General features: G+C 61.1%; 52 protein-coding genes (2 of these 52 running past the window's edge). 23 read left to right on the top strand and 29 right to left on the bottom strand.

Annotated features, from left to right (window positions below; all coding sequences use genetic code 11):
* On the bottom strand, positions 1-2,086 hold the 5' portion of the coding sequence (locus EOC94_RS16510; protein ID WP_127291777.1) for a molybdopterin cofactor-binding domain-containing protein. 89 nt of this gene lie to the left of the window's left edge; only the first 2,086 of its 2,175 coding nucleotides appear in the window; the start codon lies at positions 2,084-2,086; its stop codon lies beyond the left edge, outside the window.
* An 11-nt stretch (positions 2,087-2,097) separates the two neighbouring features.
* Entirely contained in the window at positions 2,098-2,568 is a 471-nt protein-coding gene (locus EOC94_RS16505) for a (2Fe-2S)-binding protein (RefSeq protein WP_095485164.1), read from the bottom strand.
* A gap of 320 nt (positions 2,569-2,888) precedes the next feature.
* Between EOC94_RS16505 and EOC94_RS16500 the strand changes: the two genes are divergently transcribed.
* The 3 genes from EOC94_RS16500 to EOC94_RS16490 all read left to right on the top strand — a co-directional run bounded on the left by EOC94_RS16500 (position 2,889) and on the right by EOC94_RS16490 (position 5,729).
* A complete protein-coding gene (locus EOC94_RS16500) occupies positions 2,889-3,608 on the top strand; it encodes a response regulator (protein WP_095485165.1) in 720 nt (239 codons plus the stop codon).
* A complete protein-coding gene (locus EOC94_RS16495) occupies positions 3,605-5,122 on the top strand; it encodes an ATP-binding protein (protein ID WP_127204801.1) in 1,518 nt (505 codons plus the stop codon). The genes EOC94_RS16500 and EOC94_RS16495 overlap by 4 nt, the downstream gene beginning before the upstream one ends.
* Before the next feature lie 154 nt (positions 5,123-5,276).
* Positions 5,277-5,729, top strand: a complete 453-nt coding sequence (locus EOC94_RS16490) for a c-type cytochrome (RefSeq protein ID WP_127204800.1) — start codon at positions 5,277-5,279, stop codon at positions 5,727-5,729.
* A gap of 39 nt (positions 5,730-5,768) precedes the next feature.
* Here EOC94_RS16490 and EOC94_RS16485 read toward each other — a convergent pair whose 3' ends face one another.
* Positions 5,769-6,344, bottom strand: a complete 576-nt coding sequence (locus tag EOC94_RS16485) for a periplasmic heavy metal sensor (RefSeq protein WP_127204799.1) — start codon at positions 6,342-6,344, stop codon at positions 5,769-5,771.
* 70 nt (positions 6,345-6,414) lie between these two features.
* Here EOC94_RS16485 and EOC94_RS16480 point away from each other — a divergent pair, with 70 nt between their 5' ends.
* A complete protein-coding gene (locus tag EOC94_RS16480; protein WP_164759128.1) occupies positions 6,415-6,993 on the top strand; it encodes a Crp/Fnr family transcriptional regulator in 579 nt (192 codons plus the stop codon).
* A gap of 16 nt (positions 6,994-7,009) precedes the next feature.
* Here EOC94_RS16480 and EOC94_RS16475 read toward each other — a convergent pair whose 3' ends face one another.
* The 3 genes from EOC94_RS16475 to EOC94_RS16465 are packed head-to-tail and all read right to left on the bottom strand — an operon-like array spanning position 7,010 to position 12,026.
* Complete coding sequence (locus tag EOC94_RS16475) at positions 7,010-10,177, bottom strand: CusA/CzcA family heavy metal efflux RND transporter (RefSeq protein ID WP_127291774.1); 3,168 nt, start codon at positions 10,175-10,177, stop codon at positions 7,010-7,012.
* A complete protein-coding gene (locus EOC94_RS16470) occupies positions 10,174-11,622 on the bottom strand; it encodes an efflux RND transporter periplasmic adaptor subunit (protein WP_127291771.1) in 1,449 nt (482 codons plus the stop codon). The genes EOC94_RS16475 and EOC94_RS16470 overlap by 4 nt, the downstream gene beginning before the upstream one ends.
* The gene (locus tag EOC94_RS16465; protein WP_126106540.1) at positions 11,619-12,026 is read right to left on the bottom strand and encodes a FixH family protein; all 408 of its coding nucleotides are present in this window, start codon (positions 12,024-12,026) and stop codon (positions 11,619-11,621) included. Before EOC94_RS16465 ends, EOC94_RS16470 begins: the two co-directional genes overlap by 4 nt.
* A gap of 343 nt (positions 12,027-12,369) precedes the next feature.
* Between EOC94_RS16465 and EOC94_RS34100 the strand changes: the two genes are divergently transcribed.
* Entirely contained in the window at positions 12,370-12,597 is a 228-nt protein-coding gene (locus EOC94_RS34100) for a hypothetical protein (protein ID WP_164547207.1), read from the top strand.
* Here the strand turns inward: EOC94_RS34100 and EOC94_RS16455 are convergent.
* On the bottom strand, positions 12,580-12,846 hold the full coding sequence (locus EOC94_RS16455; RefSeq protein WP_126106538.1) for a BrnA antitoxin family protein: 267 nt from the start codon (positions 12,844-12,846) through the stop codon (positions 12,580-12,582). The two genes, EOC94_RS34100 and EOC94_RS16455, sit on opposite strands and share 18 nt — an antisense overlap.
* A 143-nt stretch (positions 12,847-12,989) precedes the next feature.
* On the opposite strand from EOC94_RS16455, the gene EOC94_RS16450 reads away from it, so the two are divergent.
* Positions 12,990-13,358, top strand: coding sequence for a hypothetical protein (locus EOC94_RS16450; protein ID WP_127291766.1), 369 nt, complete (start codon positions 12,990-12,992; stop codon positions 13,356-13,358).
* A gap of 73 nt (positions 13,359-13,431) precedes the next feature.
* Here EOC94_RS16450 and EOC94_RS16445 read toward each other — a convergent pair whose 3' ends face one another.
* Positions 13,432-13,755, bottom strand: a complete 324-nt coding sequence (locus EOC94_RS16445; protein ID WP_245461450.1) for a copper-binding protein — start codon at positions 13,753-13,755, stop codon at positions 13,432-13,434.
* Between the two features lie 147 nt (positions 13,756-13,902).
* Between EOC94_RS16445 and EOC94_RS16440 the strand changes: the two genes are divergently transcribed.
* The gene (locus EOC94_RS16440; RefSeq protein WP_126106535.1) at positions 13,903-14,193 is read left to right on the top strand and encodes a hypothetical protein; all 291 of its coding nucleotides are present in this window, start codon (positions 13,903-13,905) and stop codon (positions 14,191-14,193) included.
* A 338-nt stretch (positions 14,194-14,531) separates the two neighbouring features.
* Here the strand turns inward: EOC94_RS16440 and EOC94_RS16435 are convergent, their stop codons facing one another.
* From EOC94_RS16435 to EOC94_RS35075, 10 genes are all read right to left on the bottom strand, one after another.
* The gene (locus tag EOC94_RS16435; protein ID WP_245465578.1) at positions 14,532-15,935 is read right to left on the bottom strand and encodes a HAMP domain-containing sensor histidine kinase; all 1,404 of its coding nucleotides are present in this window, start codon (positions 15,933-15,935) and stop codon (positions 14,532-14,534) included.
* Positions 15,877-16,554, bottom strand: a complete 678-nt coding sequence (locus EOC94_RS16430) for a response regulator transcription factor (protein WP_095485178.1) — start codon at positions 16,552-16,554, stop codon at positions 15,877-15,879. The genes EOC94_RS16435 and EOC94_RS16430 overlap by 59 nt, the downstream gene beginning before the upstream one ends.
* A 322-nt stretch (positions 16,555-16,876) precedes the next feature.
* Complete coding sequence (locus EOC94_RS16425) at positions 16,877-17,161, bottom strand: copper-binding protein (RefSeq protein WP_126106534.1); 285 nt, start codon at positions 17,159-17,161, stop codon at positions 16,877-16,879.
* A 26-nt stretch (positions 17,162-17,187) separates the two neighbouring features.
* Positions 17,188-17,676 (bottom strand): cupredoxin family protein, encoded by a 489-nt coding sequence (locus EOC94_RS16420; RefSeq protein WP_127291764.1) that lies wholly within the window; start codon positions 17,674-17,676, stop codon positions 17,188-17,190.
* 43 nt (positions 17,677-17,719) lie between these two features.
* Entirely contained in the window at positions 17,720-19,078 is a 1,359-nt protein-coding gene (locus EOC94_RS16415; protein ID WP_095485181.1) for a copper oxidase, read from the bottom strand.
* 17 nt (positions 19,079-19,095) lie between these two features.
* Positions 19,096-20,553, bottom strand: a complete 1,458-nt coding sequence (locus EOC94_RS16410) for a TolC family protein (protein ID WP_127291761.1) — start codon at positions 20,551-20,553, stop codon at positions 19,096-19,098.
* 313 nt (positions 20,554-20,866) lie between these two features.
* Entirely contained in the window at positions 20,867-21,400 is a 534-nt protein-coding gene (locus tag EOC94_RS16400; RefSeq protein WP_127291758.1) for a hypothetical protein, read from the bottom strand.
* 66 nt (positions 21,401-21,466) lie between these two features.
* Positions 21,467-21,904 carry a YqaA family protein gene (locus EOC94_RS16395; RefSeq protein WP_095485185.1) on the bottom strand — a complete coding sequence of 146 codons (438 nt, stop codon included), beginning with the start codon at positions 21,902-21,904 and terminating at the stop codon, positions 21,467-21,469.
* A gap of 26 nt (positions 21,905-21,930) precedes the next feature.
* A complete protein-coding gene (locus EOC94_RS16390; protein WP_127291755.1) occupies positions 21,931-23,934 on the bottom strand; it encodes a DUF4396 domain-containing protein in 2,004 nt (667 codons plus the stop codon).
* A 93-nt stretch (positions 23,935-24,027) separates the two neighbouring features.
* Positions 24,028-24,159: a hypothetical protein gene (locus EOC94_RS35075; RefSeq protein WP_281032972.1), complete on the bottom strand. Its 132-nt coding sequence runs from the start codon at positions 24,157-24,159 to the stop codon at positions 24,028-24,030.
* A 118-nt stretch (positions 24,160-24,277) separates the two neighbouring features.
* On the opposite strand from EOC94_RS35075, the gene EOC94_RS16385 reads away from it, so the two are divergent.
* The 5 genes from EOC94_RS16385 (at position 24,278) to EOC94_RS16365 (ending at position 29,267) form a co-directional block, all read left to right on the top strand.
* Positions 24,278-24,997 carry a FadR/GntR family transcriptional regulator gene (locus EOC94_RS16385; RefSeq protein WP_095485186.1) on the top strand — a complete coding sequence of 240 codons (720 nt, stop codon included), beginning with the start codon at positions 24,278-24,280 and terminating at the stop codon, positions 24,995-24,997.
* Between the two features lie 121 nt (positions 24,998-25,118).
* Complete coding sequence (locus EOC94_RS16380; RefSeq protein ID WP_127291753.1) at positions 25,119-26,093, top strand: sialic acid TRAP transporter substrate-binding protein SiaP; 975 nt, start codon at positions 25,119-25,121, stop codon at positions 26,091-26,093.
* A gap of 145 nt (positions 26,094-26,238) precedes the next feature.
* Positions 26,239-26,811: a TRAP transporter small permease gene (locus EOC94_RS16375; RefSeq protein ID WP_095485188.1), complete on the top strand. Its 573-nt coding sequence runs from the start codon at positions 26,239-26,241 to the stop codon at positions 26,809-26,811.
* 3 nt (positions 26,812-26,814) lie between these two features.
* Positions 26,815-28,221, top strand: coding sequence for a TRAP transporter large permease (locus EOC94_RS16370; RefSeq protein WP_095485189.1), 1,407 nt, complete (start codon positions 26,815-26,817; stop codon positions 28,219-28,221).
* Positions 28,218-29,267 carry an L-idonate 5-dehydrogenase gene (locus EOC94_RS16365; protein WP_127291750.1) on the top strand — a complete coding sequence of 350 codons (1,050 nt, stop codon included), beginning with the start codon at positions 28,218-28,220 and terminating at the stop codon, positions 29,265-29,267. Before EOC94_RS16370 ends, EOC94_RS16365 begins: the two co-directional genes overlap by 4 nt.
* Positions 29,268-29,313: 46 nt before the next feature.
* Here EOC94_RS16365 and EOC94_RS16360 read toward each other — a convergent pair whose 3' ends face one another.
* Both EOC94_RS16360 and EOC94_RS16355 read right to left on the bottom strand, forming a co-directional pair.
* Positions 29,314-31,815, bottom strand: coding sequence for a TRAP transporter permease (locus EOC94_RS16360; RefSeq protein WP_185928253.1), 2,502 nt, complete (start codon positions 31,813-31,815; stop codon positions 29,314-29,316).
* Positions 31,816-31,980: 165 nt separating this feature from the next.
* A complete protein-coding gene (locus EOC94_RS16355) occupies positions 31,981-32,964 on the bottom strand; it encodes a TAXI family TRAP transporter solute-binding subunit (RefSeq protein ID WP_127291744.1) in 984 nt (327 codons plus the stop codon).
* Positions 32,965-33,081: 117 nt separating this feature from the next.
* Here EOC94_RS16355 and EOC94_RS16350 point away from each other — a divergent pair, with 117 nt between their 5' ends.
* A complete protein-coding gene (locus tag EOC94_RS16350) occupies positions 33,082-33,954 on the top strand; it encodes a MurR/RpiR family transcriptional regulator (protein WP_158302553.1) in 873 nt (290 codons plus the stop codon).
* Positions 33,955-33,966: 12 nt separating this feature from the next.
* On the opposite strand, the gene EOC94_RS16345 is transcribed toward EOC94_RS16350, so the two are convergent.
* A complete protein-coding gene (locus tag EOC94_RS16345; protein ID WP_126106524.1) occupies positions 33,967-35,289 on the bottom strand; it encodes an aspartate aminotransferase family protein in 1,323 nt (440 codons plus the stop codon).
* A gap of 111 nt (positions 35,290-35,400) precedes the next feature.
* Here EOC94_RS16345 and EOC94_RS16340 point away from each other — a divergent pair, with 111 nt between their 5' ends.
* The 7 genes from EOC94_RS16340 (at position 35,401) to EOC94_RS16310 (ending at position 44,595) form a co-directional block, all read left to right on the top strand.
* Positions 35,401-36,240 (top strand): 3-keto-5-aminohexanoate cleavage protein, encoded by an 840-nt coding sequence (locus tag EOC94_RS16340; protein WP_127291816.1) that lies wholly within the window; start codon positions 35,401-35,403, stop codon positions 36,238-36,240.
* Between the two features lie 184 nt (positions 36,241-36,424).
* The gene (locus EOC94_RS16335; RefSeq protein ID WP_185928250.1) at positions 36,425-36,706 is read left to right on the top strand and encodes a hypothetical protein; all 282 of its coding nucleotides are present in this window, start codon (positions 36,425-36,427) and stop codon (positions 36,704-36,706) included.
* Positions 36,707-36,975: 269 nt separating this feature from the next.
* Positions 36,976-39,714 carry an AMP-binding protein gene (locus tag EOC94_RS16330; protein WP_127291741.1) on the top strand — a complete coding sequence of 913 codons (2,739 nt, stop codon included), beginning with the start codon at positions 36,976-36,978 and terminating at the stop codon, positions 39,712-39,714.
* A 14-nt stretch (positions 39,715-39,728) separates the two neighbouring features.
* Complete coding sequence (gene nadE, locus EOC94_RS16325; RefSeq protein ID WP_127291739.1) at positions 39,729-40,694, top strand: NAD(+) synthase; 966 nt, start codon at positions 39,729-39,731, stop codon at positions 40,692-40,694.
* 3 nt (positions 40,695-40,697) lie between these two features.
* A complete protein-coding gene (gene asnB, locus EOC94_RS16320; RefSeq protein ID WP_127291736.1) occupies positions 40,698-42,719 on the top strand; it encodes an asparagine synthase (glutamine-hydrolyzing) in 2,022 nt (673 codons plus the stop codon).
* Complete coding sequence (locus EOC94_RS16315) at positions 42,716-44,272, top strand: AMP-binding protein (RefSeq protein WP_185928249.1); 1,557 nt, start codon at positions 42,716-42,718, stop codon at positions 44,270-44,272. Before asnB ends, EOC94_RS16315 begins: the two co-directional genes overlap by 4 nt.
* A gap of 56 nt (positions 44,273-44,328) precedes the next feature.
* Positions 44,329-44,595: an acyl carrier protein gene (locus EOC94_RS16310; RefSeq protein ID WP_095485198.1), complete on the top strand. Its 267-nt coding sequence runs from the start codon at positions 44,329-44,331 to the stop codon at positions 44,593-44,595.
* A 75-nt stretch (positions 44,596-44,670) separates the two neighbouring features.
* On the opposite strand, the gene EOC94_RS16305 is transcribed toward EOC94_RS16310, so the two are convergent.
* Complete coding sequence (locus EOC94_RS16305; RefSeq protein WP_126106520.1) at positions 44,671-45,363, bottom strand: class I SAM-dependent methyltransferase; 693 nt, start codon at positions 45,361-45,363, stop codon at positions 44,671-44,673.
* A gap of 430 nt (positions 45,364-45,793) precedes the next feature.
* Here EOC94_RS16305 and EOC94_RS16300 point away from each other — a divergent pair, with 430 nt between their 5' ends.
* Both EOC94_RS16300 and EOC94_RS16295 read left to right on the top strand, forming a co-directional pair.
* A complete protein-coding gene (locus EOC94_RS16300) occupies positions 45,794-47,536 on the top strand; it encodes a type I secretion system permease/ATPase (protein ID WP_164759032.1) in 1,743 nt (580 codons plus the stop codon).
* Positions 47,537-47,756: 220 nt separating this feature from the next.
* Complete coding sequence (locus EOC94_RS16295) at positions 47,757-49,064, top strand: HlyD family type I secretion periplasmic adaptor subunit (RefSeq protein WP_348627383.1); 1,308 nt, start codon at positions 47,757-47,759, stop codon at positions 49,062-49,064.
* A 141-nt stretch (positions 49,065-49,205) separates the two neighbouring features.
* Here the strand turns inward: EOC94_RS16295 and EOC94_RS16290 are convergent, their stop codons facing one another.
* The 6 genes from EOC94_RS16290 to EOC94_RS16265 all read right to left on the bottom strand — a co-directional run bounded on the left by EOC94_RS16290 (position 49,206) and on the right by EOC94_RS16265 (position 55,406).
* Positions 49,206-50,468: a polysaccharide biosynthesis/export family protein gene (locus EOC94_RS16290; RefSeq protein WP_095485201.1), complete on the bottom strand. Its 1,263-nt coding sequence runs from the start codon at positions 50,466-50,468 to the stop codon at positions 49,206-49,208.
* The gene (locus EOC94_RS16285; protein WP_126106517.1) at positions 50,455-51,732 is read right to left on the bottom strand and encodes a hypothetical protein; all 1,278 of its coding nucleotides are present in this window, start codon (positions 51,730-51,732) and stop codon (positions 50,455-50,457) included. The genes EOC94_RS16290 and EOC94_RS16285 overlap by 14 nt, the downstream gene beginning before the upstream one ends.
* Positions 51,729-52,733, bottom strand: a complete 1,005-nt coding sequence (locus EOC94_RS16280) for an SDR family NAD(P)-dependent oxidoreductase (protein ID WP_126106516.1) — start codon at positions 52,731-52,733, stop codon at positions 51,729-51,731. Before EOC94_RS16280 ends, EOC94_RS16285 begins: the two co-directional genes overlap by 4 nt.
* A gap of 74 nt (positions 52,734-52,807) precedes the next feature.
* Positions 52,808-53,431, bottom strand: a complete 624-nt coding sequence (locus EOC94_RS16275) for a sugar transferase (protein ID WP_245458027.1) — start codon at positions 53,429-53,431, stop codon at positions 52,808-52,810.
* 68 nt (positions 53,432-53,499) lie between these two features.
* Complete coding sequence (locus tag EOC94_RS16270) at positions 53,500-54,636, bottom strand: DegT/DnrJ/EryC1/StrS family aminotransferase (protein WP_095485554.1); 1,137 nt, start codon at positions 54,634-54,636, stop codon at positions 53,500-53,502.
* Between the two features lie 47 nt (positions 54,637-54,683).
* Positions 54,684-55,406: a sugar phosphate nucleotidyltransferase gene (locus tag EOC94_RS16265; RefSeq protein ID WP_095485205.1), complete on the bottom strand. Its 723-nt coding sequence runs from the start codon at positions 55,404-55,406 to the stop codon at positions 54,684-54,686.
* 634 nt (positions 55,407-56,040) lie between these two features.
* Between EOC94_RS16265 and EOC94_RS16260 the strand changes: the two genes are divergently transcribed.
* Positions 56,041-56,724, top strand: coding sequence for a response regulator transcription factor (locus EOC94_RS16260; protein WP_126106514.1), 684 nt, complete (start codon positions 56,041-56,043; stop codon positions 56,722-56,724).
* A 96-nt stretch (positions 56,725-56,820) separates the two neighbouring features.
* On the opposite strand, the gene EOC94_RS16255 is transcribed toward EOC94_RS16260, so the two are convergent.
* Positions 56,821-57,332, bottom strand: partial view of a PAS domain S-box protein gene (locus EOC94_RS16255; protein ID WP_337125939.1) — the final stretch only. 1,186 nt of this gene lie beyond the right edge of the window; 512 of the gene's 1,698 nt are visible here — the last part of the coding sequence; its start codon lies off the right edge, out of view — the gene reads right to left on this strand; it ends in the stop codon at positions 56,821-56,823.

Raw genomic sequence — 57,332 nt, 5'->3', positions numbered from 1 at the left:
CCGCGATGGTCGGTTCGCCAACGCCGCCCCAGAAGCCGCCGGACGGCAGGATGATCGTCTCCACATCAGGCATTTCAGCCATGCGCATGACCTCGTAACTGTCGAAGTTCTCCTGCTCCATGCGGCCGCCATTGACGGTGCACTCGCCGTAGATGCAGGCGGAAAGCCCATAGACAAACGAGCCCTCGACCTGCCGCTCAACTTGTGCGGGGTTGACGACATGACCCGGATCGGTGGCCGCCACGATGCGATGGATCCTGAGCTGCCCGTCGGTGACCGAAACCTCCGCTGCCGCCGCCACATAACTGCCGAAGCCCATGATCTGCGCCAGGCCGCGGTGAACGCCGGCGGCTGGTGGGGTGTCCCAGCCGATCCGTTCGGCAACCGCCTCCAGCACGGCGAGGTGCTTCGGATGCTTGGCCATCAGCTTGCGGCGGAAGGCGAGCGGGTCGACGCCGGCCGCATGGGCGAGTTCGTCCATGAAACACTCGACGTAGAGCGCATTCTGGTTGAGGTTCACGCCACGCCAGAAGCCCGGCGGGATCGGCGGGTTGCGCATGGCATGGTCGATCCGCAGATTGTCCACCGTGTAGCCCAGTGTGCCTTCCGTGCCACTGAGGACGAGGCCCTGGAAGACGACCGGGTCCATGCCGTTCTGCATGCCTTCCGGCCGCACCGCCGCAAGGATCGACTGGCCGGATATACGCATGTGCAGAGTGGTCAGGTTGCCGTCCGCGTCGAGCGCGCCCGTCAGTCGGCACCGCGTCGTCGGATGATAGGCGCCGTGCAGCATGTCCTCTTCACGCGACCAGATGAGCTTTACGGGTGCTCCCGGCACCTGCTTGGCAATGCTGACCGCTTGACGCACATAGTCCTGGAAGTTGCCGCGCCGGCCGAAGCCGCCGCCGAGATGGATCTTATGCACCTCGCATTGCTGCACCGGCAGGCCGGCGGCCTCGGCCGCTGCGGCAAGGCTCGCCTCGCCATTCTGGGTCGGCACCCAAACCTCGCAGCGCTCCGGCGTGTAGAGCGCCGTCGCGTTCATCGGCTCCATGGTTGCGTGGTTCTGATAGGGATAGGCATAAGTCGCCGTGACCGTTCGGCCGCCAGCGGACAGGGCGGCTCCAGCGTCACCTTGCTCGGCGCCAATGAAGGCGTCATTTGCGCCGAGGCCTTCTTCGAGCATCGCCGCGATCGAGGCGCTGGTGACCTGCCGGTTGGGACCTTCGTCCCAGACGACCGGCAAGGCATCGAGAGCGGTCTTCGCCCGCCACCACGTGTCGGCTACAACAGCAACAGCGGTCTCGTCGACCTGAACGACGGTCCGCACGCCGGGCATTTCAGCCACCGCCGCCGCGTCGAAGCTCTCCACCTTGCCGCCGAAATACGGGCAGGCCCGGATTGCCGCGTTGAGCATGTTCGGCAGCTTGAGGTCAGTGCCGTAGACCTGGCTGCCGTTGAGCTTATCGGCCGTATCAAGCCGCGGCAGCGGCTTGCCGGCTATGGTCCAATCCTTCGGGTCCTTCAGCGTGACATTGGCGGGCGGCGTCATCCGCGCAGCGGCGGCGGCCAACTGTCCATAAAAGGTGGCGCGATCCGATGCCGCATGCGTGACCATGCCCATCCTTGCGGTGCATTCGCTGGCCGGCACGCCCCATTCGGCGGCCGCAGCGGCAATCAGCATCTCGCGCGCGATGGCGCCACCAATGCGCACATATTCGTGCGATTCGCGGATGCCTCGGCTGCCACCGGTCGAGAAATTGCCCCATACGCGGTCGCGCGCGAGATTCTGGGCCGGCGACGGATATTCGGTCGTGACCTTGGACCAGTCGCAATTCAGCTCCTCGGCGACGAGTTGCGCCAGGCCGGTCAGAGTCCCCTGCCCCATCTCGGAGCGGGCGATGCGGATGATCACCGTGTCGTCGGGCCTGATCACCACCCAGGCGTTGATCTCCGGCGCCGTCTCGGCGCCCTCGGCAAGTGCAGGCTTGATGAACGGCACGTTGAACCCGAGGGACAGGCCGCCAGCCGTGGAGGCCACGCCAACGATGAAGCTGCGGCGGGAGATGGAAATTATGGCGTTCATGGATATTCTCCTCAACCGCGTTGCGTGGCTTCACCGCCATTGGCGGCCAGCTTGATCGCGGCGCGCACCCGGTTGTAGGTGCCGCAGCGGCAGATATTGGTGATCTCGGCGTTGATGTCTTCGTCCGTGGGGTTCGGGTTCTGCATGAGCAGACCCGCCACAGCCATGATCATGCCGGCCTGGCAGTAGCCGCATTGCGGCACGTCGAGCGCCAGCCACGCCTGCTGGACCGGATGCGAACTATCCGGCGAAAGCCCCTCGATGGTGGTGATTTGCTGGTCCGGCTCGACCGCGCTCACCGGAAGCACGCACGAGCGCGTGGCGGCGCCGTCTATATGGACGGTGCAGGCGCCGCAAGCGGCAACCCCGCAACCGTACTTCGTTCCGGTAAGCCCGATCTGCTCGCGGATCACCCATAGCAGCGGCGTGTCCGGATCGACCTCGATGTCACGTGGCGTGCCGTTGACGATCAATCTGGCCATTGTGCAATCCTTTCGATCAAAGGCTGGCGAGGACCGCCGTCCGGATGCCGCGCGGCATGGCCTGGCGGCAGAGACCGGAAGTCCCGGCTAGCGACGAGGCCAAATTAGCCAGGACCTGTCGCAGAACCTTGTCCCGATGACCGTCAGTTCATCGCAAGCTGTCGCAGGCGAAGCGTTCTGATACACTTCGTTACACTTCTCACGGTTTGTTGATGCCGCGCGAGATTGCCGCCATGGTGCGGAAGGTGATCATCCGTGTAGACGCAAACTAGATATCGTCGATACTGGCCGACTATTTGGCGGCGGCTTTGGAGCATTGCATGGAAGTGGCGCAGCACATCGCGGTCGTCGACGACCACAGGGACATCCGCGACCTCGTCGGGAAATACCTCACCCAGCAGGGTTACCGCGTCAGCGTCGCCGACAGCACGGCCGCGCTCAAGCGGCTGCTCGACCGCAGCCTGCCCGATCTCATCGTGCTCGACGTCATGATGCCTGGCGAGGACGGCATCGCCGCCTGCCGGCACGTGCGCGGGACGGTCGACGTTCCGATCATCTTCCTCACCGCCATGGCCGAGGAGATCGACCGGATCGTGGGCCTCGAGATCGGGGCCGACGACTACCTGACCAAGCCGTTCAACCCGCGGGAACTGCTGGCGCGGATCAAGGCTGTGCTCAGGCGCGTCCACAGCCTGCCGCCGCAGCGCGGCCGCCTCAAGTCGAACGCGCTTCGGTTCGACCGCTGGACGCTGAATGTCGGCCGCCGCGAGCTGGTCGGTCTCGACGGCGTGGCAGTCGCGCTCAGCACGGCTGAATTCCGCCTTCTCACCGCCTTCATCGAGCATGTCGGAATCGTGCTTAGCCGGGATCAGTTGCTCGACCTCACGGTCGGGCGCACCGCCGACGGGTTTGACAGGGCCGTCGATAACCAGGTGAGCCGGCTGCGCAAGAAGATCGAGGCGGATCCGAAGAGTCCGATGCTGATCAAGACGCACTGGGGCGGCGGCTACTGCTTCACCGCCGAGGTGGCCCAGGCATGATGCTGTTGTGGAGACGCAGCCTGGCGGCCCGCTTCCTCATGCTGGTGCTGCTTGCGCTCGCCCTGTCGCAGGCGATCACGTTCCTGATCTCGTGGGACGAGCGCGGCCAGGCCCTGCACGCGGCGGCCAAGGGCGAGTTCGTCAGCCGCACCTCCTCGCTGGCGCTTCTGCTTGACACCACGCCGCCATCGCTTCGGCCCGACATCCTCAACGTCAGCGGCACGGCCTATACGCGTTTCTGGACCTCGGACGACGGACCGAGCAATCCCCTCGCTTGGCAACAGGAGGCATTTACCCAGCTCGCCAAGCCGCTGCCCGGGATTGCCGGCAAATATGCCGCCTACATGAACGGACAGGCCTCGAACGCAGTCGATGCCGCCGATCGTTCCGTGCCGCCGCGCATGTTGGATTTGTCCGGCAATGGCAGGCCCTTCTCGCGGCCGGCCAAGTTTCTTTATATGGACGCCGCCCCAAACGGCATGGGCCTTTCGGTTCGTCTCGACGACAGCACCTGGCTGAATGCCGCCTACGCCAAGGCAATGCCGAACGCCTTCTGGACGACGCAATCGGCGATATCGCTGGCGCTCACCGCGCTCATCCTGTCCGCCATCGCGATTTTCGGGGCGCAGGCAATCGCGCGTCCGCTGCGACGGCTCGCCAATGCCGCCGAACTGTTCGGTCGTGGCGAGGCCGTGCCGCGGCTGCCAGAATCAGGACCCGACGACATCCGCCAGACCGCCGAGGCGTTCAACCGCATGCAGGAGCGCCTGCAGCGCTTCGTCGAGGACCGCACGCGGATGCTTGCGGCGATCAGCCACGACCTGCGCACGCCGCTGACCTCGCTGCGGCTGCGCGCGGAGTTTGTCCAGGATCACGAACTCCAGGAAAAGATGCTGAAGACCATCGAGGAAATCCAGACGATGACGGAAGCGGCGCTCGCCTTCGCGCGTGAGGACGCCGCGGTAGAGGCGACGCGCACCGTCGACCTTTCAGCACTGGTCGGCAGCCTCTGCGACGATCTCGCGGAGCTGGGCCAAAACGTCACCGTCAATGACGGGCCCAAGGTGCTGTATCGCTGCCGGCCGGACTCCCTGCGCCGAGCGATCCGCAACCTCGTCGAAAATGCCGTCCGCTACGGCGAGCAGGCCAAGGTGAGCCTGGTCAGGAGTGACGACAGTCTGGACATCGTCGTCGAGGACGCCGGACCCGGCATTCCGCAAGGCGACATGGAACAGGTGTTCGCCCCCTTCTTCCGCCTGGAGCAGTCGCGCAACCGGGAGACCGGCGGCGTCGGGCTCGGCCTGTCAATCGCCCGCGCCATCGCCCGTCACCATGGCGGCGACATCGTGCTGGAGAACCGGAGCGAGGGCCTTCGCGCGATTATCAGGCTGCCGCTGATCGACATGGCCAAGCAGCTTGCCCCGGCGCCCGTGCCTGAGACGAAACCCCCGACCGGACTGCGATCCCGAAACCGTCCCGCGATCGGAACTCCCGCGCTGCCGCGCCATAATTAGATCATCGCTGTCGCAGCGAAGGACAAGTCACGACCTGCATCCTCCCCGCGCCTCCTCGACCCAGCCGCCGCTCTCGCTGGTGAGCGGCTGGCCTTGCCGGAAGCCTCCGGTTACCAGCAAAGCCCCTCCCCGAACGTTCCGCAAAGGTCATCCGATGAACCATTCACATGCCACGACACGCACCCACATTTCCGCCGGAGCAGCGACTGCATCCCTGCAGACGTCTGTCACGCGAGCGCGTAGGTCGCTGGCTGCGCTCTTGGTCGCCGGCGGCCTGCTGTTACCGAGCGCCGCTTCCGCGCAGCAGGCAGACGGCGAGCGGCTGTTCCGGCAGCGCTGCGGCACCTGCCACAGCCTCGAGCCGGGCCAGAACAGGGTCGGCCCGCATCTGTCGGGCGTTATCGGCCGCACGTCTGGCAGCGTCGAGGGTGCCCGCTATTCGGCCGCTATGCGGGAATCAGGGATCGTTTGGGACAGCCAGTCGCTCGATAGCTTCCTTGCAGCACCGCGCCAGAGGGTGCCAGGCACGTCGATGACAGTGGGCGTTCCCAACGCCGCCCAGCGCGCCGCGATAATCGGCTACCTGGAAGGTGCGGTCGCGCAATAGCGTCCGCTGATGAAGCCAAAGTTGCGTGCGTAACCCTGTTCAATCGACCCGGCCAGAGTATCCGCGAAGCTGCGAGTACCGGCCGATCTGCTCAGAGGTGAGCAACTCGGCCATATCGAGATGATAGCGCAGGTGCGCTGCTCGTAGCGCGCCTTGCACGTCGGCGATGGTTTTTGTCATTTCAACGAGGTGCGTCGACGTTATCTTTCGTTCGGAAAACAAGCGGTCCAGTTCGGTTTCTTCCTCGATAATTCGTCTTCCGAGCGGGATGGTTTCTGCCTTCATCTGATCCAGCAGGGCCTTGGTCCACGAGGCCTGTTCGTCGCTGAGATCAAGAGCATCACGGAGATCGAGGACATGTGACGGACCCGGATAGGAATTGAGTTCGGCCGCCAATGCCAGACCCATCCCTCGCCCCGCCATAAGGTCGGAAATCTGCTCGTCCGAGAGCGCCTTCACGCGGCGTTTCTCCATCCCGGAATAAGACGAGGTGGTTGGGTCTTTTCCTGCAACGGCCTTGTGATGGTTGATGTCGCCATGCTGCTGCGCCAGCCCGTGAGGGGCAGCAAGAAAAGTCAGCAGAAGAAACAGCACGGCAATGGGGATGCGGTTCATCGAGCGATCTCCAGCGTTTCGTGTTTGCGACGTTTGACACGGCCGCAAAAACTGAAACATGATTGTGATCATGTCGGAACTCCTCTTTGCGCGATTCCTCGAACTCGCGGAACGCGAGCATTCTCTCCCTGCCGGCAGCGTCCTGTTTCGTATGGACGACCCGGTGCTGTCGCTCTTCCTGGTCACCGCGGGAGAACTGCGCCTTGTCCGAGCACTTCCCGACGGGTTCCAGCTGACGTTGCAGCGTGCCGGCTCGGCTTCGATCCTGGCCGAGGCTTCGCTGTTTGCGGATCGATATCATTGCGACGCCTTGGCAACCGAGGAATCGACGGTGCGCGCCGTGCCAATCACCAAGGCCAAGGCGGTGCTCGAAAGCGATCGCGCGCTGACCTCCGCACTGCTGCGACACTTGGCAGGCGAGGTCCACCGGACGCGGACGCGGGCAGAGATACTATCCCTGAAATCCGTCGCGGCGAGAGTCAGCGCCTGGATGGCATGCAACGGCGGCGTCTTGCCACCCAAGGGACGCTGGCATCATGTTGCGTCGGAGATCGCCGTTACGCCGGAGGCGTTTTATCGGGAGCTTGCCCGCCGGCGACGGTGTGCTGCCGGCATGATGCATCCCCACATGCCGCCCGACATCATCTGATACTTTTTTGCTCCTCCTATTCCGCGGCCAATCTAGTCGGAGCCGCTACCAGCGGTTCTTCAACGACACTCCGCCTCGGCAACCGCCAGCCCTTAACGATGCCGTAGACGGCCGGAATCACGACGAGCGTCAGGATCGTTGAGGAAATCATGCCGCCGATCATAGGGACGGCGATGCGCTGCATGACTTCCGATCCGGTTCCCGTGCTCCACAAGATCGGCAACAAGCCCGCCATGATGGCGACGACTGTCATCATCTTCGGTCGCACCCGCTCGACGGCGCCGAACATGATCGCCTCGTTTAGATCCGTGCTTGTCAAACCACGCTTCTGGGCCGCACATCTGACCCTCGTATCCGTCCACGCCTTGTCGAGATAGATCAGCATGATGACGCCCGTTTCGGCCGCCACGCCCGCGAGCGCAATGAAACCGACGGCGACCGCAACCGACATGTTGAAGCCCAGCCACCACATCATCCAGATGCCGCCGACGATCGCAAAGGGCAGCGATAGCATGACGATCAGCGTCTCGGTCAGCGTGCGGAAATTGAGGTAGAGCAGCAGGAAAATCAGCGCCAGCGTCAGCGGCACGACAATCTTCAGCCGCGCCTGGGCCCGCTCGAGATATTCGAACTGCCCGCTCCAGGCGACGGAATAACCGGGTGGTAGCTTCACTTCGGCGGCGACTGCGGCTTGAGCCTCGTTGACATAGCCGCCAAGGTCGCGGCCAGCGATGTCGACGAAGATGTAGACGGCGAGTTGGCCGTTCTCGGTGCGGATCGAGGTCGCGCCGCGCGTGAGTTCGACCTTGGCGACCTCGCCGAGCGGCACAGAGCCACCGCCGGGCAGCGCAATCTGCACGTCCCGGGCGATCGCGCCGGGATCGCTTCTGAGAGCGCGTGGATAGCGGATCGCAACGCCATAACGTTCACGGCCCTCGACAGTGGACGTAATGACCTTCGCGCCAAGCGCCACTGAGATCACATCCTGAACATCGCCGACCGAGAGGCCGTAGCGCCCAAGGGTGGCTCGGTCCGGCACGATGTCGAGATAGTAGCCGCCTATCACCCGCTCGGCATAGGCGCTCGACGTGCCGGGCACCGCCCGCAGCACCGCCTCGATCTGCCGAGCAACGTTTTCCATTTCACCGAGTTCGGTCCCGTAGACCTTGACTCCGACTGGCGTGCGTATGCCCGTGGACAGCATGTCGATACGGGCGCGGATCGGCATCGTCCAGGCATTCGACACGCCCGGAAACTGCAGTGCTGCGTCCATCTCGGTCTTCAGGCTTTCCGAAGTGACCCCGGGCCGCCATTGCGATTTCGGTTTGAGGTTGATGATCGTCTCGAACATCTCGGTCGGCGCGGGGTCGGTCGCGGTCTGAGCCCGGCCAGCCTTGCCGAAGACGGAATCGACTTCCGGAAAGGACTTTATGATCCGGTTTTGCATCTGCATCAATTCGGCCGCCTTGGTGACCGAAACTCCCGGCAAGGTGGTCGGCATGTACATCAGCGTCCCCTCATCGAGGTTCGGCATGAACTCGCTGCCGAGCTGGCGCGCCGGCCAGACCGTCACGGCAAGAGCCACGACGGCGAGCAGGATAGTGAAGGTCTTCGCCTTCAGCACCCCGGCAATGATCGGCCGATAGAGACCGATTAGCAGCCTGTTGAGCGGGTTGCGATGTTCCGGGATGATCCGGCCGCGGACAAAGATGACCATCAGAGCGGGCACGAGCGTGACCGAAAGCAGCGCTGCCGCTGCCATAGCGAAGGTTTTCGTGAAAGCCAGCGGCCCGAACAGCCGGCCTTCCTGGCTTTCAAGCGTGAAGATCGGAAGGAATGAGACGGTGATGATCAGCAGGCTGAAGAATAGCGCGGGTCCGACTTCTGCTGCGGCGTTGACCAGCACTTCGATGCGGGGCTTGCCCGGTGGCGCGCGTTCGAGGTGCTTGTGGGCGTTTTCGATCATTACGATGGCCGCATCGATCATCGCGCCGATGGCGATGGCCATGCCACCGAGGCTCATAATGTTCGAACCGAGGCCGAGCAGCTTCATCGCGGCGAAGGCCATTAGGATGCCGACCGGCAGCATGATGATCGCCACCAGCGCGCTTCTGACGTGAAGCAAGAAGACGATGGTGACGAGAGCGACCACGATGCTCTCCTCCACCAATGTCGACCTCAGCGTCTTGATCGCGGAGTTGATGAGTTCCGACCTGTCGTAGACGGGGATGATCTTGGCGTTGCCTGGTAGGCTCTTTTCGATCTCGCGGAGGCTCTCCTTGGCATTCTCGATGACGGTCAGAGCATTCGCGCCGACCCGTTGAAGCACGATGCCGCTTGCAACCTCGCCCTCCCCGTTGAGTTCGGCAATACCGCGCCGTTCGTCCGGCACGATTTCGACCTTGGCCACGTCGCCAAGCCGGAGCGGCACGCCGCCCACGGTCTTGAGCACGATGCTCTCTATGTCGGCCACGTTCTTCAGATAGCCGCGCCCGCGCACCATGAACTCGAACTCGGAGATCTCGACCGTTCGCCCGCCGGTATCCATGTTGCTGGTGCGCACCGCTTCGCCGACTTCCGCGAGCGTTACGCCTTGAGCGCGCATCCGCACCGGATCGACGACGATCGAATACTGCTTGACGAAGCCTCCGAAGCTCGCGACCTCCGAAACGCCTTCGGCTTTCGAGGCCGCAAAACGAACGACCCAGTCCTGAAGGGATCGGAGTTCGGCGAGCGACAGTTCCTTGGCGACGACGGCATACTGATAGACCCAGCCGACGCCTGTCGCGTCGGGTCCGAGCGTTGGGGCAACGCCGTCGGGTAGCCGGCTGGCGGCCGCGTTCAGGTATTCGAGCACGCGGCTTCGAGCCCAGTAGAGATCGGTGCCGTCCTCGAAAATCACATAGACGAAGGACACTCCGAAGAACGAGAAACCGCGGGCCACCTTCGATCGCGGCACGGTCAGCATCGAAGTCGTCAGCGGATAAGTGACCTGGTCCTCGACAACTTGCGGAGCCTGGCCCGGATAGTCTGTGAAGACGATAACTTGCACATCCGACAGGTCGGGTATGGCATCGAGCGGCAAGGTCTTGACAGCGTAGACGCCTGCCCCGACCGCGAGCGCGCTGGCGAAGAAGACAAGAACCAGGTTGCGCGTCGACCAAGCAATGAGGTTGGCGATCATGGCTGCGCCTCCGCGGGCGTCAGTGCGCTGAGCGCCGCCTTGAGGTTGCTTTCGGCATCGATCAGGAAGTTCGCAGATACGACGACCTTTTCGCCTTCGGTAATGCCCTGCGTGATCTCGGCCATGCCCTCGCCCCGCATGCCGACCTTCACGTCGCGCGGCTCGAAGCTGCCTTCGCCTTTGTCGACAATAACGACCTGTCGATCGCCCGTGTCGATGACGGCGCTGTCGGGCACGGTTACGGCAGGATCGTTGCCGCCCGTCGCGATCTCCACATCGGCATACATGTTGGCAAGCAACAGCCCGTTGGGATTTGCGAGTTCGATGCGAATCCTCGCGGTCCGAGTCTGGCCCTGGATTTCCGGATAGATCAGGCCGACCTTGCCTTCGAAGACCTTGCCCGACAAGCTGCGGATGCGCACAGTCGCCTTGTCTCCGACGCGAACAGAGCTCAGCTCGTATTCTGGCACGTCAGCCATCACCCAGACGGTCGAGGCGTCGGCGATCCGAAACAGCGTTTCCCCGGCTTCGGCCATCATGCCGTCGACGGCCCTGCGTTCCAACACAACGCCATTGCGTGGCGCTACAAGCGTCACCGAGATCGGCACCTTCCGGGTTTTCTCGATTTCGACGATTGCTTCGGCGGGAACGCCAAGGTTCGTCAACCGCTGCAAGCTGCCGCTGGCGGTTGCCTTGCTCGAGCCGCTCCTTAGATCGGCGGCATAGAGCGCGCCCGCGGCAGCTATTTCCTTGGCATAGAAACTGACGAGGGGCCGCCCTTTTTTGATTGTTTCTCCCGTAGTGATGTCGGCCACTTTTTCGAGGAACGCCTCGGTGCGAATCGAGACGACGCTTACGCGGCGCTCATCGAACGTGACGGTGCCGGGAATGCGGACCGGCCGTACGATTGCGCCTCTGGTGGCGGGTACCGTCTTCACACCCGTTCGCTGCAGTTTTCCGGTCGATAGCTTGACGGTCGCGCCGTCCTTCGCTTCGCCTTCGAAGACCGGGATGTAGGCCATCCCCATGGAATCCTTCTTTGGCGTCGGCGATGTATCCGGCAGGCCCATCGGATTGCGGTAGTAGAGGATTTTCCGCTCGCCCGGCGCCGTCGCTTCGGCCCCCTTCGCCTCGTCCTTGGGACGCGCCTCGAAGCTCACGTCTTCGCTCGCCAGCACCGCCACGAAATCCCGACCATCCGGGGTTTGCTTCGGTGTCGACGAATAGACTGGATTGCCGTCAGGATGACGATAGTAGAGGACTGGATCGGAGGCAGACGAGCCGACAACCGTCGGGGTCTGTTCCGCTCCGAGCGCGCTTGCGATGTTGGCGCTGATCATTTGCACCACCGCCGGGACGGACAGATCGCGCTGGCCCGCCCAGTATCCGCCGGCGCCCGCGCCCGCCAATACGGCAAGCGCCACGAATGAGCCGAGCCTGCTCATTGGGTAGCCTTGAATTCCAAACGGCTCTCGACTGTTTCGGCCTCGCCCTGGATTTTCGCGGCGATCGAAAGGCGCCAGCCTCCTGCCATGATGAGGTTGGTCTTGAACCGATAGATGCCGGGCTCTTCGGACGGCAGCGCCTCGACGGGCGCGGTCATCGCCTCCATACCGTCCGGTGCCATGTCGATGCGCTGGGTAAAGATCACAGCGTCGGGCACCACCTTGCCGGACCGCTTGTCGACGAGACGGACGGCGACAATCGCGGCATCGCCCGTCTTGATCGCGCTTTGAACGAGCTGAAACTCGTAATCGTCGATCCCAGCCCATGCCTTCGAATTGGCACTGCCGAGAGCAAGACCGATCAGCGCCGCGGCTGCAACGTGCTTCGCATTGCAAAAGTTCATTGTCAGTTTCCCCAAGTTCATCCTTTCAGCCGCACGGAATGCACGGCAAGTTCGTGGCCAGGCTCATGCCAAAGCCACGGGCCGTCAGCCACGCGGCGACAAACGGCTCCGATGGAGCCGCCGATGAACTTAGGTTCGTGGGGGTCTTGGCGGCGGCGGAGAAGTCGGGAGATCGCGCCCGTCTCTGTTGCCAAGCGCGAGCAGGTCAGCCTGAGATAACCGGGCCAGCATGATTGCTGCGGCCGTCGAAGCGCTCGGAAAGCACTTGGCGACGCACAAGGCCATGAGGGGACAGGATTTCTGGCAATCAGGTGCCGGCTGACTCTCGTCGGGACAGTTGGGCATGCTGTCCGGCATGGATGCCATATCCGCCATCGTCGCCGCGGGATCGACAACCATCGTCAGCGCAGCGGACGGTGTCACCATCGGCGCGGTGAGAAGGCTCACGACGGCCAGAAACGAAAGCAGACGCGGGAATATGATCCAGATCTTCACAGGCTTCCATGGCATATACTGCATTCCAAGAAAAGATCACCAGGCGCTCAAATTTTCGTTAGGTGATGTCGTCTGACCGATCGTCCTCGGCGGCGATCCGCTTCTCGACCATGGCCCGTAAAGCGTCGTTAATACGGTCCTGCCAGCCAGGTCCATCCCCCTGGAAATAATCCAGGACAGCTCGATCAATCCTGATTGAAACAAGCTCTCTGACACTTGGAGCAACTGCGGCTTCGCGAACCGGTGGGGCCGGCTTCTTGACTGGCTTGAAGGCGGCTTCGGCGGCAGCCATTGGATTTGTCGGTCGGCGCGGAGGATTTGCCATTGATGGTCCTGACTGGAGGTAATGGATGGGAGGAGACATGCAACGCAACGCGCATCGGAATGCCTCGACCCACTGCCCGGAACAGTAATTAGAATATTGACGCGAGAGGTGATAGTCTCGCTCTGGATCCTCGGGAGGAGGAAATGCGCGCCATTGCATTGTTTGCCGGCGTGTTGGTGGCTACGCCCTCGATGGCGGCGGAGCAACTGGTCTTTTACACCGCCAGTTTTCCAGATGCCACCTCGGTCCAGCTCAGCGTCATGGACAACAGTGTCTCGCCATATGGGGATTATGACTTTGACGTCGCTATTGGCCTCGTCGAGACGGACGCGAACGGCGTCATCAGGTACGAAGATACCGGCAGGCATCATGCACGCGTTCGCTGTAATTATCCGGCATATGTGAGCGTAGGTGTGCGAAAATATCCCATAGAGATGTCTCTGAACCGCTCCGCACATGATGACTGGAAAGAAAATCTCTGGAGGATTTTCTGCGCGGCCCCTTCCTCCTGACTTCCGTGCTCATGGCATTTTCGACAGCACAGCGCCGCGAGTTGATTTTTCAACCCGCGGTGCCTGTCCCGGATTACTTGATGCCGGTGACCGTGATGCATCCGTTGACGCGGTCGGCTGTGAACTCGATCGCCTGACCGGTTTTGACTTTGCCGAGCAGGCCTTGCTCCGCGACAACGAACACCATCGTCATCGCAGGCATGTCGAGATTGGTCAGCGGCTCGTGCTTGATCGTCAGCTTCTTCTGTTCGGCGTCGACCTTGATGACTTCGCCCTTCACATATTCCTGCGCCAGCGCGCTCCCGCCTGGTTGAACGCGCTCTTTCCCTTTGAAGCCGCATTGGATAGCCGATGCATCGGCGTAAGAGAAACTGAGACAGCCGTTCAACATCTTCAAAACTGATCTTCCCGATTTCGGTTTCAGCTGCGGCTACGCATGAGAATCACAAAAATGTAAATCCGAGGGAAGGTGCCCGTGAATTCGACCCGGTAGTCTGTGGTTGCTGAGCGTTCGAACGCTCGCTTTCGACAAAAGGACTGAACCATGAAACACACCATCGGATATGCATTGATAGTCTTCGCGGCAATGACCACGGCCAGTGTCGCCAACAGCGGCACAAACGCAACAAGCCCCCGCATCGACGGGGTCTTGCACGGCCATGGATCGACGGGCGAAACCACGAAATCGGCATCCAAGCCCGACGTATCTTCCCAAGTGCTCGACAATGGCGATATCGAGAATTCCAGTTCCGCCTACAATCGGGTCGAAGCTGTGAGCCCCTCATCGTGGCAGGTCGGGAGCCCCCGCCAGCGCGCCAGCTGGGCGGGCCGGTAGCCGGCTCAACACCGCAGCTCCGCATCCTCCCAGCGGAGCCAGTGCAGGACAAACCAGCCGGCAGTGCGCCGGCTGGTTTGTCCACTCGACTGCTTCCTCAACCAAGCCTGTACAGCACAGCACACCGCACCAAGGAAACCGACTCTCCACCACCCCCTCGGGGATGGTCGTCGCCTACACAAGCAACGCCTCATGATGCTGCTCTCACCCGCAATGCTGTCATCAGTCGTGATGTGGTCGCAGCGTCACCGAGCGATGGGTAGAACCACTATTGAATATTTGTAGTTTCGTCACAGGCGATATGAACCATCCGTCCACGTGACTAACCTCAAACGCTTTCATAGTTTACGCGGGAACTCTGTTTCCACGATTAAGCCGGGCCTGTTGTCGCCCAGGGAAATCGTCGCGCCGTGCATATCCGATATGGCCTTGACCAGACTTAGGCCGAGCCCTGTCCCTTCGGTGGTCCTGTTCTTTTCCAGGCGATAGAAGCGCTTGAACACTTTCAGCCGCTCCGCCGCCGGGATGCCCGGTCCGTTGTCGCTGACGACGATTGCGCAGCGATTCGCCTGCGTCGTGACACCGATCGCAATCCGGGCTCCTCGTTGTGTATGGCGCATTGCATTGACGATAAGATTTACGCACATCTGCTTCAGCAGATCGGCATCGCCCCATATGAATGAGGCCGTGTTTCGGCTGTCACTGGACAGAACCAGCGAACGCTCGGCGTCCTCGACGATGTGGCTATAGATATCGTAGATTTCGGCGACCAACTCCGAAACGTTCACCTGCGCAAATCGCGAACGGCGTGCGCCGGACTCGATTTGCGAGATGCGCAGCAAGCCCTCGAACGTGCCGGCTATATGCGAAACTTCGCCCATAGCTTTTTCGATGAGCGATCTGATGGCCGTTTGGTCTTTGCTTTCGGAAGCGGCCTCAAGCGTTAGAAACAGCCGACCGATCGGCGTCTTGAGATCGTGCGCGATGTCCGTCGTTACCTGCGTCATCGCCGCGACGTTGGCCTGTAGCTGTGCAAGCGCGACATTTATCTCAGCTGCCAGTATGTCGATGTCATCGCCGCGCAAGGAGAGTGGCAGGCGGATAGCGAGTTCGCCAGCGCCGACGGCTTTCATAGCGCGCGACAGTCCAGCAATACGCCGCCGTGTGCGGAAGGCCAACACCGCGCCCGCGCCGAGCCCTCCCGCAAGTACGATCGCCGTTCCCCATCCGAAGCTGACAAGCGCGATGCCGCGCAAGCGATCGGTGTCGTCATAGCTTACGCCGACGGTTAGGTCGTAGCCGTCCAGGTTCTTCCGGTAGAGCCGGTAGTTGTTGAGCGCCGCCTCGTGGCTTGTCGGTGCGCGCGTAGAAAATCCCGGCGGGACGTCGGAAATATCAATGTTGCCAGCCAGGAAGTCGCCGCCGGAATCCTTCAGTGTGTAAAGCGTCTCCTGTCCCCTGATTGCCGGGCCATGGCTTCGGATCATGGCGGCAGCACCATCGACACCGTTCGCGTCATAGGCGAAAGAAATCTCCCGGAACCGCTCCGTCACATTGGAATCCAGCCGCTCGTAAAGATAGGCGGCGACCATGTTGTAAGCGACGAAATTGGCTCCGAGGAACGAAAGCAGAAACAGGGAGATGTAGAACGCGGCAAGGCGGATCGACGTACTTCTGGCGATACTAGCGTTGGCCATGAATGGTGTAGCCGGTATTGCGTGTGTTACGCAGGAGCGGAACATCAAATGGTTTGTCGATCTTCGCCCGCAGTCGGCTAATATGGGTTTCCACCACGGTGCTTTGTGGGTCGAAGTTGAAGTTCCAGATCCGCTCAAGGAGCATGGTCTTCGTCAGTATGCGGCCCTCGTTACGCATCAGGAGTTCAAGCAGCGCGAACTCCCGAGGGAGCAATTCGATCGTCGTTCCGCCGCGGGTGGCGAGGCGGCTGAAGAGATCCAGTTCCAGATCAGCCACCTTCAGCTTTGCCTTTTCGGCGGTGATCGGAGGGCGCCTTTGCAGAGCATTGACCCGAGCCAGGAGTTCGGAGAATGCAAAAGGCTTGATCAAGTAATCGTCCGCACCTGCCTCCAATCCCTCAACTCGATCGTTGACACCGCCCACTGCCGTCAGGAAAATCACTGGCACCTTTCCGCCGGCGCCTCGAAGACCCCGCACGAGCGACAAGCCATCGAGGCCAGGCAGCATCCGATCCACAATGGCGACGTCATAGGGTTCGCGCAGTCCGACAAGCAAAGCATCGCGCCCGTCTGTCAGGACATCAACCACATGGCCGGAAGAGCTCAGTCCATTTTCGATGTAACGGCTGATTTGTTCGTCGTCTTCGACTAAGAGAATTTTCATAATGCTAATCTCTCATCTGGCTTGGTGCGCCAAGCGTTGATGACCTTTTGGCCAGTTTGCTTCTGCCCGCGATGGCGTCCGAAGCGATGTCTCAGTGAGGTTTTGACGGCGGGTTTTTCAGCCTGGTGCCCTTAGTCGGCGACGCGGCCTTTCCACCGGCCAGGTACTGGGGTCTGACGTCTCAACATCCGTGCACTGAATCGACAACACGGTCCCAGGCGAAAAGCGCCTTGGAACTCATCACCTTGCAAACTGTCGCGCCGGATCGCTTGCGAAAACCTCCGGCGCCGCGGATTTTTCAACCCGCGGCACCAGTCCCGGATCACTTGATGCCGGTGACCGTGATGCGTCCGTTGACGCGGTCGGCTGTGAACTCGATCGCCTGACCGGTTTTGACCTTCTCGAGCAGGCCCTGCTCGGCGACGACGAACACCATCGTCATCGCAGGCATGTCGAGATTGGTCAGCGGCTCGTGCTTGATCGTCAGCTTCTTCTGTTTGGCGTCGACCTTGATGACTTCGCCCTTCACGTATTCCTGCGCAAGCGCGCTCCCGCCGATGGCGAGCACGAGCGCGAGTGCCGAGAGAGCCTTTACCAATAGTGTCATGATTAGCTTCCTTTGCGGTTTAGCAGTCAGTTGGCGACGGTGATGTCGCCCTTCATGCCGGAATCGTAGTGGCCCGGGACCAGGCAGGCGAAGCCGAATTCGCCGGCATTGGCGAACGTCCAGATGATCTCGCCTCTGGCGCCGGGCGCCAGCCGGATCGCGTTGGGATCGGCGTGCTCCATCTCGGGGAATTTCTCCATCAGCGCCTTGTGCTCCATAATTCCGTCGTGGACGTCCATGACGAACTCGTGATCGATTTGGCCCTTGTTGATGAATTTCAGGCGAACGGTCTCGCCCTTCTTCACCTTGAGGACGGCCGGTTGGAACAACATTTTTCCGTCGTCCTTCTCCGACATCGAGATGTTGATGGTCCGTTTTGCCTTGCTAGCCTCGCCAGGGCTGCCGATCGGCATTGTGGCGGCTTTGTCGCCATGGCCTCCGGCATGGGTTCCACCGGCAAGAGCTGCTCCCGAACTGACCGCCATCAAAACGGCCGCTGCGATTATACGTTTCATGCTGCACTTTCTCTCATTGTTGAGGTTGAGGGGTTTCGGTTTCTCATCCCTGTTTGCCGTGACCGCCGTGCGCTGCCGGGGCCATCGTTTTTGCGTCGCCTGATTTCGTCGGAGCGGGGACATCCCCCTTCCACTCGTAAGCCACGGTTCCCTCCGGATGCTGGTACCATCCCGGATCGGCGTAATCGTTCGAGGCCAGGCCCTCGCGAACCTTCACAACTGAGAACATGCCGCCCATCTCGATGGCGCCGAATTGGCCCCAGCCGGTCATCATCGGAATCGTGTTGTCGGGAAGTGGCATCTCCATCTCGCCCATGTCGGCCATGCCGCGGTCACCCATGGCCATGTATTCTGGCTGGACCCGGCGGATCTTGTCGGTGACTTTCGAGTTGTCGACGCCGATGAACGTGGGCACGTCGTGGCCCATGGCGTTCATTGTGTGGTGCGACTTATGGCAATGGATTGCCCAGTCGCCCTCGTATTTGGCTTCGAACTCATATGCCCGCATGGCGCCGACGGGAATGTCGATCGACACCTCCGGCCACCGCGCCTCCGGCCGGACCCAGCCGCCATCGGTGCAGGTCACCTCGAAGTCGTAACCATGCATGTGGATCGGATGATTGGTCATGGTCAGGTTGCCCACGCGAACCCTGACCCGGTCGTTTTTCGCCACAGGAAGATGACTGATCCCCGGAAAGACGCGGCTATTCCAACCCCAGAGATTGAAATCCGTCATCTCCATGATGCGCGGGACGTACGACCCCGGTTCGATATCGAAGGCGTTCAGCAGGAACACGAAATCGCGGTCCACGCGCATGAATTTCGGGTCTTTGGGATGAATGACGAAGAAGCCCATCATGCCCATCGCCATCTGGACCATTTCGTCGGCGTGCGGGTGGTACATGAATGTGCCGCTCTTCACGAGGTCGAACTCGTAGACGAAGGTCTTGCCGGGCGGGATCCCGGGCTGGGTAAGACCGGTCACGCCGTCCATGCCGTTGGGCAGGATCATGCCGTGCCAATGGATCGTCGTATGCTCCGGCAGCTTGTTTGTTACGAAGATGCGGACTCGGTCGCCCTCAACCGCCTCTATGGTCGGGCCGGGAGATTGACCGTTGTAGCCCCAGAGATAGGCAGTCATGCCGGGCGACATCTCGCGCTCGACCGGCTCGGCCACGAGGTGGAACTCCTTCACGCCGCTGTTCATGCGATGCGGAAGGGTCCAGCCGTTGAGCGTCACGACCGGCTGGTAGTCCGGTCCGCTCGTCGGGAAGATCGGAGGCTGCATATCAGGGGACTCCATGATTGGTGCGTCGGGCAGCCCCATCGCGGACGTTTTGGTCCATGCAGTGGCGCCGGCGAGCAGGGCTCCCGCGCCTAACAACTGACGTCTTGAAAGCATTTTTCTTCTCCTTGAATTCAGTGGCCTTCGGCGCCTGCTTCGGCCGCCGCCGGTGCGTCGCCGCCCCCGGACGCGCTCGCGCCGCCGCCGTGGATGGCGGTTCCGAGATTGACATCGGCCAGCCAGAAATTGCGCTTGGCGTTGAGGGAAAGCATGATCGAGCTGATTTTCGCGCGTGTGTCCGCCAGCAGCTCGAACGTGTTGGTGATCATGCCGTTGTAGGTGAGGACCGACTCCGCCTCGATCTTTGTTCGCAGCGGCACAACATTGTTCCGATAGTGCCGGGCAATGTCGTAGGTCGAACGGTAGGCGTCATAGGCGGATCTCGCCTCCGACCGGATGTTGACCGCCTTTTCCGCGAACCGGTTTGCGGCTTGCATGTAGGCAAGCTCGGCCATGCGCATGCGTGCCTTGCCGGTATCGAAAATCGGAATGACGAGCTCGAGCTCGAGAGTGGGTGAGACACTCGTCTCCGTTCCGCCCTCCTCCGACTCCTCGCGTTCCACCTCGACGCCGGAAAGTAGTTCCAGGTCGCTGACGTAGCGCGTCGCCTCGGTCAGACCGTAGGATTTCGCCAGCGCCTCCAGCTCAAGTTTCGCGATCTCGAGATCGACGCGATTTTTTAGCGCCTCAGCCTCGATCGCGCGTTTGGCCTTGGCCCCTTTGGGCAGGGCTGGAAGCATGTTGGGGACCGAGTAATCGACGTCCGGTCCCCATAGACCCATCAGCCGGGTGAGCTCTTCCTTGGCAGTCCGGGCAGCGAGCCGCGCTTCCGCCGCCTGACCGGTGATCTCGGCATAAAAGACGTGTTCGCGGGCTTGGCCGGTCTTTGTGAAGGCACCCGTCTCTCCAAGTTTTTGAGCGAGTTCGGAGGCAGAGTCGGCGGCAGCTTGCGCCTTGTTCAGATAGGAAACGCTCTCCCAGGCCGAGACAGCATTGATCCAGGCCCGCCGCGTATCCGCAGCCAGTCGTAGCGTTTCTTCGCCGGCGCGGAGCTGGGCCTGACGGAAACGTGCATCCGCGACTGCGACGCGCCGCTTGTGGGTCGCCAGCGCAAGGATGTTGCTGACCACCGCTCCTTCAATCGTCCGCACGGGATCGACACCGATCATGCCGACGGAGATCGTCGGATTGACGAGCATCGTCTCCTGCCACATGTCGGCCGCCGACAAACCGATCTCGGCGTAGGCGGCCTGCAGGCCCTTGTTGTTGAGCAAGGCGACCTGCACCGCGGTGTCCGGGCCGATTGTCTTCTTCTGGACGAGGCGCTTCACGCGCTCTGAAGCCGTCCGCGCTTCCTCGCTGGATTGCACCCATACGGTTTTCTTGCCGGTCACGGATTCGGCACGCGCCGCAACTGTCGTGAAGCCGGCCATCGGGGCCGAGATGCCATCAAGGACCCCGCTGGTCGTGCATCCGGCTGCGATCAGCGGAATGGTCACCACTGCAGCTATGGTCAGGAACCGGCGCGTCATGATCCGGCTCCCGGGTTCACGGGAGAACGTTCTTGATTGAGACGCCGCCAATTCCGCGGATCGACTGGCTCCCGGTGGCGATAGTCGACGACGACCGGGTGGTAGTGCACATCACGGACGCCCATTGCGGGATCGGCCGGATTGAAGGCGGGAAGGATGTCCGGCGGCGTGGTTGCCGCACATCCGGTAACTAACAGCGATGCGAGCATCGCGGAGCTTGCGATTTTCATTGTAGACCTGAAACATGACGTATGCGTTTGGCCGCGCGGGAACGGATTCCCGACGCTGCGCGCGAACGCCCCGAAAGGGCGCGTCAGTTCAGATGTTTGGGGGGCCTTATGAGCGCTGTGTATTCGCCAAGCGGCAAAGTGACGGCAACGACGGGCGCAAAGCAACGGGAGACAACATGCTCCAAGTCAGGGCAGTCGACCGGCACGGCATTTGCCGGCGCGCAATGGGCTTCACAGCTCTTGTCGGCGGATTGCTTGGCGCCGTGATGATGCTCCGATGTGTCCGCGTCGTCCGCCGTGGCGCCGTGATCGCCCATATCGTGTGCGGCTGTCTCGGCCTGGAGATGCACCCCGGCGTGAAAACCCGTGGCATTGGCTGTGGCGAACAGACCAGGCTGAAGAGCCGACATGACCAGGAACAAAACCGCCAGCATTGCTCGGAGCGGTGCGTTTCCTAGGATCGTGAATCGACCAAGAGTCCTCATCAACCCTTCCGACAATTGTTCGGCTGATTTGTCAAGGCCGCCCTCGACTAGTTTGCTGCAGTGCAACCAAAAGTGAAGGTCGTTGTAAGGACGGTATTGCTCGAAGCCGCCATGTGCCACCACATTTTTCATACATTTTTGTATGGCCTGTTTATGGCCCGCGCAAAAAGCAGCGCTGCGATGTCCGCGATTCCGGTTTTACATCAGGTTCAGCACCGCCCCGGCGACGACCAGATAACGCGAAACCTTCGCGAGGGCGACGATTGCGACAAAGCTCCATAGCGGCTCGCGCAAGACCCCAGCGACCACGGTCAGCGGGTCGCCGATGATCGGCATCCAGCTTAACAGGAGCGACCATCTACCGTAACGGCGATACCAGTTCGTTGCGCGGTTGAGCATCGCAGGACGCAGCGGAAACCATGGCCTGTCCCGGAAGCGTTCGATCCCTCGACCAAGCCCCCAGTTCACCGCCGAGCCCAGGACGTTGCCTATGCTGGCGACACCAACCAGCACTGCGGGCGAGAAGGAACCCGTGGCGAGGAGCCCTGCAAGGGCGGCCTCCGACTGCGCCGGAAGGATGGTCGCCGCGGCGAAGGCAACAGCAAATAGGCCGCCGTATACGGCAAACACATCCATCTATGTTTTCGCTTTGCGGAAGGGCTTCAGGATTGCACATCGATCACGACCATCAGTCCGCCACCGCCCTTCTCTTCGACATTGTTGTTGGTCGTATGGTGCCCGATATGGCAGTGGATCAGCCATTTTCCGGGCCGACGTGCCTGCCAGACGACATCGTAGCGTTGCCCTGGTCCGACGTTGACTGTGTCGGCAAGGAAACGCGCCGACTCCGGGATCGTCTCGCCGTCGCGGGCGACAACTTCGAATGGACCGCCGTGGATGTGCATCGGATGGATAAACCCATTATTGGTGCCGATGAAGCGTACCTTCAGAGTTTCGCCGACCTTCATCCTGATCGTGTCCGTCGAAGGATAGGCGCGGCCGTTGATCGTGAAATAATTCGGCTGCCCACCGTCCATCGGCATCGATGGAAAGGTCAGGCCCTCCCGCATCAGCCATTCCTGAAGCTGAATAACATAGTCGTGGTCTGCCGCAATCTCGTCCTGGGGATTGCCAGGATCGATGATGAGCGCGCCGTAGAGTCCGAGCGCCTGCTGGCGATCGACATGGTCATGCGAGTGATAGAAATAGGTTCCCGATTGGCCCGCCGTGAATTCGTATCGGTAGCTGCCGCCGGGCGGGATCGGCTCCTGCGTGATCTCGGCCGGGCCATCCATTTCGTTCGGCAGGATCAATCCATGCCAGTGCAGGGTCGTGCTCTCCGGCAGGCGGTTCGTGACGTTGATGCGCACGCGGTCGCCTTGCCGGATATGCAGCCGCGGGCCCGGAACCTGACCGTTGATCGCATAGGCATCGACTTTCACATCAGGCAGGATCGCCCAGCGGATGACCGACGTTTCAAGGTCGAACACCTTCACCCCGTTCTCCATCCTGGCTTGCAGTTCCCGGTCGCCGCGTACCTCCAGGCCATGACTGGCCGTGACCAGGCGAGGATGCACGGCGGCCATGTCGAGCATCGCTGCAGCCGGCGTGTCGCGGTCCATGACCATACCCGGCGGCATGATGGCGCCGCCGACGTCTCGCGCGCTGAGGGTGAGGTTTACCCAATTGGCCGGAGCGATCATGCCGAGCGCCAGCGCAAGCACGGACACGCCGCCGAAGGCCGCGAGTTGCGGCACAGTTGCATCCGGTTCCATCCCGTGACCGCCATGCGGACCACCCGACCCGCCTCCCCGATTGCCGTGTGCGGAGCCATGGTCGGATCCACGATGGCCAGGCCCGGGATTGCCGTCTGGGCCGCCATGTCCAGGGTTGGCGTGTTCGTCGAGGCGCGCGTGAGCGCGACGGTGCCCCGCTACCCCGGCTTCCGCGCCGCCATTCGCGTGCTCGCGCCTGCCTTCCCTCGCCTTGTCGAATTCCGGCTCGCGTTCGGTCATCAGCCCGTGCTTCAGGCCACGGACCACCATCCACACGTTGGCAGGATATGCAGTGATGAATCCAACGATCACGCCGAACGACATCACGCCCCAGAACAGGAGCTCGGTCGGTTCCATGGCCCGCATGTCGCTGCCCATCATCAGAAAACTCATGACCGGAGCCATGCCCGCCATCATGAAATTCATGCTGATGAATTCCGGCATGAAGCTCTTGCGGACGTTCTCCCAATAGGTGCCGCCCATCATCGATTTCATGAACAGCGACTGAAAGATGAACAGGCCGAAGGCGAACCCGGCAACGTACTCAACGATGAGGTCGATCCACATCGGCAGCCCGAGCGCGGCGGTGATTGCGGCCGCGAGGATGATGCCGGTGGCGTCTCCGGCGACGCAGTGGATCGTCGAGCCGACGCCTTGCTTCCAGAGCGGCTTGGTGAACGCCTCGTGTTCGCCCGGCCGAGGCTCCTTGTCGGCCAGCACGTAAATCAGCAACCCCAGCGGCCCCATATAGAGCGTGACCAGGATGAAGCCCCATTTCATTACCACGGGCTCGGGATTGTTGCGGAACTGATCCCACGCCACGTAAGCCGTGCTGAGGGCCGCTAGAACGAACCAGACTGCAAGAAAGTAGTCGACGGGCTGTACGAACACTGCAGAACTCCTGTCGGTTTTCTCTCCACTGACCTTAGAGCGACGGACTGTTTCGTCCGCCCCCTTGAACGCGCCGCGTCGCAGGCCCTTCCCCTAGAAACTCCCGGAGATGGTGCTGGCGGCGAAACCATTCGATAAGCCTTCCAGTTGCTGGAAGGTCAAGAGTTGCCGTCCAGCCATGACCGATCCGTCGTTTCCAAGAAAGTCACGGAGAATGAGTTCCATGGGCGTTCTCTGCTGCTTGACTCTCCGCTTTTTTCGCGGCACCTTCGATTAATAGGTCAGACCAATTTACCGATCCGGGACCAGCCCGATGATTCTGTTGAAGTAGAACTGGGTGAGAATGCCGATCCAGGCCGTTGAACCGCGTCGACTTTACCGACAGATCGCCGATCAGCTCAGGCAGCTGATCGACGCGGGCGAGTTCGTAGTCGGCGATCGCCTGCCGACTGAGCGCGAACTGGCCGATCAGCTTGGCATCTCCCGCCCGACCGTCCGTGAAGCGCTGATCGCGCTCGAGGTCGAGGGGCGCATACGCATTCGCGTCGGCTCCGGCATCTACGTCACCGACCGGCCGCGTGCCGAGGTTTTGACTGCAGAGATGGATGAAGGCCCGTTCGAGCTGTTGCGGGCACGCGAGTTCATCGAAGGGGCGATCGCCGCCGAAGCCGCCCTCCATGTTCGGCCGATCGACATCGAACATATGGACGACGTGCTGCGCCGGATGGAGGACATACCTCACCCGACCAAGACGACGATCGCGCTCGACCGCGAGTTCCATACGATGGTGGCGGGCATTCTCGGAAACGCCGTCCTGGTGCGCTGCATCGGCGAGCTTTTCGACCAGCGCATGAACCCATATTTCGAACGCCTGTCGAGTTATTTCGAGAACAGGGATTCCTGGCGGGCCGCCGCGGAGGAGCATCGCGCGGTGCGGGACGCGATCGCGGCGCGCGAGCCCGAACGGGCGAAGGCCGCCATGCAGGAACATCTGCGTCAGTCGCAACTGAGATTCTCACGCAATTTCGGTGAGAAATCCGTGGCCAGGGAGGTCGCGGAATAGAGCATCGGACCCAAAAGCAGGAACCGGTTTTGGGAAATCCGATGCTCAACTAAAAGATCTAGCAGTCGGCCGGGGGGAGATCCGGTCGGAGCAGTCAAATCCAACCTCAGGGAGGAACACAATGCTGAGAAAATACGCAGTTCTACTCGGTGCGCTCGCAGCGATCGCTATGCCTTTGGCTTCGGCCTCGGCGCAGACAGCTCTGAAATGGGCCCACGTGTATGAGACGTCGGAGCCCTTCCATACCCAGTCCGTGTGGGCAGCGGAGGAGATTAAGAAGCGCACTCAGGGCCGCTACACCGTCGACGTCTATCCGGCCTCGCAGCTCGGCAAGGAAGCAGACATAAACCAGGGCCTGACGCTCGGCACGGTCGATATCATCATCTCCGGGTCGAGCTTCGCGGCGCGCGAATATCCGCCGATCGGCGTCACCTATTTCCCCTACATCTTCCGCGACGCCGACCATCTGCTGAAATACACCAAAAGCGACGTCTACAAGGCGTTGACCAAGGGCTACGAGGAAAAGTCAGGCCATCACATAACGGCCACCACCTATTATGGCACCCGGCAGACCACCTCGAACCGGCCGATCGCCAAATGTGCCGACATGCAAGGTCTGAAGATGCGCGTCCCCGACGTGCCGGCCTATCTCGCCATGCCGCGTGCCTGCGGCGCCAACACCGCGCCGATCGCTTTCGCCGAGGTGTATCTGGCCCTGCAGAACGGCACGGTCGAGGCTCAGGAGAACCCGCTGACCACCATCGAGGCGAAGAAATTCTACGAGGTGCAGAAGCACATCGTGCTCACCGGACACATCGTCGATCACCTCAACACGATCGTATCGCAGTCGCGCTGGGCGTCGCTTTCCGACGAGGACAAGCAGATATTCACGGAGGTGATGCAGGAGGCGGCCGCCCGTGCCACGGCAAAGATCGTCGCGCGCGAAAAGGAATTGGTGCAGGTTTTCAAGGATCGCGGCATCACCGTGACCGACATCGACCGTGCCGATTTTGAGAAGAATGTGCTTGAGAAGGTCACGTTCGAGGAGTTCGGCTACAACAAGGCCGATTGGGAAGCGATCCGCTCGATCAAGTAGAGTATCGGGAAAATCAGGTGCTCAGACAAGGGGATAGAGCGGCAACCGGATTCGCCGCTTTAACCTGCCCGCCCGTCCGGCCCCACGTTGCGCCGGACGGCCTTTCCAGTCCTTGACGACCCACCAGCTTCGGGAGCCCGCGCCAATGGCCGAGGAACACCATGCCGAGATCACTGTCGAAGAGATCGCCCACGCTTTCGAGGAGGTGCCGGTACACATTGACCTGTCGGACCACGGCATCGAGGACTGGATCACGCTCGCCGTGTTCTGGGGCATGGTCGTCTGTGTCTTCCTGCAGTTCTTCACCCGCTATGCGCTGAACAACAGCCTTGCCTGGACCGAGGAGATCGCCATCAACGCGCTGGTCGTCGTCGTTTTTCTCGGCGCCGCCATGTGCGTGCGCGTCTCGCGTCACATCCATGTCGATGTACTCTACCATTACCTGCCGGAGCGTGTCGGCCGCTGGCTGGCACTCGCTGTCGACGTCATTCGTGTCGTCTTCTTCGCCTACGGAACCTGGCTGATGTGGCGCTACGTCTCGATCGTGGCGCACGAACGCATGGTCACCGTCAACCTGCCGCGCCGCTGGTTCTTCTACGCCGTCCTGGCAGGCTTCGCGCTGATGTTCGTGCGCTCGATCCAGGTCTTTGTCGGCAACTACAGGCGCGGCTATTCGGTTCTTGAGCGCCCGGGTGCGTTCGAAACGGCGGGAGACTGAGCGATGCTGCTTTTGGTCGGAGGCTTTCTTGTCCTAATGCTGATTGGCGTGCCGGTAGCCGTGTCGATGGCGACTGCCTCGGTGCTCTACCTCGTGCTCTATGGCGTCGCGCCCGACATCATTGCGGCCCAGCGCATGATTGCCGGGGTGGAGAGCTTTCCGCTGCTCGCCGTTCCCTTCTTCATCCTTGCCGGCAATCTCATGAATATTGCGGGCGTCACCGGGCGCATCTACGCCTTCGCCCTTGCCCTGGTCGGCTGGATGAAGGGCGGCCTGGCGCAGGTCAACATCATCGGATCGGTGATCTTTTCTGGCATGTCGGGCACCGCGCTCGCCGACGCCGCCGGCATCGGCACGATCGAGATCAAGGCGATGAAGGATCACGGCTATCCGATCGAGGCGGCCGTCGGGGTCACCGCAGCATCGGCCACGCTCGGGCCGATCTTCCCACCGTCGCTGCCCTTCGTCATCTACGGCATGATGGCGAATGTCTCGATCGGCGCGCTGTTCATGGCCGGCATCTTGCCCGGTGTGGTGATGACCGTGCTGATGATGGTGACGGTCGCCATCTTCGCTTACAGGCGCGGCTGGGGCTCCGACACGTCGTTCGAGCTTGGACGGCTCGCCGAAGCTGCCGGCGAGGTGTTGGTGGTGGCTGCCTTCCCGCTCGCCTGCTATCTGCTGGTGCAGCTTGGCCTGTCCATCAATGTCGCGGTCGGCATCGCGCTGCTGGTGCTGATTGCGGCCGACTGGTATTTCAATTTCTCCGCGGTCATGGCGCTGATGACGCCGGTAATCCTGATCGGCGGCATGACGATGGGCTGGTTCACGCCGACCGAGGCGGCGATGGCCGCCGTGATCTGGTCGCTTTTCCTCGGGTTGGTGCGCTACCGCACGATGACGCTGCGCACGCTGGCCAAGGCCAGCTTCGACACGATCGAGACGACGGCCTCCGTGCTCTTCATCGTCACGGCCGCCTCGATATTCGCCTGGCTGCTCACTGTCAGCCAAGCGGCACAGCTATTCTCGACCTTCATCTTCGCGCTGACCGACAACAAGTGGGTCTTCCTCATCCTGGTGAACGTCCTGATGTTGGTGGTCGGCTGCTTCCTCGATACGATCGCGGCGATCACCATTCTCGTGCCCATCCTGTTGCCGGTGGCCGCCGTGTACGGCATCAACCCGGTGCATTTCGGTCTGATCATGACGCTTAATCTGATGATTGGTCTCCTCCATCCGCCGCTCGGCATGGTGCTGTTCGTCCTCTCGCGGGTCGCCAAGCTGTCGGTCGAGCGCACGACCATGGCAATTCTGCCCTGGCTCGTTCCGTTGATCGTTGCGCTGATCCTGATCACCTTCATCCCCGCCATCACGCTGTGGCTACCGACGCAAATGGGACTGATCCGATGATCGACAGCGCAGTTGCTGCGACGCTGTTCGGCCCTGAGGATCTGCGGGTCGTCGAGCACCCGCTCTGCCCCCTCGCACCGGGAATGGTGCGCGTGCGCTTCGGCGCAGGCGGCATCTGCGGTTCCGACCTGCACTATTTCCGCCATGCGCGGACCGGCGATTTTGTCGTCACATCGCCGCTCGTGCTCGGCCACGAGGTCGCCGGAGAGATCGTGGAAATCAACGCGGACGCGTCAGGACTTGCCGTCGGCGATCGCGTGGCGGTCAACCCGTCGCGCTGGTGCGGACAATGCGCGCGATGCGCGGAGGGCCGCGCCAATCTCTGCGAAAACATCTATTTCATGGGCTCGGCGTCGAAAACGCCGCACATGCAGGGCGGTTTTGCCAGCGTGTTCGACGCCACACCCGCGCAATGCATCAAGGTCCCGCCTGATGTCGCCTACCAGGCGGCGGCACTCGCCGAACCGCTCGCCGTCAGCCTGCACGCAGTGGCGCGGGCCGGCGACATCGCCGGCCGCAACGTCATCCTGTTCGGCGCCGGCCCCATCGGGCTTCTGACCATGCTCGCCGCCAGGCTCAAGGGGTGTGACGATCTCACCGTCGTCGACATAGCAGAGGCGCCGCTTGCCTTCGCCAGCAAACTTGGAGCAAACAGGACGATCGACCTGTCTGGCGGCGACGAGGAGCTCAAGGCGCTCGCGGCCGACAAGGCGATCGATGTCGCGTTCGAGATTTCAGGCACCGCAGCGGGCCTCGCGGCGGCGATCGCCAGCGTCCGGCGCGGCGGCACGGTCGTTCAGGTCGGCAATCTTCCGGGTGGTCAGATCCCGGTGGCGGCCAATGCGCTGATGGCCAAGGAAATCGACCTGAAAGGCACGTTCCGCTTCGGCGCAGAATTCAACCAGGCGGTCGATCTCATCGTCGGCGGCGACATAGACGTCCTGAAACTGGTGACCGCGGAACGCCCCCTTTCCTCGGCACGCGACGCGTTTCGCCTGGCTACCGATCGCTCGCAGAGCGTCAAGGTTGTCCTGACCGCCGACTGAGGTTTTTCCCGGCGCCTGCCGCCAGCTGTTATCAACCGTTCCAGACTCAGCCAGTCGACCCGCCTTCCTCCGCCTGCTTGCGCGCTCGCGCAAACTGCAGAGCCGCAACGCCAGCGGTCGCAGCAAGCGCCAGGCCGATTGGAATGAGGCTCGACGGCTGGTCGGCCTTTCTGAGCACCGCCACCACGTCATATCCGACATCCAGCCCGATGCGCTTGGCGTAGGATCCGAAATCGACATTGCTGATCATCAGCGCGTCGCCCGCTTGTGTGATGGTAAGACCGATGCCGCGCAGCCGCTCCAGCGGCTCGCCCGGCTCGCCGAGCGGCACGTTGACGGTCTTGCGTACATCTTCGCCCATGAGGTCGACACCCTCGACGACGAAATTGATGCGGCCGTCGGCCGGCGCCTGCCCGACTGCCGACAGGAACTCGCTCGCCGGCAATTCCTCGTAAGGCGGCGACACCTGGTTGAGCCACCAGTCCGGCCGAAACAGCGTGAAGCAGATGAGAAGCAGGGCGGCACTTTCCCACAGACGGCTTTTCGTCACGAACCAGTTCATGGTCGCGGCCGAAAAAAGCAGGATGGCGATCAATGAGACCGTCGCCACCCAGATCGTTTGAGGCCAGGTGTCGACTCCGATCAGCAGGATCGCCGGGTTGAAGATGAAGACGAAGGGCAGGATCGCGGTACGCAGCGAATAGAGCGCGCCCTGGAAACCGGTGGCGATCGGATCTTCCTTGGAAATCGCCGCCGCCGCGAAGGCCGCCAGCCCGACGGGCGGAGTGATATCCGCCATGATACCGAAGTAAAAGACGAACAGGTGGACAGCGATCAACGGGATTGGCAATCCGGCCTGCGCACCGAGATCGACCACGACCGGCGCCATCAGCGTGGCGACCAGGATGTAGTTTGCGGTGGTCGGGATACCCATGCCGAGCACAAGGCTGATCGCTGCGATGAGGATCAGCATCAGGATGACGTTGCCGCCGGAGATTAACTCGACGAGTTCCGTCATCATCAGGCCGAGACCGGTCAGCGTGATCGTGCCGACGACGATGCCGGCGGTGGCCGTGGCGATACCGATGCCGATCATGTTGCGGGCGCCGAGCGCCAGCCCGTCGATCAGGTCGTCCCAGGCAGCACGCACCGAGGCGGCGAGGTTTTCTTTACGAAATACCGCCATCAGCGGCTTGCGGGTGGCGACAATACCGAGGATCGAGACCGTTGCCCAGAATGCCGAGAGGCCAGGCGACATCTGCTCGACCATCAGGCACCACAGAAGCACGGCGATCGGGATCAGGAAATCGAGCCCGGTCCGCGTGACGTCCCAGGCGCGCGGCAGTTCCAGGATCGGCGCGTTCGGATCGTCGAGCGCGAGATCCGGATAGCGGGAGGAATACCAGACGGAGGCGACGTAGAGAGCCACGCCAGCAACTGCGAGCACCGGCGGCGCGGTCCCGCCCAAGACAGCCTGGATAGCAACAATGCCGTAATAGACGATACAGACGGCGAGAATGCTGCCCGACAGTCCCAGCCCCATCCGCAGCATTCGTTCTCTTGCCGGCGTCGGACGCTGCGGGATCGTCTTCAGGTCCATCTTTATCGCTTCGAGGTGAACCATATAGAGCAGTGCTATGTAGGAAAAAACCGCCGGCAACAGCGCGTGCTTGACGATCTCCGAATAGGGAATGCCAACGTACTCGACCATCAGGAAGGCGGCCGCACCCATGACCGGCGGCATAATCTGGCCGTTGATCGAGGCCGCGGCCTCGATGGCGCCCGCCTTGACACCGGAAAGGCCGGTGCGCTTCATCAGCGGGATGGTGAAGATGCCGCCCGACACCACATTGGAGACGGACGAGCCGGACACGACGCCGTTGAGGGCCGATGAGACCACGGCGACCTTTGCCGGACCACCGCGCAAATGGCCGAGCAGCGCGATGGAGATCTGCATCATCCAGTTGCCGGCGCCTGCCTTCTCCAAAAGCGTGCCGAACAGGACGAAGAGAAAGACGAAGCTCGTCGACACGCCAAGTGCGATCCCGAAGACGCCTTCGGTGGTCAGCCATTGATGGTTTAGAAACTTGTTGAGCGAAGCGCCGCGATGCTGGATCACGTCCGGCATGTACTGGCCGGCAAAGGTGTAGAAGATGAAGACACACGCCACGACCACCATCGGAAGGCCGAGCGCGCGGCGCGTCGCCTCGAGGAGCAACAGGATGCCAACGGTGCCGGTGACGAGATCGAGCGTGGTCGGCTGGCCCGGCCGTCCGGAAAGCTGGACGTAAAAGAGAAAGAGGTAGGCGCCGGCGAATCCGCCCACCACGGCCAGCACCCAGTCGAGCACTGGCACGCGATCGCGGGGCGAGGATCTCAGCGCCGGATAGGCGAGGAAGGTCAAGAACAGCGCGAAGCCGAGATGGATGGCGCGCGCTTCCGTGTCATTGAGGATGCCGAAGCCGAACACGAACGGCAAAGGCGAAGCGTACCAGAGCTGGAAAAGCGACCACGCAACTGCAACCCAGAGCAAGATTCGAGCGACTATTCCGCCCGGATGCCGGCCACCCGTATCGGCCTCCGCGACAAGTTGTTCGAGCTCTTCGAGATCGACGCTGGCCGGTTGTTCCTTAACTTCGCTCATGACGCCTCCTGTTGCGGATGGCCCCGGCGGGTCCACGGGACCCGCCGGACTGTCGTCAGATCACGAAGCCTACTTCAGCCAGCCCTTTTCCTTGAAGTATTTTTCAGCGCCCGGATGCAGCGGCGCGGAATTCCCCTCCGACACCATCTTGGCCGGATCGAGATTGGCGAAGGCCGGATGCAGCGACTTGAACTCGTCGAAATTCTCGAACACCGCCCTGGTCAATTGATAGACGCTCTCATCGGGAACCTTGGCCGAAGTGACCAGCGTGGCGAGCACACCGAAAGTCCCGGTGTCGTCGGGATTGTTTGCGTAAAGGCCGCCCGGAATGATCGCCTTGGCATAGTAAGGATTCTCGGCAACGAGCTTGTCCACCACTTCTCCAGTTAACGGCACGAGCTTGGCACCGCAGGTGGTCGTCGGATCCTGGATGTTAGCCGAAGGATGGCCGACGCCGTAGAAGAATCCGTCGATCTTGCCGTCGCAGAGCGCCGGGCCGTGCTCGTCGGCCTTCAACTCCGATGCGAGCGAAAAGTCGGCCAACGTCCAGCCCATCGCACCGAGCAGACGTTCCATGGAAGAGCGCGTTCCGGAACCGGGATTGCCGACGTTGAAGCGCTTGCCCTTGAAGTCCTCGAATTTCGTCACGCCGGCATTCGGATGCGCCAGGACCGTGAACGGCTCCGGATGGATCGAGAAAACCGCGCGCAGATCGGTATGAGCGCCACCGTCCTTGAATGATTCCTGGCCTTTGAAAGCGTTGTATTGGACGTCGGACTGCGCCATGCCGAAGTCGAGTTCGCCTTCCTTGATCGTGTTCACGTTGAATGCCGATCCGCCGGTCGATTCGACCGAGCAGCGGATGCCGTGTGTCGTGCGATCCTTGTTGAGCAGGCGGCAGATAGCACCGCCGGCGGCATAGTAGACGCCGGTGACGCCACCGGTCCCGATGGTAACGAAATTCTGCTGCGCCATTGCGCTGGCCGAAAACAGCAGCGCGGCCGACAAGGCGGCGATCTGCGCTCCGAGGCGTGCAGTCCGGGCATGTTTCATCTGGTTCTCCCTTGGTACTTTGCGTGCCGTCGCGGCCGTCCGGTGTTTTAGTGTCAGGGCACGTCAATGCATGCTACGATTGTTGCGCTTTATCAATCAAGGGAAATGCTTGTTACAATGGATAAGCGGGAGATGGGTTTCGACGCGCTTCTGGCACGCATACTATCCGAACTCCCCGAACTGAGCTCAGAACTGCGCAAGGCGGCGCGATTCCTGGTCGATCATCCCGATGAGGTGGCGCTGGTTTCCATGCGGGTGCTGGCCTCGCGATCAGAGGTGACACCGACGACCTTCGTGCGGCTGGCGCGGCGGCTAGGCTTTGGCGACTGGGCGGCGCTGCGCAAGCCGTTCGAGGACCGGTTGCGCTTCGGCAAGGCGCCTTTCGCGGCGAGGGCCGATGCGCTTGTCAAGCGCGGGTCGGAGGCGATCTTCGCGGAATCGCTGAGGACGACGGTGGCCAATCTGGCGGCGGCCGAATCGTTCAACGGCAGCGAAGAAATCGCAAGGGCTTGCGTGATACTGGAGAATGCGCAGCACATACGCGTCGCCGGGTTCCGAAGCTGCCGTGCGCCTGCCCACGCGCTCGTCTATCTCTGCCGGATGTTTCGGCGCGAGATCACGCTGCTCGGCGGCGACGGCGGTGCGATCGAGGCGGAACTCGCAGCGCTCGGAAAGAGGGACGCGGTCGTCGCGATCGGCTTTTTGCCTTATTCGCGTGAACTCGGGCCGGTGGTGGAGGCTGCACAACGACACAGCGTCCCGATTGTCGCGATCGCCGACAGCATGGCTGCTCCGATCGCGCGGCATGCCGACGTTACCTTGCGTTTCTCTACCGACAGCCCCTCCTTCTTCCCGTCGGTGACCGCAGCTATGGCTATCGTGGAAGCGCTGGCTGCAACGATGCTGGCGCGCAGCGGGACGGCCGCCGCGGCTCGTGTCAGGGAGACGGAACTGGAGTTACAGGCGTTCGGGGCCTATCTGCCGGAATGAGGAGCGCTGGCGCTATGCCAACGCAGCGTCTATCGCGTCGCCGAGCCGTTCGACAACCGCGTCGATTGCTGCGGCGTCTATGATGAAGGGCGGCGCAAGCAGCACATGATCGCCGCGCAGGCCGTCGATCGTGCCTCCCGCGGGATAGACGAGCAGGCCGCGCGCCATCGCCTCGCGCTTGACGCGAGCATTTAATTTGCGGTTCGGATCGAACGGCTCCTTCGACGAACGGTCTTCGACCAGCTCAAGCCCCATGAAGAGGCCACGGCCGCGGATGTCGCCGACGTGGGCGTGGTTGGAAAAACGCTCGCCGAGGCGCCGGGCGAGATCGGCGCCCATCGCCTTGACGTTGTCGAGCAACCTGTCCCGCTCGATGACTTCCTGGACGGCAAGCGCTGCCGCGCACGCCATCGGGTGGCACATATAGGTGTGGCCGTGCTGGAAGAAGCCGGAGCCTTCGGCGAAAGCCTCGAAGATGCGGCGCGCAAGCAGCACCGCACCAATGGGCTGGTAGCCTCCGCCGAGGCCTTTGGCGACTGTCATCAGGTCGGGCGCAACGCCATCTTGTTCGCAGGCGTGCAGCGTGCCGGTGCGGCCCATGCCGCACATCACCTCGTCGAGGATGAGGAGCACTCCGTAGCGGTCACAGATTTCGCGGATGCGTCTGAAATAGCCGGGAACGGCGGGCACCGCCCCTGCTGTCGCGCCAACGACAGGTTCTGCCACGAAGGCCATGACAGTGTCCGGACCGAGTTCGAGAATTTTGTCCTCTAGCGCCTGGGCAGCACGTAGGCCGTAGGCCTCCTCGCTCTCACCGGCTTTCTGGTAGCGGTAGGCATAGCATGGGTCGATATGATGCGTGTCGATCAGCAACGGGCGGAATTGGGCGCGGCGCCACTCATTGCCCCCGGCAGCGAGGGCGCCAAGCGTGTTGCCGTGATAGCTCTGACGGCGGGCGATGACGTTTCGCCGCTCGGGCCTGCCAGTCTCGACGAAAAACTGCCGTGCCATCTTGAGCGCCGCCTCCACCGCCTCGGAGCCGCCAGACACGAAATAGACGTGGCTTATGCCTTGCGGCGCGCCGGCGACGAGTTTGTCGGCCAATGCCTCGGCCGGCTCATTGGTGAAGAAGCTGGTATGGGCATAAGCGAGCTTGTCGGCCTGTGCGTGAAGCGCAGCCGTCACGTCGGGATGGCCGTGGCCGAGGCAGGAAACCGCCGCGCCGCCCGACGCGTCGATATAGGCGCGGCCATCGCGGTCGAAGAGTTCGATACCCTTGCCGCCAGCCGCGACGGGCAGGGTCGCATGGATCTGGCGATGCAGGATGTGTGTCATGCTTTCCTCGATTGACGGTGGCACGATTTGGAGCGAACTATCATGCAACATATGTTACAGAGCGTGCAATGGTGAAACAATTGGACTGCATCTATGACTGTCGATAGGGGCATGACTGGCCCCGGACTCATAGCGCCCACTGCGATCGCCGTTGCGCCGAATGGTGGACGGCGTGGCAAGAGAGACCACCCTGCCCTGCCGATCGGCCCCCGGGAATTGGCTCGGACCGCCGCCGCCTGCCTCGAGGCGGGCGCCGCCATGATTCATACCCATGTCCGCGATCGCGACGGCGGCCATTTGCTCGACGCGCACGCCTATCGCGAGACGACGAAAGCGATACATGATGCGGTGGGCGAGCGGTTGATCATCCAGATCACCAGCGAAGCGGTCGGCCAATACCAACCGGCCGAGCAGATGGCGGTGGTGCGCGCTACTCGCCCCGAGGCGGTTTCGCTGGCGCTGCGCGAGCTGGTGCCAGACGCCGCCCATGAGACCGCTTTCGCGGAGTTCCTACGGTGGTTGAAGAGCGAGCGGATCGCCCCTCAGATGATCCTCTACGCGCCCGAAGAGGCGGCGGCCCTGGCCGCCATGCAGCAGCGCGGACTGGTGCCTTTCGACGACATCCCTGTGCTCTATGTGCTCGGCCGCTACACGCCAGGACAGGTTTCGCGGCCGACTGACCTGCTTCCCTTCCTTGCGCATGATCGTCCGCGCTTTGCGCACTGGATGGTCTGCGCCTTCGGTCGGGAAGAAACCGCCTGCGTTACGGCCGGTGCGCTGCTGGGCGGCCATGTCCGCGTCGGCTTCGAGAACAATTTTACTCTCGCCGACGGCACAACCGCCAGGGACAATGCCGCGCTCGTAACCGCAACCAAATGCGCTCTGACCGCTTGCGGCGTCCGGGCCGCCCAAGCCGACGACCTGCGCGCCGCCTGGTCGATCCAACGCTAGCTTTGCTCAGGTTTACGGTCGTGCGCGCTCCGCAGACAGATTTTGAGGCGGTTTGAAGAACCGAGTTCTCGGAGCGGCCCGGCTGCGGCCTCGACGGTTCGTCACACTTGTCAAAAATCTCTCTGCTACGCTGCAACCGAACTGTCTGGCCGACGTTAAGGTTGTGGTGGCTGGGGAGACCTGCATGCAGACGTACCTCGTCGAACAAATGGAGGGCGATGACGTGATCTCGGTGCGTATCGTCAACGCGCCGAGCCCTTTTAAAGCCGCCGCCATGTCGACAAATCGACATGTTACCCTGCGAACGTGGGAAAAGGATTGGATCCGAGTAACCGACGAGAATCGGGGCCATATCTTTGCATACTGCTTTGTCTCCGACGGAGACTCCGACACCGGCGGGCATGGCCCGAGAAAAGCACCGAATAAATCAAGAAAAGCCCAAAAAGCTGACCAGAGAGCCGAGTAAGCGCAAACCACTGGTCTTTTTGCTCCTCGCTATAGCGCGCAGATTTACCGATATCGCCAGAACCGTGAACACCACGGAGCCAATACCGGTTGCGCAGGTCGGTACGCCAGGCGCGTCCCTTCCGTCGATATGACGCGTCCGCCGCATGGAATGACAGCCAAAGGGCGCAAACGCGGCCATTTGGCGAAGATCGCGGCTTCATCAGAATGATCGATGAAAAGATTTCGGCCGGGGGCGATAAGTGACCTTAATCTTAGCGTGGGCAGCTCATGTCTCCGGCATATTTGGGATCAGAAAAGGCGCGTCTGGATCTACGGGCGGATTGTCAGCCAGTGGACACCCGTAAATGGTCAAACGTCCCGGAATACGCACTTGATCAGGGCGGTCCTGTACTGCACCCTTATCAACGGATGGGCGCCGATTTTGCGAATGTTGCCGTCTTCGACCACCTGAGAAGCATCACCAGCCAATATCCCGACAAGCTCGCGATCAGCGACGGCACCACCCGTTTGACGTATTCCCAGCTTTTCCAGGCCGTCGAGATGCTGTCCCACCGAATTGCGGCCGTCGTTCCCAACGGGCAGGCGATCGGGATCCTTCAGGCCAACTCGGCCTGGTATCCTGTGGCCATGCTGGCGAGCATGGCGATTGGGCGGCCTTCGGTGCCACTCAACGCGAGAGACCCCGACACGCGAACCAATGACATTGTCGTTGCGGCGCGGCTTTCAGCGGTTATAGGCGACGGCAATGGTCGCGCTGTCGGTTTGGCTCACGATGTCCACTGGATCGATGCGACCGCCAGCATCCCGCCGCAAGTCCAGCCGATACCCCAGTCCTGTTCCGTCTCGGTCGACGCGCCCGCGATCGTGCTCTACACTTCAGGCAGCACCGGCCATCCCAAAGGCATCGTCAACAGCCAGCGCAGCCTGCTTTTGCGGGTCCAGCAATATGTCGACGCATGCCACATCAATTCGGACGATGTTTTCCTGCCCTTGACCGGGCCAGCCACGATCGCCGGCTGCCGGGAGGTTCTCGCCGCCCTTCTCACCGGTGCGACCTTGCATCTCGTCGAGGTGGGCGTCGTTGGCTTGCGCGCGGTCCGGCGCCTAGTGGAATCCGAAGGCGTGACCGTCACCTATCTGGTGCCGGCGTTGCTTCGCGCACTCATGGCAGACAAACCAGCTGACGCCTTCCGCTCGCTCAGAGTGGCCCGGATCGGCGGGGAGAAGGTGTCATGGGCCGATATCGCCCTGCTGCGCAAAGCCGTGTCGAGCACTTGCCTGATCCAGATCGGTTACTCGTCAACCGAGACCACCGGCTCGCAATGGTTCTTGCCGCAAGACTGGCCGGAGGAAGGCGCCTCGGTCCCGGTTGGCTGGCTGCTCCCAGGAATCACGTTCGCGATTGTCGACGAAAAGGGACGCCGCGTTCAGCCGGGTAAGATCGGAGAGCTTATGATAAGAGGCCCGTATGTCCTGCTTGGCCATTGGGAGAACGGCGCCGTCGTGCCGGCGGAATCGGATCCGGATGACCCGGATCTTCGGATCTTCGCGACGGGTGACCTCGTCCAACTTGACAGTCATGGCTTGCTGCGGATCGTCGGCCGCAAGGGGCGCCAGGTAAAGATCAATGGTCGACGCATCGAGCCTGCCGAGCTCGAGCGGGTGTTGCGTTGCGCGTCTTCCGTGGAGGATGCCGTGGCAATCGTGACCGCGGCAAATGAGCTTGTCGCATTCGCCGTTCCTCAGCGCCCGCCGGGCGCGGCCTTTTCGGACGAGCTTCGCCAGCTAGTCAGAACGAAGCTGCCGCCGCCCCTGCGTCCCGTGCGACTGCACACGATAGATGCGATTCCGCGCCTGCCGAGTGGGAAGGCCGATATGGCGACGCTTGCGGAAATGGATATTTCAGCCAGGAAGACCGCGCTGGCCCCGCAGCCCCCCGATGCAGGAAGCGAACTGAACGTCCATCGGATAGTGCAGCATGCATGGAATAACACCCTCAACACGCGCGTCGCTGCAGGACGCTGGGATGACGCAGGTGGAGATTCGCTGAAGCTGCTGCAATGCGTCATGGAAATAGAAAGTGCCATCGGGCAGGAACTCGGTCTCCAGGGCTTCACGGTCGGGATGAGCGTGGACGAAATGGTCAAGGCGGTCGTGTCGGCACAGGCAGGCGACCTGCACGCGCGCGCGCAGAAGTACGATCCTCCTATTCTTTTTCTGCTCCCGGGATCCGTTGGCTATGGCCCGAGCTTTGCTGCCTTTGCATCCTCGATGAGCAAGGTCGCACGAGTGACCCCCATCAAGTACCCTACGCTGGCTATGATATTGCGCGGACAAAACACCGTCGCCGACATGGCCGACTCCGCGGTCGAGCAGATCTGCCGCGCCCAGCCCACGGGCCATGTGCGCCTTCTCGGCCATTCGCTCGGCGGCGCCGTCGCGTTCGAGGTTGCGGAACGTTTGCTGGCCGCGGGGCGAACTGTGAAGTTCCTGGGAATCCTCGACACGAGCCTCCTCGGCGAGCGCAGCACCTATTGGGAGATGGTTACCCGCACATTCGATCGGATCCGCACCAACCGCGTAACCGCTGACCGGATGGCGTGCCGCTTCCTTGCAAAGATCGCTGTCAAAACTGGCTTCGAGGCGCAGCTCGCCCGCATCCTCGATCGCTACGCCCGGGATGAGTTCAACGCGACGAGCTTCAGAACCAAACTGGAACTGCAGGGGCAGTTGCGGGGACGAGCCTTCTACCGATGGTTGGCGATACCCAGACGGACGCTGCCGATCACCGCAACCCTCTTCCGCTGCGCTCGGCCCAAAATGCCTCTGGCCATAGGGTGGGATGGCGCTTTCGCGCATCTGGATGTGATTCCGGTCGTTGGCAGTCACTTCGATATGATCACAGAGCCCCATCTCGTCATCAACCGCCCGCTCATCGAGAAGGCGGTGGAGCAAACCTATTCTTCAACCGAGGTTCGCAATCGGGAGTACAGACCATCGACGTGATTTCAGAATTCAGCATGGGCACGCTGGTGCTCGATGCTCGCATGGAAGTCGATCGCATCGTCCAAATCCTGCGCGAGCAGGTTTTTGGCACGCTGCGGCGTCGTGGCGTGGTTGTCGGCCTCTCCGGGGGTATCGACAGCTCCGTTGTCGCATCCTTATGCGCACGAGCGTTCGGGAAAGACAAAGTCCTGGGGATATTTATGCCGGAGCGCCATTCCTCCGGCGATTCGCTAAGGCTTGGCCGCAGCGTCGCAGCCCAGCTCGGCATCGATACGATCCTGGAAGACATAGCACCGGCCCTTGAGGCCGTCGGCGCCTATCGTCGACAGATCGAAGCGATCCAGACCGTCGTTCCCCAATATGGCGACGGCTGGAAATGCAAGCTGGTGCTCGCGTCGGTTCTCGAGAGCAACGGTCTCAACATCACGCGCCTCACGGTTCAGGACCCCGAGGGCAAGACAGATACGGTGCGTCTGTCGCCGGCGGCCTATCTGCAGATCGTCGCTGCAACCAACTACAAGCAACGCCTGCGCAAAATGACCGAGTACTACCATGCGGACCGCCTCAACTATGCTGTGGCAGGTACGCCAAACCGCCTGGAGCATGACCAAGGCTTTTTCGTCAAGCAAGGCGACGGGATTGCCGATCTGATGCCGATCGTCCACCTCTACAAGACCCAGGTCTACCAGCTGGCAGAATACCTTGGGGTGGATGAAGAGATCCGGCGGCGGCCGCCAACCACCGACACCTTCTCCATGGCACAGAGTCAGGAGGAATTCTATTTCGCCCTGCCTTATCGTCTGATGGATCTGTGCCTCTACGGTTTGAACCACGGAATTTCTGCCGATGAGGTCGCGGCAGCTGCCGGCCTTACCGCGGCCCAGGTCGAGAAAGTGTTCAAGGACATCGACAGCAAACGGCGTGCCGCACGCTATCTTCACGCACGGCCTTTGCTATCCGCTGCAGTGGGCGAGGACTAGCCGATGTGCGGTATCGCCGGAATCGTGTCGCTGAGCGGCGCCGCGGCGCCCCCTTCGCGCGAAGCGCTGATGCGCATGGTGGGCGCGCTCGCGCATCGCGGTCCGGACGAACGCGGCCTCTACCGCGACAAACGCGCGGGTTTGGCGCATGCCCGACTGTCTGTCGTCGATCTTTCCAGCGGCCAGCAGCCGCTCGCCGACACAGGCGACACGATTTGGATCGTCTTCAACGGCGAGATCTTCAACTACATCGAGCTGCGTGAAAAGTTGATCGCCCTCGGCCACCGCTTTCGCACCCATAGCGACACGGAGGTCATCGTCCATGCCTATCGCGCGTGGGGTGAGGCCGCCTTCGCGCGGATGAATGGGCAATGGGCGGTTGCAATCTGGGACTCCGTGGCAGGTCGTCTCGTGTTGTCGCGCGATCGGTTTGGCATCTGCCCCTTGCATTTCTGCGAGCATGGGGGCCGCGTTTACTTTGCCAGCGAAGTGAAAGCCATTTTCGCGGCCGACGTTGATATACCCCGTGCCTTCGATCCAGCCGGCATCGACCAGACTTTCACACTCTGGACAGTCGTGCCGCCGCAAGGCGTATTTGAGGGGATCAGCGAACTCACCCCGGGGCATGTCCGCATTTACGACAGGGACACCGTTCGCGAGCGGGCTTTCTGGAAGCCTTGCTACCCCGAAATTTCCGATCCTCGCCGTGACGAATTCACCGGCTCACTCAACGACGCGGTGGACGAGGTGCGCGGCGCCCTTGAGGCGGCGACGGCGCTCAGGATCGTGCAGGCCGACGTGCCGGTCGGCTGCTATCTGTCGGGCGGGCTCGACAGCTCGCTGGTCGCCGCGCTGGGAAGGCGCTACGCCGGCGAACGGTTCCAAACCTTCTCCCTGCGTTTTGCCGACGCCGAGTATGACGAGACCCGCTTCCAGCGCCTGGTCGCCGGCGCGACCGGGAGCGAGCACCATGAGGTGGTGGTTTCGCGCAGCGACATCGCTGAGGTCTTTCCTGAGGTGATCTACCACACCGAACGTCCAATCCTGAGGACCGCGCCTGCGCCGCTGTTCCTGCTCTCGAGGCTGGTGCGAGAACACGGCATCAAGGTCGTGCTGACCGGCGAAGGAGCCGACGAAATGTTCGCCGGCTACGACCTGTTCCGCGAAGGTAAGGTCCGCCGTTTCTGGGGACGCCAGCCCGCATCGACGCGACGCTCACGGCTGCTGGAGCGCCTGTATCCCTATCTCAGCCGCTCGCCAGTGCATCAGCAAGCAATGGCGCGCCAGTTCTTCGGGCGCGATATACAGGCCTATGACACGCCCGGCTTTGCGCATGACACACGCTGGCGCACCACCAGCGCCATCAAGCGATTGTTCTCCGCCGACATGCGCGCCGAGTCCGAGCGCCGCAATGCCGTGCCCGAGCTGATCGCCCGCCTGCCCGCGGAGTTTTCGCGATGGGGCTCTCTCGCGCAGGACCAGTATATCGAGATCCAGACGCTGATGTCGGGATACCTGCTTTCCTCGCAAGGGGACAGGATGCTCATGGCCCACTCCGTCGAGGGGCGCTTCCCGTTCCTGGACGATGAACTTGTGACGCTGGCGAATTCGCTTCCTGCTGACTACAAGCTGCGCGTCCTCGACGAAAAGCACGTGTTGAAGCGGGTGGCGGAACCGATCGTGCCGCCGGAAATCGTGGCCCGCAAGAAGCAGCCTTACCGGGCGCCCAATGCGCTTTGCTTCGTCGCCGATGATGCTCCGGCCTATGTCCGCGAAGCGCTTTCGGAGACGGCGCTGCGCGAGGCGAACGTTTTCGATCCGAAGTCGGTCACGCGGCTGCTGGACAAGTGTCGAGCCAGGGCGGGCGACGGCGATCTCTCCAACTCCGACAACATGGCGCTGGTCGGCGTGCTGTCGACCCAGCTCCTTCACCAGCAGTTTGTCGTAAGCCGTCCCGGTGGAGCTCGCAGGGTCGACCTCACCGTCGACGTTGACCGCGAGCATCGCGAAGAGGTGCTGGCATGATGCATGGCGCCGTGCCTCTGCTGCATGACTACCTCACCCACGCCGCCAGCCGGGTCGGTGAGAAGGTGGCGCTGGTGTGCGGCGGACAACGTGTTACCTATGGCGATCTCGAAGCGCGCTCCAACGCGATCGCCCAACATCTGGCCGCGGCTGGGGTCGCACGTGGCGATCGCGTGATGATCTTCGCCGACAACACCGTCGAGACAGTCATCGCCTTTTGGGCGGTGCTCAAGGCGAATGCCGTTGTGTGCATCGTCAACCCGCTCACCAAAAGCGACAAGCTTGATTATCTGCTCAACGATTGCCGACCGACGGCACTGATAACGGACAGGCACCTGCACTCGATCTTCAGCGAACCGGCACGCAACTGCCCGTCATTGCGCCGGGTGATCGTCTCCGGTCCGATTGTCGACGCCGAGCTAACAGGATTGCCGCATGCCGTGCGCTGGGACACTGCGGTCGCCGCCGGCGGCAGCGCACCGCCGGCGCGCCGATGCATCGATATAGATCTCGCTGCCATCATCTACACGTCGGGGTCGACAGGTGAACCCAAGGGCGTGATGCTGACGCACAGGAACATGACAGCCGCATGCACTTCGATCGCTTCATACCTGGAGCTCTGCGAAGACGAGGTGATCCTCAACGTCCTGCCTCTCGCCTTCGATTACGGCCTGTACCAGATGATCATGGCGTTTCGCACCGGCGCCAGGTTGGTGCTTGAACGCTCGTTTGCTTTCCCGGCGCAGATCCTCGGGTTGATCAAGGAAGAGAGGGTGACAGGTTTTCCCGGCGTGCCGACCATCTTCGCCGCGCTCTCGGACCTCAAGTCACTAAAAGATCATGATTTTTCGAGCATTCGCTATGTAACGAACACTGCGGCCGCCCTGCCGCTCAAGCACATTCTCATGCTGCAGGACCTGTTTCCGGATGCGCGCATCTATTCGATGTATGGCCTCACCGAATGCAAGCGCTGCACCTATCTGCCGCCGGAAGACCTTGAGCGAAAGCCATTGAGCGTCGGGGTCGCCATTCCGAACACGGAAATGTGGATTGTCGACGAGCATGACAGGCCGGTCGGCCCTGATGTCGTTGGCCAACTCGTCATCCGCGGAGCGACGGTGATGAAGGGCTATTGGGGCAAGCCGGAAGCCACGGCCAGAAAACTCAAACCCGGCCCGTTGCCGGGCGAGCAGGTCTTGTACACCGGCGACTACTGCCGGATGGACGCGGAGGGATACCTCTACTTCATCGGTCGCGGCGACGAGATCATAAAATCGCGAGGAGAGAAAGTGGCGCCGAAGGAGGTGGAAAACGCGCTGTTGGATATTGCCGGTGTACGGGAAGCCGCGGTCATCGGCGTTCCGGACGAGCTTCTCGGGCAAGCGGTCAAGGCGTTTGTCGTGATGGAGCAAGGAAGAAACATCGACGAAAGGCAGTTGCAGAAAGAATGTCAGAGACGGTTGGAGAACTTCATGGTTCCGAAGTCCATCGTGATCGTACCCAGCCTACCGATGACAGACACGGGCAAACTCAAAAAAACGGCCCTGTCATGAGGCGGTTTCTGGATGAAATTGATCAGCATTCATCTTTTGTATCGGAGGAGAATTCAATGTTGTCTACCAAGGATAGGGCCGAAACCTGCAGGGATCAGATTCGCGCTTTCCTGGCGTCGAATTTCTACATTGCCGACGCGGATGCTCTGGAGAGCGACACGTCCCTTCTCGATCAAGGCATCGTCGACTCGACAGGGGTACTCGAGGTTATCGGCTTTATCGAGGAGACCTTCGGCATCACCGTCGAAGACAGCGAGCTCCTGCCGGAGAACCTCGATTCCATTCAAGGAATTGCGCAGTACGTTCTCCGCAAGAAAAACTGATTGCCGACATCTTGCGCAGCGCTGTTCTGCGCTCCGCCGACAGCGCAACCGAGCCTGCCGCAGTTGCGGCTTGGCTCACGCTTGCGGCGTGGTATGTCCCACAACCACCCTGCCCTCGCCGGCTTCGTTCGTGACCGCACGGATGGTTTCGTAGGCCTTGGAACGCTCCAGCAGGCTCATGACCTGCCGGTCCTGGCCGAGGCCTACCTCGAAGAGCAGGATGCCTCCGCGCCGCAAGTAACGCGGCGCGTCCTTGATCACGCGCATATGGATGCTCAGGCCATAGGGGCCAGCGGCAAACGCTTCACGCGGCTCGAGCTCGGTCAGATGCGCGCGGTCGCCCTCGAGCCGCTTTTCCGAAATGTAAGGCGGGTTGCAGACGATCATGTCGATCGTGCCGTCAAGCTCCAAGCCTGAGAAGGCACTGAACAAGTCGCCCTGAAGCACTGACACGCGATCCGCCATCCCGTGATGAGCGACGTTGCGGCGCGCGACGTCGACGCATCCATCGGTGAGATCGCTTGCCCAGACACGCGCGGTGGGGGCGTAGTGCGCGATGGCGCACGCCAGATTGCCGGCCCCGCAGCACATGTCGATAACGCGCGGTGCCGGCAGGTTCATTTGACTGAGAACGTCGAGAGCGGTCGTGCCGAGCAACTCCGTCTCCGGTCGGGGAACGAGCGCACCGGGCGCGATGAGCAACTCCAGCCCCATGAAGTTGGTACGGCCTTTGCTGTAGGCATCGGCGACACTGATCTCCTCGCTCACGACAGACCCGCCTTCCTGACTTTGCCGGCGCCAGTGTCCGACAATTGCGCACCAGTTAAGTGTATCTCAAATTCATTAAATTTTCGATGGGCGAATCGAAAAACACTCATCGCCATGGGCTTTGAAGACATGATGTAACAAAGGGTGATCACGGGCTTCTCATCTGTCGCTTGGTTGGGAATATTGTCTCATCATTGGGAATATCCGGTTTCTCACCCCAGTTATCCCCAGCCTTGCAGAGCCAATTCCCGAATTCTCGGTCCAGCGTCACGATTTTGCTACATTTTAATCAAAAGGCACATACGTAAGCAAAACGTAATGTTTCAGTAGCTAACGGAAAGCAGCCGCTTCCCGCAAGGCAAGAGGGTTTACCCATCATCGACAGGACCAACACGTTCGCGCGGCAATTTCGCACGAAAGATCGCAGATCATGAAGCCAACGCAAGGGCGCTCGCCCGATCTACGTTCCGCCATGTTCGGCTCAATGCACGGATTGATTGGCGTCGGGGTTTTCTCGGCGGTGATAAACATTCTCGCCTTGACCGGCTCCGTCTACATGCTCCAGATCTACGATCGCGTGCTGCCTTCGCAGAGCATTCCCACTCTCGTCGGATTTACGATCGGGATGCTGGGCCTCTACGCGGTCTATGGACTCCTCGATTTCGTCAGGCTTCGCCTGTTGGTCCGCATCGGCAGCCGCCTGCACAGAGATCTGCAGCAAAAGGCGTTCGCTGCCTCGCTTTCCCTGCCGCTTACTGCTGGGCAGGATGCGAACCGTGTGCAGCCACTTCGTGATCTGGACCAGTTGCGCGGCTTTCTTTCCGGGCTGGGACCGACAGTCGTCTTCGACGCTCCCTGGATACCGTTTTATATGGTGGTCATCTATCTACTGCACCCTTCGCTTGGTGTGTTGGCAACCCTCGGCGCGGCTGCTGTCGTGCTTTTGACGGTCGTCGCGGAAGTCGTTGCCCGCAAACCCGCCGCGCGAGCGTCTGAAACGCTCGTGGCACAGCGGCTTCTTGCCGATTCCGGCCGCCGCAACGCGGAGGTTGTTCAGGCGATGGGCCTTTCAGCCCAGCTTGGTCGGCGCTGGAATGAGATCAGCCATCTTTACCTCAAGAACCAGGAACAGCTCTCCGATGTCGTCGGCGCAGCGAGTTCATTGTCGAAAACACTCCGCATGGCCCTGCAATCGTCCGTGCTGGGGCTTGGTGCCTACCTTGTGATCGGCGGCGAGGCTTCGCCCGGCGTTATCATCGCGTCGTCCATATTGCTGGGCCGCTCATTGGCGCCGGTCGATGTGGCGATCGCAAACTGGAGAGGGTTTCTGGCCACCCGCCGAAGCTATTCCGACCTGGCGGCAGCACTGGATGCTTTCGGCAGCCAGAAAGACCCTATGGAACTGCCGCGCCCACAGACACAGCTTGCGGTCGAGGAACTGACGGTCGCGCCACCAAGTCTGCAGAGACCAACGCTCGTCAATGTAAGCTTTCGCTTGTCGAGGGGCGCGGGGTTGGCGATCGTCGGCCCGAGCGGTTCTGGCAAGACGACGCTCGTGCGTGCTTTGGTCGGGGCATGGAAGCCGCTCCGCGGAACGGTAAGGTTGGACGGCGCCGCGCTCGATCAATGGAATTCGGAGTTGCTCGGCACTCATATCGGCTACCTGCCGCAGGACGTTGAGCTGTTCGACGGAACGATCGCAGACAACATTTCAAGATTCGGCGGCAAGGCAGACGCAAAAGGCGTGCTGGCAGCCGCCAAGGCTGCGGGCGTGGACAAGATGATCATGCGACTGCCGGAAGGTTTCCAAACGCGCATCGGTGAAGGCGGAGCGGCCCTGTCAGCTGGGCAGAGGCAGCTCGTCGGGCTCGCCAGAGCGCTTTATGGTGATCCATTCCTTGTCGTCCTCGACGAGCCAAATTCCAACCTGGATGCCGACGGCGATGTTGCCCTGGCCGGGGCAATCCTGGCGGTGCGCGAACGCGGTGGCATCGCAATCGTTGTGGCGCATCGTCCGTCGGCTCTCGTCAACATCGATCAGGTACTCGTCTTGTCGAATGGCATGCTCCATTCATTTGGCTCGCGCGAAGACGTTCTGGCAAATGTCATCCGGCCCTTCCCGCGGCCAAATACTGTCGTCCCGCTGCAGCAAGGTGCAAGCGGCCATGCGTGAGGTATTAGTGCCTAACATGACCACGTCGTCATATGCTGCGGTCGGTGGCGAAAGCCCATCGGTTGGGGCAAAGCCAGAGCCGAATGGCATCCGGACCAATCTGCTCTTGGGTCTGGCCGCATATTGTCGTTCCGCCGTGGAAAGGTGCAGGCAGGCATATGTGAGATATTGCTCTACCGGGACCGTGTCATCATATGCCGCGGTCGGTAGCGAAAGCGAACTGATCCCGACGAATCCAACCGAAGAGCCGGATGGCATCAGGGCCAATCTGCTACTGGGCCTGGCGACCACCTGCCTGTTGATCTTCGGTGGAGGGCTCTGGCTAGGGTTGACCAAGATTGCCGGTGCGGTGATTGCGCCCGCCACCGTGGTGGTCGAAAGCAACATAAAGAAAGTCCAACATCAAACCGGCGGCACTGTCGGCGGCATCTTCGCCCAGGACGGGGACCATGTGCGTGCCGGCGACGTCTTGGTCAGGCTGAACGACACGTTGACACGAGCAAACCTGCAGATAGTCAGCGAGGATCTGGATCGCGCCACCATTCGTCTGGCGCGACTGGAGGCCGAGCGGCAGGGCCTGCCGGAAATGCAACTCCCACCCAGCGTTCGGGCCCAGATGGGCGACCCGCAACTGGCGGCACTTGTCCGTGGCGAACGCGCCGTGTTCGAAAGCCGGGCGGCGGCATTGGCTGGCCAGAAGGCACAATTGCAAAGCCGCTCGAAGCAATTGGAGCGTCAGATCGATGGCCTCAAAGCACAGCAGGCGGCAATGGACGAGTCGCTGGATCTGCTGACGCAGAACCTTGCTGACGTCGAATCTCTCTACGCAAAGAAGTTGGTCTCCAAGGAGAGGCTGAGCACTGTCAGCTTGGAGAAGAGCCGGACTCGCGGCGAGTCAGGACGCCTCGTCGCGGCAATCGCGGAGGTCCAAGCTCGCATCAGTGAGACCGACCTTCAGGTGCTTCAGCTCGACGAGCAAATGCGGAGCGAGGTAACGAGCGAACTTCGCGAAACGGAAGCCAAGCAGACCGAGCTCAATGAGCGCAAGGTAGTGGCGGAAGACGAGCTCGCCAGGACAGATATCCGCGCCCCACAGACTGGAACCGTACAGGAATCCTCGATCCACACCGTCGGAGGCGTGATTGCCCCCGGGGAAGTGCTTATGATGATTGTGCCCGATACCGACAACCTGGTGGTGGATGCGCTCGTTTCTCCAGAGCGTATAGATGACGTACGTCCTGGACAGCGGGTTTCAATCCGCTTTCCGGCGTTCGATGCAGGGACGACACCTGTTTGCCAAGGCTCGGTCAACCGCATCTCTGCAGATCTGATTAAAGATCAGCAACGTCAGCTTTCGTACTTTTCGGCGCGCATCAACGTCGAAAATGCGGCGACCTGCCTGACGGAAGCGAAAATACTCAAACCCGGCATGCCGGCCGAAGTTCACATAAGCACCGACGAGCGCAATGTCTGGTCCTATCTGCTGAAACCCTTCACGGACCAAGTATCCAGAGCTTTCAGACAGTAACGCAGACGGCAATTCCGACAGGACCAAGGTACAGCCGGTTTAGAGCGGTTCATCGTTTCACGGAAACGCCGAACCGCTCTATCTCTTTGTTTTTGCGCAATTCCGGACGGAAAACGCCTTCACACTTTTCCTGGAATTGCTCTATTGGATCGCTACGCTCTCGAGACCGCTGCTGAACCTTACCTCTATCGTGTCGCCCGGTGATACCTCGGTATCTTCTCCGGCCGGCTGTTTACGCCATTCCTCACCGACCTTGCGGATGATCGTGACCTGAGCCTGAATGGTTTCGCCGGCAACTGGCAGCGGCTGGGCGGACGCCCCCGTGGGCTGCAATTTCTGGCTGGCGGCGCGAAGTCTTGCGGTGATGTCGGCAAGACGCACGTTGGTGTCCTTCAGTTCGGTCAGAAGACCAATTCTTCTCTGGTTGCCGTTGCGTTCGTGCTGTCTGACAAAATCATCCTGCTGGCGTCGCGCTCTCATGAGTTCGACCGACGTTTCGAGCGCCCGGCTGGAAGAGAGAATCACACCGCGCCGCACGTCGGCGAGCCTGTCGTTGGTCAGATTGCCTGCTTTATATACCTTCGTCACTCGCGCCAGATCGTCCTCGTCCGCCTTCACTGCATCGGCTTCGACCTGCTCGCGCTTGAGCAGGACCGCGATCTGCGCCGCAGCGTCCTTGGCGCTTTTTTCGAGGTAGCTTTGCTCCTGCTGGAAGTTGTCCAGGGAAATCTTGAGCCCTTCCGCTTCGGCCTGGGCGATTGCCGAGACGAAAGCGGCCGACAAGGGTGACCCTTGTGGTGGCTTCATGTCGAAATTCGCCTGGTTCTGAAGTTCGGCGCGCAGACGGGCGCTATGAAAGTAGTCTCTGGTGTACTCCCCCCAAGCCGATTCATAGTCGCGCCGCAAATCCACCGGATCTGGGCCAGCCTGGTTTGTCCGTGACCGCAGAAGGCTGAAACCGCCAGACACGGCAATCGCCTGCCGCACGGTCATGAGCGGTCGATAGGCCTGCTGTCCGGGAGTGAGCACGTCGCCGGTCACGTAGATCGGGCGATAGTCTGCGATGACGGCGGTGACGTCGCTCGGCTTGATGACGATCATTTGCTCTCGCCCATCAGGCAGACGCTGGTGGAATATCTTGGTTGGCAAGATCGTCTCCATCCGCGTCTGCAATTCGGCCGGAGTGAGGCCGCCGACCGAAACCATCCCGACTTCGGGAAGCGCGATCGTGCCGTCCATTTGAACCACGGCACGCTGCGTTCGTTCCGGGATAGAGGCAATTCCTATCTCGACGGTATCGCCGGCGGACAGTCGATATGCAACCCGCGTCTCCGCTGCGGTGGCCATATCGATGGCAGCCAGTATACCAAGCGCGGCAAGAAGGATTCGATTAGTGAAGACCATTGGTGACAATCTCCTTCCGGTTCAACGTCGGCTCTTCCGGCCAATCGACACGGGAGACGAAGTCGTAGACGGGACCGCCGGGCACGCCCCAGTTGCTCGACCAGACTACTTGTGAGCCGTCAGGCGACGGCGAGGCATGAGTTTCGCTTCGATAGTCTAACTGAGTGCTTCTCGTTTGTGCGATGCGTCGAATCTCACCACTGCCGTCGATGCGCAGCGCGATCACTTCCTGTGCATATGGCGCCATGTCTGGACGGGCTGACACCTCATCCGGATCGCCGCCATAGGTCAGGAACACCCAGCCGGGCCTGTCCAGCGCACGCAGGGATGCATGCATGGCTTCGCCGTATTTCATAAGTGGGGTGACCCTGCCGTCGGACAGCCTTCGCTTGATCACGTGATACTTGTCCGGATCGGACTTGCTGATGCCGACATAGACTTCGCTGCCGTCCTCATCGACTGTCATGTCGCCGTGGCCGGGCCGATGATGTTCCGTCCATTTCTGGAGCAAAGTGCCCTCGACACTGAAAATGAAGGCCTGTTGGATGCCGCTTACTATCTCCTGGAGGCATAGAATGTTGGTTCCGAGCGGAGAAATCGAGCAGGCACCATTGGTTCCGCCAAGATGCCCAAGATCGATGTCCGGGAATTTCCGCCGCTGCTTGAGATCGTAGGCAAAGACCACCGTCTCGCCATCCTCACGCACCGCGCGCACCGCTATGCGATCACCGTCACGGCTTGGATTGCCCTTGCCCGGTCCGAAATGGAAATCATGGTATTCAGTCGAAGCGAACAGGACGTCTTCGCGATTGGTCCGTGGCGCCCAGGTCGACACTTGCCGGCCCTGAACGCAGATCATCAGATCGGCGTTTTGAGGGTGCCATTCGCATTCAATAGATCGAGCGCGACGGAACAGCGGCGCGTATGTGCGCCCGTCCAAGAAACACATGCCGCCGCTACAGCCGTTGGTGATGACAAGAAGGCTCTGGTCTGAATTCCAGGCTTGAGCACTCGAATACCGGTGGGTGCAATAATTCTTCTCGCATGCAAGCCCATTACCAAGCACTCCCGGCTTGGTAATGCGCGTGAAACTGGTCCCAAACGCCGGATCCGTCGCTGGGCGCAAATAATCGGGTAGATCCATCATCACCGGCGCAGCAAATTGTGTCTGCTCGCTGCTTTGCCGGCTTCCGACCGTGGACAGACCCAACGACATGCCCGCGGCAATCAACAACGCAGCCAACACACGCGGGTGAAAAGTCATGTCATATAACCCATTTCGCGTCGTACGCGGCCTTCGCTGAGGCGCGCCTCCCACCATCCGATGGTTCGCCCCAACCCATCGCGCAGGCTGGTCTGTGCCCGCCATCCAGTCTTGCTTTCGAGGAGTGAAGAATCGGCCAGCAAGGCACGGACCTCGGAATTCTGCGGCCGCAGGCGGCTTTCGTCGCGATGGACCGGTTTTTGGGAGCCACTCAACTCGAGCACCAGATCCAACACGTCCGAGATCGTCACAGCGCGCTGGCTCCCTGCATTGTAGGCATGGCCAAATTCGAGTTCGGCCGAACCTGCGGTCAGGAACGCCGCCGCCGTGTCTTCCACAAAAGTGAGGTCGCGGATCGGGCTTGTGTCCCCGACCATGATCGCCGGGCAATTTTTGTCGAGGGCCTGCCGTATGATGGTCGGCACAATAGCCCGCTCACTCTGGCGTGGGCCGTAGGTATTGAACGGCCGCATAATCACGACGGGGACGTCGAACGACCTGGCGTAGGACTCTGCCATCATGTCCGCGCCGATCTTGGATGCCGAATATGGTGACTGGCCCTGCAGCGGGTGGGATTCGCGGATAGGCATGGTCTGTGCGGTGCCATAGACCTCGCTGGTCGAGGTGTGCACCACACGCTCTGTCTCCCATTGGCGCGCCGCTTCGAGGACGTTCACCGTGCCCAGGATGTTGGTGTCTACATAAGACTGGGCGGCCGCGTATGAATATGGAATCGCGATAAGCGCGGCGAGATGAAACACAACGGCCTGGCCGCGCACGATCCGGTTCAGGAACGCGCTGTCGCGGACGTCGCCGCGGACCAGGTTCAACTGGCTTCGAATGGTGGCCGGCAAATCATCGAGCCAACCATGACTGTCGAAGGAATTGTAGAGAGCCAGCGCCGTGACATCCGCCCCACTGCGGACGAGCGCTTCGGTGAGATGCGACCCGATGAACCCATCAGCACCCGTGACCAGAACTTTCCTACCCCTGTAGCTCATGACTAAGCGTTCCCCCTATGACGTGATGCGGCGACCTCGCAAATCCAACAGAGCGCGGCCATGCCAAACTGCTCTCACATGCCGATTGGCGGCGAGACCGGGCTGGTCGGCGGCGACGAGGCCAGGCCGAGGACCGCCAGAAAGCCGCGCGCCATCCAGATGATGTCAGAGGTGACCGTGCGCTGCGGATAATAGGCGAGGTCAAGCCTGGCCTTGGCAGGAAACAGGACCTCACGGTAGAAAAGGAGCGGATCCTCGGATCGCGGATAAAAATGGGCTTCATGCCGGAAGAGAACCTGGGCCGGACCCAACAAGCCCGGTTTGTATTTTAGAACAGCCTCAAAGCCACCGCGGAAACAATCGGCGAAGACAAGGCTCTCCGGTCGCGGTCCGACGATAGCCATCTCGCCTCTGAAGACATTCCACAGTTGCGGGAACTCGTCGAACTTGGTGAGGGCGAGAAACCGCCCCACTGTCGTCATGCGGCTGTCTCCGGCCATGGTCAGCGCCAGGCCACCGGGATCGCATCGCACGGCGAATTTGCGGAACTTGTACATGCGGAATGGCCGCCCACCGGCACCCACGCGGGTCTGCGCAAAGAAGATAGGCCGGCCGCCTTCCAGCAAGAGCGCCAGAGCGATCACCAGCATCAGCGGAGCGAACACTATGGCGGCTGCGGTAGCGATGGTGAGATCCATTGCTCGTCTCGCAAGCCCATGGGCGGCGCTTGGGACAACAGGTCGATGGATGGATAAATCCAAGGCATTCATGCTGCTGTTCCTGCTTGGGCGCAGCTGTTGACCGCAGCGGCAAGAGCGGTCGCCACTGACTCGACCACAGGCGCAGTGATCTGGGGATGAAGTGGCAGCGTGAGCTCACGCTGGGCAAAGTCCTCTGTCCGCGGCAAATGGGTGCCGGGAAAAAGCTCGCGATAGAGCGTCATCTGGTGCACCGGCGGATAGTGGATGGTCGTTTGTATTCCTTGCTTGCGCAATTCGTCGATGACGTCTTGCCTGTCAGCGTAGCGCGGCAAAAGGACAGGCATGATATGATAGGCCGACGTCCGCGGCTCGTGGAACGGGACTGTCACGGCTGGGCAGTGTTTTGCGATGAGACGCCGGTATAGCATGACCAGGATACGCCTGATCTCATTCCATTCCTGCAAATTCTGCAGCTGGACCAGTCCGATTGCAGCGCGCATTTCATCCATGCGATAGTTGAATCCGAGCATGGTGACATCATACTGCGGCGTGCGACTGTTCAGCCTCTGATGTGTCCCGGTGGTCATGCCGTGCCCACGGGCCTGGCGGATTGTCTCAAGCAGCTTGGGGTCTCGGGCAATCACAGCCCCACCTTCCGCCGTGGTCATGTTCTTGTTGCCATAGAAGCTGAAGGCCGCCGCGGCACCAAATGTACCCACTTCCTTCAAGCCGGGCGCATGCGCGGCATCCTCGATGATCTGCAGTCCTCGGGCGCGGGCGAACTTCTGCCATTCTTCCCGATTGGCGAGGTAGCCGGCGAAATGTACGAGAATGACCGCCTTAGTGCGCGCAGTGCATTTTGCTTCAGCTTCGACGATCGACATCAGCGGCACGTCGGCCGACTCGATGTCGACAAAGACCGGAGTGGCACCGACGTAGAGAACCGCGTTTGCGGTCGCCACGAAGGTCATGGACGGGACCAGCACTTCATCGCCTGGTCCGATACCGAGAGCATGTAGAATGAGATGAAGCGCCGCAGTGCAAGAACTGACCGCGACGCAATCCTGCGCACCATGCATACTGGCAAAAGCCTCTTCAAAGGCTTTCACCTGCTCTCCCATGGTCAGCCAGCCGCTATCGATGACCTTGGACAAAGCTGTCTTCTCCGGCACACCCAAAATTGGGGCACTGACCAAGAGCATCATAACCTCCTAGACTGTTAGACTGTGGGATCGGCTTCGTGATCTCGTCATGCGGCCGTGGCAGTGACCTCGATCGAGGCCGACTGGTCTTCCCAGGAAATGGCTTGCGCGTTCTGGAAATCGTCGACGCGCCCGATATCGAGCCAGAGACCATCATGCTTGTACACGTGGACGGTGGTGCCGTTCTGCATCATCTGCAGCATCAGGTCGTCAAACCCGAAGGGAATGCCAGATGGAATAAACTGCAGAACGTCTGGGTTCATGCAGTAGATTCCCATGCTGACCAGGTGCGAAAGCGTCGGCTTCTCGCGAAAGATCTGCACCCTATTGTCGACTTCATCGATGACGCCGAAGTCCATCTTGATCAGGCGGCAGGCTGTGGCGATCGTCACCGGATCGTTGTGCTTGCGGTGGGCTGCCACAAATCGACTGAGACTTAGATCCGTGAGGACATCCCCGTTGAGAACTATGAACGGCTCTGTCAGCTCATCTCTGATCAAAGAAAGCGGTCCGATGGTGCCAAGCGGCTCCATTTCTTGCGTGTATCGAATTTTCAGGTTCCACTGCGAGCCATCTCCGCACACGGTGCGGATCAAATGGCCGAGATACCCGGTTGTGATGTAGACTTCTTGGATGCCATTGCGTCGCAGCCATTTCAGAAGCATCTCGAGAACCGGCCGGGCACCAATCGGCATGAGCGGCTTCGGCAAGACCGATGTGAAGGGGCGAAGACGTGTCCCCATTCCACCACATTGAATCACTGCTTTCATCTGATCCTCCCACGTTCACTCGAACTCAGCGCTGTTGTCACGGCCGCAGCATCCGGAAAGTTGCTTTCTTGTTCTCTTAAAAGCCGGTGAGCCTTCCCGCCGACCTTGACCCGGATATTTGCAGCTTGATGGTATGAGGCCGTCGGGGGGGATGTCGTCGTGCATTCGAATGGTAGCGATTCAGACATTCTGGTATTCAATGACCGCACTGATCGATGAAGGCTGGCATGCTGTCGCAGAGGCAGGTTCGGAGCACGCTTCAGCGGTCAGTTCTTGGCCGATCGGCTTGTGGCCGTGAGACCGGCAAACCCGAATGAGTGCTTGCAATGAGCCAAATATCCACCAATTGCCGGAACGATCTACGGCAACCCGGCAATTGCGTGGTGGTGGCATCGAAGCGAGCTGTTGGGACGCGGGTCTTGGAGGTTGAGAACGGATATTCGACAGGTCAGCCGATTCCGTTCGCAGGGTTCAAAAATAAGAGGAGCGTTTCCCGTTATTTAGGATTATATTAGCAAATGACGCTTGCGGTGTTGGGGCACTGCGGGTGTTGACTGGGTGAATCGACGAGTGGTTGGCCAGACTTTAAGGCCATCACCGTTCAATCATTCCAGGTTTCGTTGGGGTAGTTCAAATGTATCGAATCGTCATCGCCGACGATCACGGCTTGTATCGTCGTGGCTTGCGGTTGGCACTGACCGCAGGCATTCCAGGTGTAGAGATATTTGAGGCGTCGTGTTTCGATGCCGTACTTAGTCTGCTGGCGGAACAGGCGTCCGTTGATCTTGCGATCCTGGACCTGAACATGCCGGGATTGTTCAATCAGGAAGTGCTCAGCGGCATTCTGTCGGCTTATCCGGATACACGATTTGCGATCGTTTCCGGGAACGATTCACGCTCGGAGATACTGACGGCTCTTTCGATCGGACTTCACGGCTATATCGTTAAGTCGCAGAGAGACGAGGAGGTCGTTATGGCCGTCAACGAAATTCTCTCGGGCCGCATCTACGTCCCTGCACTTCTTTCACGCCCGGGTGCAGCGCAAGCAACTCACGCACCTACGCCCCCTGAGCAGATCCCACATCGACGTACCACCAGCGGCAATCTGGGCAGGCTGACCTCGAGGCAAAAGGAAGTCCTCAAGCTGATGGCGGAAGGGTATTCGAACAAGGAAATCGCGCGCGATCTGGAAATCGCGGAAGCGACGACGAAAATCCATGCCGCTGCGGTTCTGCGTGAGCTTGGCGTACGCAATCGGACCGAAGCTGCCGTGATGCTGAAGACCTGGCTTACGAGCAATATCAACAATATCAATTAGAGCGCCGCGCTTCCTTTTGGGCCGCAAAGGACGCTCTACGCATCGTGCTTTCCAAAAATCGATTTCGATTTTTGGGCCGATGTTTGAGCGGATGCGTTAGGGGCCGATTTCCTTGCGTGACAGCCGTAGCGAATATCGGAGCCCGCGATCCGATATTTCCAGCTTGGGGGAGTGACCGACAAGCGGCGCCCCATCCACCCCGATTATCATGGAACCAAAACCATGACGGACAACGCTTGAAGTCCGCCGCCGCCCCGATTCCACCCAATTGAACACGATGTCACTGCCCGCATCTTCCGATGCGAACGTCCAATTTACTTCGATCCGGCCTTTTGGATCGCCAAGCGCTCCATGTTTCAAGGAATTGGTCGTCAGCTCGTGAACAATCATTGCAAAGCTCTCGGCGGCGCCGCCTGATATCACCACGGAGGGACCGCTGATCGATATGTCGCGTGTCCCCATATACGGCTGCAACTCCTGGACAACGAGATCGTGGAGCATCCCCGACGCATTGCCGTTGCGTGACAGCAGCAGATGCGTTGCTTCGAGCGCACGAATCCGGTCGATGAGCGTCTCCTTGTACTTGGCGACATTGTTTTCGGGAACAT

It is taken from the genome of Mesorhizobium sp. M6A.T.Ce.TU.016.01.1.1 (genome assembly GCF_003997065.1).
GTDB classification, from domain to species: domain Bacteria; phylum Pseudomonadota; class Alphaproteobacteria; order Rhizobiales; family Rhizobiaceae; genus Mesorhizobium; species Mesorhizobium mediterraneum.
Note: the sequence above shows the minus strand (reverse complement) of the source record. Positions and strands in the feature narration are given on the sequence as shown.

Excerpts from the sequence above, each read along its gene's own strand:
- EOC94_RS16275 (WP_245458027.1), bottom strand. The coding sequence starts at position 53,431 with ATGGATCTCACCATCGCTACCGCAGCCGCCATAGTGTTCGCTCCGCTG.
- EOC94_RS16380 (WP_127291753.1), top strand. The coding sequence starts at position 25,119 with ATGCTGAGAAAATACGCAGTTCTACTCGGTGCGCTCGCAGCGATCGCT.
- EOC94_RS16280 (WP_126106516.1), bottom strand. The coding sequence starts at position 52,733 with ATGAGCTACAGGGGTAGGAAAGTTCTGGTCACGGGTGCTGATGGGTTC.
- EOC94_RS16480 (WP_164759128.1), top strand. The coding sequence starts at position 6,415 with ATGTCGGAACTCCTCTTTGCGCGATTCCTCGAACTCGCGGAACGCGAG.
- EOC94_RS16455 (WP_126106538.1), bottom strand. The coding sequence starts at position 12,846 with ATGGCAAATCCTCCGCGCCGACCGACAAATCCAATGGCTGCCGCCGAA.
- EOC94_RS16330 (WP_127291741.1), top strand. The coding sequence starts at position 36,976 with ATGTCTCCGGCATATTTGGGATCAGAAAAGGCGCGTCTGGATCTACGG.
- EOC94_RS16415 (WP_095485181.1), bottom strand. The coding sequence starts at position 19,078 with ATGCTTTCAAGACGTCAGTTGTTAGGCGCGGGAGCCCTGCTCGCCGGC.
- EOC94_RS16340 (WP_127291816.1), top strand. The coding sequence starts at position 35,401 with ATGACTGGCCCCGGACTCATAGCGCCCACTGCGATCGCCGTTGCGCCG.
- EOC94_RS16465 (WP_126106540.1), bottom strand. The coding sequence starts at position 12,026 with ATGAACTTTTGCAATGCGAAGCACGTTGCAGCCGCGGCGCTGATCGGT.
- EOC94_RS16365 (WP_127291750.1), top strand. The coding sequence starts at position 28,218 with ATGATCGACAGCGCAGTTGCTGCGACGCTGTTCGGCCCTGAGGATCTG.
- EOC94_RS16270 (WP_095485554.1), bottom strand. The coding sequence starts at position 54,636 with ATGCTCTTGGTCAGTGCCCCAATTTTGGGTGTGCCGGAGAAGACAGCT.
- EOC94_RS16410 (WP_127291761.1), bottom strand. The coding sequence starts at position 20,553 with ATGACGCGCCGGTTCCTGACCATAGCTGCAGTGGTGACCATTCCGCTG.
- EOC94_RS16490 (WP_127204800.1), top strand. The coding sequence starts at position 5,277 with ATGAACCATTCACATGCCACGACACGCACCCACATTTCCGCCGGAGCA.
- EOC94_RS16425 (WP_126106534.1), bottom strand. The coding sequence starts at position 17,161 with ATGACACTATTGGTAAAGGCTCTCTCGGCACTCGCGCTCGTGCTCGCC.
- EOC94_RS16290 (WP_095485201.1), bottom strand. The coding sequence starts at position 50,468 with ATGGTCTTCACTAATCGAATCCTTCTTGCCGCGCTTGGTATACTGGCT.
- EOC94_RS16495 (WP_127204801.1), top strand. The coding sequence starts at position 3,605 with ATGATGCTGTTGTGGAGACGCAGCCTGGCGGCCCGCTTCCTCATGCTG.
- EOC94_RS16470 (WP_127291771.1), bottom strand. The coding sequence starts at position 11,622 with ATGAGCAGGCTCGGCTCATTCGTGGCGCTTGCCGTATTGGCGGGCGCG.
- EOC94_RS16450 (WP_127291766.1), top strand. The coding sequence starts at position 12,990 with ATGCGCGCCATTGCATTGTTTGCCGGCGTGTTGGTGGCTACGCCCTCG.
- EOC94_RS16430 (WP_095485178.1), bottom strand. The coding sequence starts at position 16,554 with ATGAAAATTCTCTTAGTCGAAGACGACGAACAAATCAGCCGTTACATC.
- EOC94_RS16375 (WP_095485188.1), top strand. The coding sequence starts at position 26,239 with ATGGCCGAGGAACACCATGCCGAGATCACTGTCGAAGAGATCGCCCAC.
- asnB (WP_127291736.1), top strand. The coding sequence starts at position 40,698 with ATGTGCGGTATCGCCGGAATCGTGTCGCTGAGCGGCGCCGCGGCGCCC.
- EOC94_RS16475 (WP_127291774.1), bottom strand. The coding sequence starts at position 10,177 with ATGATCGCCAACCTCATTGCTTGGTCGACGCGCAACCTGGTTCTTGTC.
- EOC94_RS16345 (WP_126106524.1), bottom strand. The coding sequence starts at position 35,289 with ATGACACACATCCTGCATCGCCAGATCCATGCGACCCTGCCCGTCGCG.
- EOC94_RS16505 (WP_095485164.1), bottom strand. The coding sequence starts at position 2,568 with ATGGCCAGATTGATCGTCAACGGCACGCCACGTGACATCGAGGTCGAT.
- nadE (WP_127291739.1), top strand. The coding sequence starts at position 39,729 with ATGGGCACGCTGGTGCTCGATGCTCGCATGGAAGTCGATCGCATCGTC.
- EOC94_RS16420 (WP_127291764.1), bottom strand. The coding sequence starts at position 17,676 with ATGAAACGTATAATCGCAGCGGCCGTTTTGATGGCGGTCAGTTCGGGA.
- EOC94_RS16350 (WP_158302553.1), top strand. The coding sequence starts at position 33,082 with ATGGATAAGCGGGAGATGGGTTTCGACGCGCTTCTGGCACGCATACTA.
- EOC94_RS16435 (WP_245465578.1), bottom strand. The coding sequence starts at position 15,935 with ATGTTCCGCTCCTGCGTAACACACGCAATACCGGCTACACCATTCATG.
- EOC94_RS35075 (WP_281032972.1), bottom strand. The coding sequence starts at position 24,159 with ATGGAACTCATTCTCCGTGACTTTCTTGGAAACGACGGATCGGTCATG.
- EOC94_RS16395 (WP_095485185.1), bottom strand. The coding sequence starts at position 21,904 with ATGGATGTGTTTGCCGTATACGGCGGCCTATTTGCTGTTGCCTTCGCC.
- EOC94_RS16385 (WP_095485186.1), top strand. The coding sequence starts at position 24,278 with ATGCCGATCCAGGCCGTTGAACCGCGTCGACTTTACCGACAGATCGCC.
- EOC94_RS16500 (WP_095485165.1), top strand. The coding sequence starts at position 2,889 with ATGGAAGTGGCGCAGCACATCGCGGTCGTCGACGACCACAGGGACATC.
- EOC94_RS16335 (WP_185928250.1), top strand. The coding sequence starts at position 36,425 with ATGCAGACGTACCTCGTCGAACAAATGGAGGGCGATGACGTGATCTCG.
- EOC94_RS16355 (WP_127291744.1), bottom strand. The coding sequence starts at position 32,964 with ATGAAACATGCCCGGACTGCACGCCTCGGAGCGCAGATCGCCGCCTTG.
- EOC94_RS34100 (WP_164547207.1), top strand. The coding sequence starts at position 12,370 with ATGCTGTCCGGCATGGATGCCATATCCGCCATCGTCGCCGCGGGATCG.
- EOC94_RS16260 (WP_126106514.1), top strand. The coding sequence starts at position 56,041 with ATGTATCGAATCGTCATCGCCGACGATCACGGCTTGTATCGTCGTGGC.
- EOC94_RS16265 (WP_095485205.1), bottom strand. The coding sequence starts at position 55,406 with ATGAAAGCAGTGATTCAATGTGGTGGAATGGGGACACGTCTTCGCCCC.
- EOC94_RS16400 (WP_127291758.1), bottom strand. The coding sequence starts at position 21,400 with ATGAAAAATGTGGTGGCACATGGCGGCTTCGAGCAATACCGTCCTTAC.
- EOC94_RS16485 (WP_127204799.1), bottom strand. The coding sequence starts at position 6,344 with ATGAACCGCATCCCCATTGCCGTGCTGTTTCTTCTGCTGACTTTTCTT.
- EOC94_RS16285 (WP_126106517.1), bottom strand. The coding sequence starts at position 51,732 with ATGACTTTTCACCCGCGTGTGTTGGCTGCGTTGTTGATTGCCGCGGGC.
- EOC94_RS16315 (WP_185928249.1), top strand. The coding sequence starts at position 42,716 with ATGATGCATGGCGCCGTGCCTCTGCTGCATGACTACCTCACCCACGCC.
- EOC94_RS16370 (WP_095485189.1), top strand. The coding sequence starts at position 26,815 with ATGCTGCTTTTGGTCGGAGGCTTTCTTGTCCTAATGCTGATTGGCGTG.
- EOC94_RS16300 (WP_164759032.1), top strand. The coding sequence starts at position 45,794 with ATGAAGCCAACGCAAGGGCGCTCGCCCGATCTACGTTCCGCCATGTTC.
- EOC94_RS16440 (WP_126106535.1), top strand. The coding sequence starts at position 13,903 with ATGAAACACACCATCGGATATGCATTGATAGTCTTCGCGGCAATGACC.
- EOC94_RS16310 (WP_095485198.1), top strand. The coding sequence starts at position 44,329 with ATGTTGTCTACCAAGGATAGGGCCGAAACCTGCAGGGATCAGATTCGC.